This is a genomic window from Methylogaea oryzae, from assembly GCF_019669985.1.
Lineage (GTDB): Bacteria > Pseudomonadota > Gammaproteobacteria > Methylococcales > Methylococcaceae > Methylogaea > Methylogaea oryzae.
The window spans coordinates 1,322,962-1,379,587 of the sequence record NZ_AP019782.1 but is presented as its reverse complement, the minus strand read 5'-3'; the positions used below and the strand labels follow the sequence as shown (position 1 = coordinate 1,379,587).

The 56,626-nt window shown below is 63.1% G+C and carries 53 protein-coding genes and 3 tRNA genes (2 of these 56 running past the window's edge); 18 read left to right on the top strand and 38 right to left on the bottom strand.

All coding sequences use genetic code 11. From position 1 onward, the window contains the following. The 11 genes from flgJ to K5607_RS06425 all read right to left on the bottom strand — a co-directional run. Positions 1-291, bottom strand: partial view of a flagellar assembly peptidoglycan hydrolase FlgJ gene (gene flgJ, locus K5607_RS06475; protein ID WP_221048572.1) — the beginning only. 855 nt of this gene lie to the left of the window's left edge; the window shows 291 of its 1,146 coding nt (coding positions 1-291); the start codon lies at positions 289-291; the stop codon falls past the left edge of the window. A 13-nt stretch (positions 292-304) separates the two neighbouring features. After that, positions 305-1,411 carry a flagellar basal body P-ring protein FlgI gene (locus K5607_RS06470; RefSeq protein WP_221048571.1) on the bottom strand — a complete coding sequence of 369 codons (1,107 nt, stop codon included), beginning with the start codon at positions 1,409-1,411 and terminating at the stop codon, positions 305-307. A 10-nt stretch (positions 1,412-1,421) separates the two neighbouring features. Then, a complete protein-coding gene (locus K5607_RS06465; protein ID WP_054772717.1) occupies positions 1,422-2,141 on the bottom strand; it encodes a flagellar basal body L-ring protein FlgH in 720 nt (239 codons plus the stop codon). Positions 2,142-2,158: 17 nt separating this feature from the next. Continuing rightward, positions 2,159-2,944, bottom strand: coding sequence for a flagellar basal-body rod protein FlgG (gene flgG, locus K5607_RS06460; RefSeq protein ID WP_054772716.1), 786 nt, complete (start codon positions 2,942-2,944; stop codon positions 2,159-2,161). A gap of 34 nt (positions 2,945-2,978) precedes the next feature. Then, positions 2,979-3,722 carry a flagellar basal body rod protein FlgF gene (locus K5607_RS06455; RefSeq protein ID WP_221048570.1) on the bottom strand — a complete coding sequence of 248 codons (744 nt, stop codon included), beginning with the start codon at positions 3,720-3,722 and terminating at the stop codon, positions 2,979-2,981. A gap of 31 nt (positions 3,723-3,753) precedes the next feature. Continuing rightward, positions 3,754-5,073: a flagellar hook protein FlgE gene (flgE, locus tag K5607_RS06450; protein ID WP_221048569.1), complete on the bottom strand. Its 1,320-nt coding sequence runs from the start codon at positions 5,071-5,073 to the stop codon at positions 3,754-3,756. Positions 5,074-5,083: 10 nt separating this feature from the next. Further along, positions 5,084-5,749 (bottom strand): flagellar hook assembly protein FlgD, encoded by a 666-nt coding sequence (locus K5607_RS06445; RefSeq protein ID WP_221048568.1) that lies wholly within the window; start codon positions 5,747-5,749, stop codon positions 5,084-5,086. A gap of 17 nt (positions 5,750-5,766) precedes the next feature. Further along, a complete protein-coding gene (gene flgC / locus K5607_RS06440; protein WP_054772712.1) occupies positions 5,767-6,198 on the bottom strand; it encodes a flagellar basal body rod protein FlgC in 432 nt (143 codons plus the stop codon). A 2-nt stretch (positions 6,199-6,200) separates the two neighbouring features. Then, positions 6,201-6,599 carry a flagellar basal body rod protein FlgB gene (gene flgB / locus K5607_RS06435; RefSeq protein WP_054772711.1) on the bottom strand — a complete coding sequence of 133 codons (399 nt, stop codon included), beginning with the start codon at positions 6,597-6,599 and terminating at the stop codon, positions 6,201-6,203. Positions 6,600-6,765: 166 nt separating this feature from the next. Next, entirely contained in the window at positions 6,766-7,614 is an 849-nt protein-coding gene (locus K5607_RS06430; RefSeq protein ID WP_246598970.1) for a CheR family methyltransferase, read from the bottom strand. Positions 7,615-7,654: 40 nt separating this feature from the next. Continuing rightward, complete coding sequence (locus K5607_RS06425; RefSeq protein ID WP_054772709.1) at positions 7,655-8,605, bottom strand: chemotaxis protein CheV; 951 nt, start codon at positions 8,603-8,605, stop codon at positions 7,655-7,657. 78 nt (positions 8,606-8,683) lie between these two features. On the opposite strand from K5607_RS06425, the gene flgA reads away from it, so the two are divergent. Further along, complete coding sequence (flgA, locus tag K5607_RS06420) at positions 8,684-9,373, top strand: flagellar basal body P-ring formation chaperone FlgA (protein ID WP_054772708.1); 690 nt, start codon at positions 8,684-8,686, stop codon at positions 9,371-9,373. A 5-nt stretch (positions 9,374-9,378) separates the two neighbouring features. Here flgA and K5607_RS06415 read toward each other — a convergent pair whose 3' ends face one another. Both K5607_RS06415 and K5607_RS06410 read right to left on the bottom strand, forming a co-directional pair. After that, positions 9,379-9,753, bottom strand: coding sequence for a hypothetical protein (locus K5607_RS06415; protein WP_156302275.1), 375 nt, complete (start codon positions 9,751-9,753; stop codon positions 9,379-9,381). A 36-nt stretch (positions 9,754-9,789) separates the two neighbouring features. Next, positions 9,790-10,275 carry a glutathione peroxidase gene (locus K5607_RS06410; protein ID WP_221048567.1) on the bottom strand — a complete coding sequence of 162 codons (486 nt, stop codon included), beginning with the start codon at positions 10,273-10,275 and terminating at the stop codon, positions 9,790-9,792. A 183-nt stretch (positions 10,276-10,458) separates the two neighbouring features. On the opposite strand from K5607_RS06410, the gene K5607_RS06405 reads away from it, so the two are divergent. From K5607_RS06405 to K5607_RS06395, 3 genes are all read left to right on the top strand, one after another. Continuing rightward, a complete protein-coding gene (locus tag K5607_RS06405; RefSeq protein ID WP_054772706.1) occupies positions 10,459-11,904 on the top strand; it encodes an alkaline phosphatase family protein in 1,446 nt (481 codons plus the stop codon). A gap of 326 nt (positions 11,905-12,230) precedes the next feature. Next, positions 12,231-12,761 carry a hypothetical protein gene (locus tag K5607_RS06400; protein WP_221048566.1) on the top strand — a complete coding sequence of 177 codons (531 nt, stop codon included), beginning with the start codon at positions 12,231-12,233 and terminating at the stop codon, positions 12,759-12,761. A gap of 368 nt (positions 12,762-13,129) precedes the next feature. Next, a complete protein-coding gene (locus K5607_RS06395) occupies positions 13,130-13,552 on the top strand; it encodes an REP-associated tyrosine transposase (RefSeq protein WP_217994832.1) in 423 nt (140 codons plus the stop codon). Between the two features lie 469 nt (positions 13,553-14,021). Here the strand turns inward: K5607_RS06395 and K5607_RS06390 are convergent, their stop codons facing one another. Next, a complete protein-coding gene (locus K5607_RS06390) occupies positions 14,022-14,681 on the bottom strand; it encodes a class I SAM-dependent methyltransferase (RefSeq protein WP_221048565.1) in 660 nt (219 codons plus the stop codon). A gap of 332 nt (positions 14,682-15,013) precedes the next feature. On the opposite strand from K5607_RS06390, the gene K5607_RS06385 reads away from it, so the two are divergent. Next, on the top strand, positions 15,014-16,234 hold the full coding sequence (locus K5607_RS06385; RefSeq protein ID WP_221048564.1) for an RtcB family protein: 1,221 nt from the start codon (positions 15,014-15,016) through the stop codon (positions 16,232-16,234). A gap of 12 nt (positions 16,235-16,246) precedes the next feature. On the opposite strand, the gene K5607_RS06380 is transcribed toward K5607_RS06385, so the two are convergent. Further along, on the bottom strand, positions 16,247-16,780 hold the full coding sequence (locus K5607_RS06380) for a tetratricopeptide repeat protein (RefSeq protein WP_054774744.1): 534 nt from the start codon (positions 16,778-16,780) through the stop codon (positions 16,247-16,249). 127 nt (positions 16,781-16,907) lie between these two features. Here K5607_RS06380 and mutS point away from each other — a divergent pair, with 127 nt between their 5' ends. Next, positions 16,908-19,481, top strand: coding sequence for a DNA mismatch repair protein MutS (mutS, locus tag K5607_RS06375; protein WP_246598969.1), 2,574 nt, complete (start codon positions 16,908-16,910; stop codon positions 19,479-19,481). Positions 19,482-19,785: 304 nt separating this feature from the next. After that, the gene (gene mepA / locus K5607_RS06370; protein ID WP_221048562.1) at positions 19,786-20,577 is read left to right on the top strand and encodes a penicillin-insensitive murein endopeptidase; all 792 of its coding nucleotides are present in this window, start codon (positions 19,786-19,788) and stop codon (positions 20,575-20,577) included. A 159-nt stretch (positions 20,578-20,736) separates the two neighbouring features. Here mepA and K5607_RS06365 read toward each other — a convergent pair whose 3' ends face one another. Beyond that, a complete protein-coding gene (locus tag K5607_RS06365) occupies positions 20,737-22,020 on the bottom strand; it encodes a DEAD/DEAH box helicase (RefSeq protein WP_221048561.1) in 1,284 nt (427 codons plus the stop codon). A 287-nt stretch (positions 22,021-22,307) separates the two neighbouring features. On the opposite strand from K5607_RS06365, the gene K5607_RS06360 reads away from it, so the two are divergent. Then, entirely contained in the window at positions 22,308-22,700 is a 393-nt protein-coding gene (locus K5607_RS06360) for an ankyrin repeat domain-containing protein (protein ID WP_221048560.1), read from the top strand. Between the two features lie 166 nt (positions 22,701-22,866). On the opposite strand, the gene lysS is transcribed toward K5607_RS06360, so the two are convergent. From lysS to recA, 10 genes are all read right to left on the bottom strand, one after another. Continuing rightward, positions 22,867-24,354 (bottom strand): lysine--tRNA ligase, encoded by a 1,488-nt coding sequence (gene lysS / locus K5607_RS06355; protein ID WP_221048559.1) that lies wholly within the window; start codon positions 24,352-24,354, stop codon positions 22,867-22,869. Positions 24,355-24,357: 3 nt separating this feature from the next. Next, positions 24,358-25,453, bottom strand: a protein-coding gene (gene prfB / locus K5607_RS06350) for a peptide chain release factor 2 (protein WP_156302552.1) whose coding sequence is annotated in 2 segments (ribosomal slippage) — positions 24,358-25,380 and positions 25,382-25,453 — 1,095 coding nt in all. Because the reading frame shifts where the segments join, the coding sequence is not laid out codon by codon here. A gap of 90 nt (positions 25,454-25,543) precedes the next feature. Further along, positions 25,544-25,619: transfer RNA gene (locus K5607_RS06345), tRNA-Asn, on the bottom strand. A gap of 15 nt (positions 25,620-25,634) precedes the next feature. Further along, positions 25,635-25,711: transfer RNA gene (locus K5607_RS06340), tRNA-Arg, on the bottom strand. A 119-nt stretch (positions 25,712-25,830) separates the two neighbouring features. Next, positions 25,831-25,921: transfer RNA gene (locus K5607_RS06335), tRNA-Ser, on the bottom strand. Positions 25,922-25,948: 27 nt separating this feature from the next. Continuing rightward, positions 25,949-26,134: a carbon storage regulator CsrA gene (gene csrA, locus K5607_RS06330; RefSeq protein WP_054773795.1), complete on the bottom strand. Its 186-nt coding sequence runs from the start codon at positions 26,132-26,134 to the stop codon at positions 25,949-25,951. A 135-nt stretch (positions 26,135-26,269) separates the two neighbouring features. Next, a complete protein-coding gene (locus K5607_RS06325) occupies positions 26,270-27,496 on the bottom strand; it encodes an aspartate kinase (RefSeq protein WP_054773794.1) in 1,227 nt (408 codons plus the stop codon). Between the two features lie 36 nt (positions 27,497-27,532). Further along, complete coding sequence (alaS, locus tag K5607_RS06320; protein ID WP_221048558.1) at positions 27,533-30,142, bottom strand: alanine--tRNA ligase; 2,610 nt, start codon at positions 30,140-30,142, stop codon at positions 27,533-27,535. A 9-nt stretch (positions 30,143-30,151) separates the two neighbouring features. Continuing rightward, entirely contained in the window at positions 30,152-30,613 is a 462-nt protein-coding gene (locus tag K5607_RS06315; protein ID WP_425515793.1) for a regulatory protein RecX, read from the bottom strand. Then, positions 30,610-31,650, bottom strand: coding sequence for a recombinase RecA (gene recA / locus K5607_RS06310; RefSeq protein ID WP_054774373.1), 1,041 nt, complete (start codon positions 31,648-31,650; stop codon positions 30,610-30,612). The genes K5607_RS06315 and recA overlap by 4 nt, the downstream gene beginning before the upstream one ends. Before the next feature lie 318 nt (positions 31,651-31,968). On the opposite strand from recA, the gene K5607_RS06305 reads away from it, so the two are divergent. The 7 genes from K5607_RS06305 to K5607_RS06275 are packed head-to-tail and all read left to right on the top strand — an operon-like array spanning position 31,969 to position 39,331. After that, positions 31,969-33,138: a radical SAM family protein gene (locus K5607_RS06305; RefSeq protein WP_221048556.1), complete on the top strand. Its 1,170-nt coding sequence runs from the start codon at positions 31,969-31,971 to the stop codon at positions 33,136-33,138. Further along, on the top strand, positions 33,131-34,096 hold the full coding sequence (locus K5607_RS06300; RefSeq protein WP_221048555.1) for a glycosyltransferase family 9 protein: 966 nt from the start codon (positions 33,131-33,133) through the stop codon (positions 34,094-34,096). Before K5607_RS06305 ends, K5607_RS06300 begins: the two co-directional genes overlap by 8 nt. A gap of 1 nt (position 34,097) precedes the next feature. Continuing rightward, positions 34,098-35,039: a thiamine pyrophosphate-dependent dehydrogenase E1 component subunit alpha gene (locus K5607_RS06295; RefSeq protein ID WP_221048554.1), complete on the top strand. Its 942-nt coding sequence runs from the start codon at positions 34,098-34,100 to the stop codon at positions 35,037-35,039. Continuing rightward, positions 35,032-36,105, top strand: a complete 1,074-nt coding sequence (locus K5607_RS06290) for an alpha-ketoacid dehydrogenase subunit beta (RefSeq protein ID WP_221048553.1) — start codon at positions 35,032-35,034, stop codon at positions 36,103-36,105. The genes K5607_RS06295 and K5607_RS06290 overlap by 8 nt, the downstream gene beginning before the upstream one ends. Positions 36,106-36,116: 11 nt before the next feature. After that, positions 36,117-37,220 carry a radical SAM protein gene (locus K5607_RS06285; RefSeq protein ID WP_221048552.1) on the top strand — a complete coding sequence of 368 codons (1,104 nt, stop codon included), beginning with the start codon at positions 36,117-36,119 and terminating at the stop codon, positions 37,218-37,220. A gap of 27 nt (positions 37,221-37,247) precedes the next feature. Next, entirely contained in the window at positions 37,248-38,537 is a 1,290-nt protein-coding gene (locus K5607_RS06280; RefSeq protein ID WP_221048551.1) for a B12-binding domain-containing radical SAM protein, read from the top strand. A 38-nt stretch (positions 38,538-38,575) separates the two neighbouring features. Then, positions 38,576-39,331: a class I SAM-dependent methyltransferase gene (locus K5607_RS06275; protein ID WP_054773369.1), complete on the top strand. Its 756-nt coding sequence runs from the start codon at positions 38,576-38,578 to the stop codon at positions 39,329-39,331. Positions 39,332-39,338: 7 nt separating this feature from the next. Here the strand turns inward: K5607_RS06275 and K5607_RS06270 are convergent, their stop codons facing one another. The 4 genes from K5607_RS06270 to gyrA all read right to left on the bottom strand — a co-directional run bounded on the left by K5607_RS06270 (position 39,339) and on the right by gyrA (position 45,503). Continuing rightward, a complete protein-coding gene (locus K5607_RS06270) occupies positions 39,339-40,478 on the bottom strand; it encodes a radical SAM/SPASM domain-containing protein (RefSeq protein ID WP_054773368.1) in 1,140 nt (379 codons plus the stop codon). Beyond that, positions 40,475-40,810, bottom strand: coding sequence for a hypothetical protein (locus K5607_RS06265; RefSeq protein ID WP_221048550.1), 336 nt, complete (start codon positions 40,808-40,810; stop codon positions 40,475-40,477). Before K5607_RS06265 ends, K5607_RS06270 begins: the two co-directional genes overlap by 4 nt. A gap of 59 nt (positions 40,811-40,869) precedes the next feature. Continuing rightward, positions 40,870-42,654 carry a glycosyltransferase family protein gene (locus K5607_RS06260; RefSeq protein WP_221048549.1) on the bottom strand — a complete coding sequence of 595 codons (1,785 nt, stop codon included), beginning with the start codon at positions 42,652-42,654 and terminating at the stop codon, positions 40,870-40,872. Between the two features lie 269 nt (positions 42,655-42,923). Next, on the bottom strand, positions 42,924-45,503 hold the full coding sequence (gene gyrA / locus K5607_RS06255) for a DNA gyrase subunit A (RefSeq protein ID WP_221048548.1): 2,580 nt from the start codon (positions 45,501-45,503) through the stop codon (positions 42,924-42,926). Between the two features lie 159 nt (positions 45,504-45,662). Between gyrA and K5607_RS06250 the strand changes: the two genes are divergently transcribed. From K5607_RS06250 to K5607_RS06240, 3 genes are read left to right on the top strand one after another with little or no spacing between them, the layout of a single operon-like run. Beyond that, on the top strand, positions 45,663-46,880 hold the full coding sequence (locus K5607_RS06250) for a response regulator (RefSeq protein WP_221048547.1): 1,218 nt from the start codon (positions 45,663-45,665) through the stop codon (positions 46,878-46,880). A gap of 8 nt (positions 46,881-46,888) precedes the next feature. Next, positions 46,889-47,386: a hypothetical protein gene (locus tag K5607_RS06245; protein ID WP_221048546.1), complete on the top strand. Its 498-nt coding sequence runs from the start codon at positions 46,889-46,891 to the stop codon at positions 47,384-47,386. Next, a complete protein-coding gene (locus K5607_RS06240; protein WP_246598968.1) occupies positions 47,383-48,717 on the top strand; it encodes a GAF domain-containing protein in 1,335 nt (444 codons plus the stop codon). The genes K5607_RS06245 and K5607_RS06240 overlap by 4 nt, the downstream gene beginning before the upstream one ends. Before the next feature lie 15 nt (positions 48,718-48,732). Here the strand turns inward: K5607_RS06240 and K5607_RS06235 are convergent, their stop codons facing one another. The 8 genes from K5607_RS06235 to K5607_RS06200 form a co-directional block, all read right to left on the bottom strand. Beyond that, positions 48,733-49,179: a DMT family transporter gene (locus tag K5607_RS06235; RefSeq protein WP_221048545.1), complete on the bottom strand. Its 447-nt coding sequence runs from the start codon at positions 49,177-49,179 to the stop codon at positions 48,733-48,735. A 23-nt stretch (positions 49,180-49,202) separates the two neighbouring features. Further along, entirely contained in the window at positions 49,203-50,321 is a 1,119-nt protein-coding gene (locus K5607_RS06230; RefSeq protein WP_221048544.1) for an alkene reductase, read from the bottom strand. Positions 50,322-50,410: 89 nt separating this feature from the next. Then, a complete protein-coding gene (locus K5607_RS06225; RefSeq protein WP_173586037.1) occupies positions 50,411-51,145 on the bottom strand; it encodes a class I SAM-dependent methyltransferase in 735 nt (244 codons plus the stop codon). A gap of 151 nt (positions 51,146-51,296) precedes the next feature. After that, positions 51,297-52,424 carry a protein-glutamate methylesterase/protein-glutamine glutaminase gene (locus K5607_RS06220; protein ID WP_221048543.1) on the bottom strand — a complete coding sequence of 376 codons (1,128 nt, stop codon included), beginning with the start codon at positions 52,422-52,424 and terminating at the stop codon, positions 51,297-51,299. Further along, entirely contained in the window at positions 52,421-52,912 is a 492-nt protein-coding gene (locus K5607_RS06215) for a chemotaxis protein CheD (RefSeq protein ID WP_082411475.1), read from the bottom strand. The genes K5607_RS06220 and K5607_RS06215 overlap by 4 nt, the downstream gene beginning before the upstream one ends. Further along, the gene (locus K5607_RS06210) at positions 52,909-53,739 is read right to left on the bottom strand and encodes a CheR family methyltransferase (RefSeq protein ID WP_221048542.1); all 831 of its coding nucleotides are present in this window, start codon (positions 53,737-53,739) and stop codon (positions 52,909-52,911) included. Before K5607_RS06210 ends, K5607_RS06215 begins: the two co-directional genes overlap by 4 nt. Positions 53,740-53,814: 75 nt before the next feature. Beyond that, entirely contained in the window at positions 53,815-54,390 is a 576-nt protein-coding gene (locus K5607_RS06205; RefSeq protein WP_221048541.1) for a chemotaxis protein CheW, read from the bottom strand. Positions 54,391-54,403: 13 nt separating this feature from the next. Then, positions 54,404-56,626, bottom strand: partial view of a methyl-accepting chemotaxis protein gene (locus K5607_RS06200; protein ID WP_221048540.1) — the 3' portion only. Its footprint extends 1,467 nt past the window's final position; 2,223 of the gene's 3,690 nt are visible here — the last part of the coding sequence; its start codon lies off the right edge, out of view; the stop codon is at positions 54,404-54,406.

Below are 56,626 nucleotides of genomic sequence, written 5' to 3'. Positions count from 1 at the left end.
CACCAGCATGTCGGCGAAGCCGAAGTTGGAGTTTTTAGACAGCTGCAGCGCCATTTGCTGGTCGTGCATGTCGCGGAACGCCCGGATGCCGCTATTGTCCACCAGCTTGGACTCGAACGGCTCGCCGGCCTGGCGCATGTTTTTCAGCGTGGATTGCAGGAACAGCGCCTCGAACTGCTGGGCGGTTTGCTTGAGCGCTTCCGGAGACTGGGCGCGGGCTTGGCTTTTCAATTGAGCCAAACCGTTCAGGTCCGTGTAAACGTCGGCGCCTCTGGGACCGGCGGGCATCATGGCATCGCCTCCCTTAGATTACGATGAGTTCCGCGCGCAAGGCGCCGGCGCTGCGCAGCGCCTCCAAAATGGCCACCAAGTCGCTGGGCGCGGCGCCCACCTTGTTGACCGCCTGCACGATTTCATCCAAGGTGACGCCGGGCTTGAAGACGAAAGCGCGATTGGCCTCTTCCTTCACCGACACCTGGGATTGCGGCGTCACCGCCGTATTGCCGCCCGCCAACGGGTTGGGCTGGCTGACTTTGGGATTTTCACTGATGGTGACCGAGAGGTTGCCGTGGGACACCGCCGCCGGCTGCACTCGCACGCTGCTGTTGATCACCACCGTGCCGGTGCGGGAATTAACGATGATCTTGGCGGCGGAATCGGCCGGACTGATGTCCAAATTCTCCACCATGGAAGTGAAGTCCACCTTTTGCGAAGGATCGCGCGGTGAAGCCACCTGGATGGAAATGCCGTCGATGGCGCGGGCGCTGCCTGCGCCGAAAGCGCCGTTGATGGCGGCGACCACCCGCTTGGCGGTGGTGAAATCGGCGTTGTGCAAATTCAGGACGATGTCGTCCGTTTCGTTGAACGGCGTCTGCACCATACGTTCCACCGTGGCGCCGCCGGGAATGCGGCCGACGCCGGGATTGTTGACAGTGATTTTGGAGCCGTCCTGGCCGCCGGCGCTCAAGCCGCCGACCACCAGGTTGCCCTGGGCGATGGCGTAAATCTGCCCGTCGGCGCCTTTCAGCGGCGTCATCACCAGCGAGCCGCCGCGCAAACTGGTCGCGTCGCCCACGGACGACACGGTGACGTCGATGGGCTGACCCGGTTTGGCGAAAGGCGGCAACTCGGCCGTCACCGATACGGCAGCGATGTTTTTCGCGTTGGGGTTAACGCCCGCCGGGATGGTGATGCCCAACTGCATCATCAGGTTGCGTAACGTCTGGCCGGTAAATTTGGTCTTGTCGCCGGTTTTCGGCAAACCCACCACCAAGCCGTATCCCACCAATTGGTTGTTACGCACGCCGGCCAGGGTAGCCACGTCTTTGATGCGCTCGGCCTGGGCCGGTTGAGCCAGCCACAAGCCGGCCAGGGAAATCAGGATCGCCGTTTTCACGCTGCGCCTTTGCATGGTCTAACTCCTAGAAGGGGAAAAAGACGCTGTTGAAGAAACGCGACAGCCAGCCCATGCGGCTGCCGTCGGCCAAAGCGCCTTCGCCGGTATAAACGATGGTGGCATCGGCGATTTGCGTGGATAGGATGCTGTTGGTGGCGTCGATATCCTGGGGCCGCACGAAACCGGCCAAGCGAACGTATTCGTCGCCGGTGTTGATGGTCATGCGTTTTTCGCCTTGTACGCGCAAATTGCCGTTGGACAGCACTTCCACCACCGTCACGCTGATGCTGCCGGTGAGGATATTGCTCTGATTGCTGTCGCCCGAGCCTTTGAAATTCTTTTTGTTGCTGAATTCCGAGTCGAACACTTCGTGGGCCGTGTTGTAATCCCGATTGAAAATCCGATCGGCGATGCCCAGCAGCTTATGGGGATTTTGCCCGAACAACACCGGCGCGCTGGCGGCGAGGGTATCCTCCTTCTTGACCTGCTGGTCGGCCTTCTTCTTGGCGTTGTTGTTCTCCACCAGCTTCACCGTCAAGATGTCGCCGACGCGGCGCGCCACCTGGTTTTCGAATAACCGCATGTCGGTGCCGGCCTGAAAGATGGAACCGGTGCTGTAGACCGGCGCGGCCACCTGGGGCGGGCGGGCCGGTGCGTAAGCGGGATCCCGCGCCAAACCGGGCGTGGCGATCGTGGAGCAACCGGGCAAAAGCAGCAATGCCGCGTAGGGAAACCAGCGTTTCATGGCGCGCCTCCAGAACCTTATAAGTGGTTGTTGACGAAGGCCAGCATTTCGTTGCTGGTGGAGATCGCCTTGGAATTCATTTCGTAGGAACGCTGGGTCTCGATCATGCTCACCAGCTCCTCCACCGCGTTCACATTGGACGTTTCCAGCGCGCCTTCGCTGATGGTGCCGATGGAATCCTGGCCGGGAATGCCCAAGTTGGGCGCGCCGCTGGCGGCGGTTTGCCGAAACAGGTTGTTGCCGATGGGCTCCAGGCCGGTGGGATTGATGAAATAAGCCAGGTTGATCTGGCCCAGGTTATTCACGGCGCCGGTATCGTCCGTCACCGAAAAAGTCCCGTCGCTGCCCACGCTGATGGATACGGCGTTCTGCGGCACGACAAAAGCCGGCTCCAGCGGATTGCCGTCGTTGGTGACCACTTGGCCGTCGGCGGTCAGCTTGAAGGTGCCGTCGCGGGTGTAGGTGATCTGCCCGTCCGGCATCAGTACCTGGAAAAACCCCTTGCCGTTGATGGCAAGATCCAGGCTGTTGCCGGTTTGGACGATATTGCCCTGGGTGTGGATTTTTTCCGTAGCCACCGTGCGCACGCCGGTGCCCATTTGCAGCCCCGACGGCAACGTGGTCGTCTGGGTTTCCTGTGCGCCCACTTGACGAATGTTCTGATACATCAAGTCGGCGAACAAGCCGCGTTCTTTCTTGTAGCCGGTGGTGTTGACGTTGGCAAGGTTTTGCGAGATCAGCGACAAACGCGTCTGCTGCGCGTCGAGGCCGGTTTTGGCAATCCATAGAGCGGGTGCGGTCATGATACTGCTCCGATAATTCTTCTATTAATAACGCCTAGCTCAGTTTCATGATTTGAGACGCCGCATTTTCGGTGTCCTCAAAAGTTTTCATCATCTTGATGTTCATCTCGAACTGGCGCTGCAAATCGATCATTTTCACCATGGACTCCACCGGATTTACGTTGCTGCCTTCCAGGGCGCCGGAGATCAACGTCACGTTGGCGCTGACCGGAGCGGCTCCGCCGCCTTTCATGCGCATCAGGCCGTCCAAGCCTTTTTCCAATTGATCCTGGGACGGCTCCACCAGTTTGATCTGAGTGATCGCCGCGGCAGCATCCGGGTTGTCGCCAACAGGTATTACAGTAATCGTGCCATCGTTGCCGATGCTGATACTCTGGTACGGAGGCAGCGTAATCGGGCCGGCATTGGACAAAACCGGCAAACCGTTGCCGGTTACCAGCATGCCGTCGGGCGTAATTTGCAGGTCTCCGGCACGGGTATAAGCCTCGCTGCCGTCCTTGGCCTGCACGGCGATCCAGCCGCTGGGCTGTTGCACCGCCACGTCCATGTCCCGCCCGGTGGTGTGGATGCCGCCCGGCTTGAGGCTGGTGCCGGGACGTTCGGTCATGGAGTACACCCGGGACGGAAGACCCGCCCCGAATACCGGCATGCTGCGCGCTTGCTCGAAATCCGCGCGGAAGCCGTCGCTGTTGACGTTCGCCAAATTGTTGGCGTTGATTCCCTGCGCCAGGAAAATCTCCTTGGCGCCGCTCATGGCGATGTACAAGCCGCGATCCATGACCTATCCCCCTACTCTCTATATCCAGAATTTACCGGACGTTCAGCACCGACTGCATGATCTGGTTCTGCGTCTGGATGCTCTGCGTGTTGGCCTGGTACATCTGCTGGGCAACGATCAGCTGCACCAACTGGGTCGCCATATCCACGTTGGACGCTTCCAAGGCGCCCGCGTGTATGACGCCGAAATCGCCCACGCCTGCTTCACCGTACACGGCCGAGCCGGACGAGGTGTTTTCCGCCCAGCGGGAGTCGCCCAGCTTGGTCAACCCCTGGTTGTTCTGGAAGCGGGCCAGAGCCACCTCGCCGAGGATCGTGGAAGCGCCGTTGCTGTACTTGGCGGAAACGACGCCGTGTTCGTCGGTGGAAACGCCGATCAAGTTGCCGCTGGCATAACCGTCCTGGGACAAGGTGTTCAAGCTGGACGCCGTGCCGTATTGGGTGGAACCGGCAAAATCGATCGCCAGCGAGTTGGCGTTCGTAGCGCTGCCCAACGTCGCGCCGCCGGTGAAAGCCGGGATGCCGGCCGCGGTAATGGTCAACCCCGTGGTGGTCGCGGTGACGTTGGCGTTGGTGGACGTCACGGTGGTCAGCGCACCGGATGAGTTGAACGTCAACTGTCCCATATTGTTGGCCGGCGTGGCGCCGTCGAAGGCGTAATACACGTTCCAGGTGTTGCCCGGAGCCGCTTGCTTCTTGTAGTAGCTGCTGAGCGTGTGGCTGCCGCCCTGGGAGTCGTAAACGGTCACGGAAGTCTGATAGTCCGCCGTCGTCGTCGGGCTCGCGGCATTCCAGACCGGCGCCGTCGAACCGGCGACGCCGTTGGCGACCAGCGACGAGTTGAGGTTCAGCGCAGTGGTCGCGCTGGAAGTCGCCTTGGGCTGCGACTGGCCCGTGGTAATGCGCAGGGGATTCATCAAGCCCGTGCTGAAGCCCGCCGCCGCGTTGGTCGTATCGTTGGGTTTATAAGCCATCAGCACGTTGCCGGTGTTGTTGACCACATAACCGTTGTCGTCGACGTGGAACTGGCCGTCGCGAGTAAAGCTGCGCGCATTGGGGCTGTTGACGTTCAACCCCAGCACGAAGAAACCCTCGCCGGATACGGCCAAGTCCAAGCTATTTTCGGTAAAGTTCAAGTTGCCCTGAGTGAACTGCTGGGCCACGTTGCCTACCTTGCCGCCCGCACCCGGAGTGGTTTTGGCAACACCCGCCACGGTCGTGGAATACACGTCCTGAAACTCGGAACGGGACTGCTTGAAACCCGCCGTTTGAGCGTTAGCCAGGTTGTTGCTGGTTACCGACAACATGTTTTGCGCTGCGCTAAGGCCGCTAAGTCCAGTAGTAAAGGTCATGACACGTCTCCTAGAAAATTTCGCTTACGTCGTTTAAACCAACCTGACGACCATCTTGCAAATTAAATGCCCCCGAGCCATTGAGATTGACGCTGGCGACCTGGGCTTGCAAATACATCTTCTCCTCTTCCAGCTTGCCGTCGACGGAGGCCTCCGCTTTGAAGGTGTAGCTGCCGGCCGCCGCCTGGGTGCCGTCGTCCTTACGTCCGTCCCAAGTGAAGTTCGCCTTGCCGCTGTCGTGAGCCCCCATATCCATGACGCGAACCACATCGCCGTGGGAATCCGTCACCGTGACTTTCCAATTTTCCGTGGTGCTGGGCAGCTCGACCTGGCCTTTGACCTGGCCGCCGGCGGCCAAATCGGCGTTATCGCCGGCCACCAACACGGAGCGTCCGATCATCGAAGAGGCCTGGAAGACGCGGCCGGCGCTCATGGCGTCCACCATGGTCTGAATGCCGCTCGACATATCCTTCATGCCCTGAATCTGGCCCATCATGGACATTTGCTCCAAGAGCTTGCTGCTGTCCTGGGGGCTCAGGGGATCCTGGTGCTGCAACTGCGTCGTCAGCAGCTTCATGAAATCCGCCTGGTCCAACTGTCCGCTTTTCTTTTTCGCAGCAGTCGCGGCCTCCGTGGCGAGTCCGGCTTGTTTAGCTGTGCTGATATCAAAACTCATAACTGCATGCTCCTAAGTTATTGGCCCATTTGCAAAGTTTGCATAATGAGTTTTTTGGCGGTGTCGAAAACATTGACATTGTCTTGGTAGGACTGGGAAGCGGAAAGCATGTTCGCCATTTCCTCCACGGTATTGACGTTGGGGCGGAAAATATAACCGTCGGCGTTGGCCAAAGGATGATCGGGCCGGTACTCCATGCGCAACGGCGCCTGGCTTTCCACCACACCCAAGACCTCCACGCCGCTGGCGCCTTGCACGCCCCCCTTGCCCGCCTGGTCCATGGCGTCGGCCAATTGGGCGGAAAATACCGGTTGGCGCGAGCGGTAGGTCTGGTTGATGCTGCTGCTCACCGTTTCGGCATTGGCCAAGTTGCTGGCCACCAGATTCAGGCGGGTATTCTGCGCCGCCATGCCGGAACCGGCGATATCGAAAACCTTGAAGGTAGACATGGTTACTGTCCTTTGATGGCGGTCAGCAATCCGCCGATTTTGCCGTTGATAAAGCGCAAACTCGCTTGATAGGCCACGGCATTGTCGGCAAAAGCCACCTGCTCGTCTTCGCCTTCCACCGTGTTGCCGTCCAGGGACGGTTCCGACGGGACGCGGTACAGCGGTTCCGCAACGCCGCGCGCCGCCGCATCGCCCAAATGACGCGCATTGGTCGCTTGCAAGGACACACCCTCCGACGTCCCTAACTTCTGGCGCAACACGGACTCGAAATCAATGTCGCGGGCCTTATAACCGGGGGTGTCGGCGTTGGCCAAATTGGCCGCCAGCAGCGACGTCCGCTGTTCCCGCAAGGACAAGGCCAGCGGATGCACGCCAAAGGCTTTATCGAAATTAATTGCCATCGCACACGGTCTCTTGAATGGTTTGCCATTAAAGATGCACGGTGTGTGCCAATGGCTGAGCGGGCGGCTGGCGCGGAACGAAGGGCATTTTTGCCGGAGCGGCCGGCCCATCGGCGGCAAAAGTTGCCGGCCTAGCGGCAATGAACGGCCGCGAAGCGGCGGGGGATCAGGATTTCAGGCGGTAGTAACGTACCGACGCGGTGCCGACCGGTTCAAGGCAATCCAAGCCGCGAGGCAGCGCCTCGGTGCTGCTGAGCAGGAAATAACCGCCCGGATTGAGGCAGCGAGCCATGCGGGAGATCATGTCGCGCTTCACGTCCTCGGAGAAGTAGATGAGCACGTTGCGGCAAAAAATCACGTCGAACTTGCCCAGGGCGGTATAAGGCTTAAGCAAATTGAATTGCTGGAAACGCACCCGCGACGTCACCGCGTCGCTAAGTTTCCAGCCGCCGTGGACCTGCTGAAAATAGCGGCTCCGATATTCCGGGCTTAGCCCCCGCGACAAGGCCAACTCGCTGTAAACCCCCTGCCGGGCCTCGGTCAACACCGTGGTGGAAATGTCCGTGCCGAGAATTTGCACGATTTTTTTCGGTCCGATGCCGGCCACCGGGTTACGCCAGAAATCCTCCACGCACATGCTGATGGAGTAAGGCTCTTGCCCGCTGGAGCTGGCGGCCGACCAAATGCGCAGGGTGCTGGCGCGGCTTTTCACCAGTTCGGGGAGGATCACGCGGCTGAACTCCACGAACTGATTGGGATCGCGGAACCAAAACGTTTCGTTGGTGGTCATGGCGTCCACCACGCGGGCCTGGATCGCCAAACTGGCGGTGCCGGCACGCAAGGATTTGACCAAATCGCTCACGGAGGCGTAATCCGTATCGCGCAGCACGCCAGCCAAACGGCTTTTGACGAGGTATTCCTTACCCTCGTTCAATACGATGCCGCAGGCGTCGCAGAGAAATTTCTGCAACACCTTGAATTCGTCCGGGGTGATTTCCAGCCTGTTCGGCAACACGGCGGTGGGGTTAAACGTCAGGCCTAGAAGGTAGGGTCCGTCACTCTGCGGTAATCCGCAACAATTGGCGATGCTCTATCAGCCGATGCTGCACCAGGGCGGCCAATTCGTCCGGCATGTATTTGGCCAGGAATTTGTTGGCGCCGACTTTTTCCACCATGGCCTGGTTGAATACGCCGCTGAGGGACGTGTGCAGAATCACATGGAGATCCTTCATGCGGGGATCCTTGCGGATATTGGTGGTGAGGGTGTAGCCGTCCATGCGGGGCATTTCCACGTCGGAAATCACCATGGACAAAAACTCGGGCAGGGATTTCCCTTCCGCGATCCACCGCTCCAGCGTTTCCAGCGCGTCCTGGCCGTCTTTGGCCAGGGTGCATTCGACCTTGAGCGCATCCAGCACCCGCTTGACCTGATTGCGCGCCACGCTGGAATCGTCCACCACCAGCACGTGCTGGCCGGCGTTGGCGGAGGTGTCGTCGATGACGCCGTCGGAAATCTGCTCGCTGGCGCCGATGACTTCCTTCATCACCTTTTCCACGTCGATGATTTCCACCAGCTCGTTGTCGAGCTGGGTCACCGCCGTCAAATAACTCTCTTTGTCGGTCCCCTTGGGCGGCGGCTTCATCTGCCCCCAGTCCATATTGACGATACGGTCCACGGCGGAAACCAGGAATCCCTGCACCGAGCGGTTGTATTCGGTGATGATGACGTAGCCCGCGTCGACGCCGCCCCGCGTCATCGGCCTGGCGCCGATGGCCATGGACAAATCCATCACCGGAATGGTTTTGCCGCGCAAATGGGCGATACCGCAAATCACCGAATTGGATCGGGGAATCTGCGTCAAATTAGGGCACTGGATGACTTCCTGCACCTTGAATACGTTGATGCCGTACCGCTGCCGAGTGCCCAATTTGAACAGCAGCAACTCCAAACGGTTGTGCCCGGCCAATTGGGTACGTCTGTCTACGCCATCCAGAATTCCAGCCATGCCTCGCTCCCGCGAATGTTTTTCAAGTTATTATAACGCGCGACGCCCCCCGCGCCGCGATTTGACGCCCATCACAGAATGCGCCGACTACCCCCCGTTCTCCTGCTCCTCCTTTGGGCCAATTGGGCCTGGAGCGGCGAAAGCCAATCCCACGCAGCCATCCTGGATACGGCGCGCAATTACCTGGAAAACCAGGTCGTGCCCGCCGGCAGCGACTACCGCATCGACCTCAGTCCCATCGAAAGCCGCTTGCAGCTAACTCCCTGCGACGGATCGCTGGAAGCCTTCAACCTGAGCGACAAGCGGGCCTGGGGCCGCATGACCGTCGGCGTCCGTTGCCTGGGCAGCAACCCCTGGACCGTTTACATCCGCGCCAAGGTCAGCATCCTGCAAACGGTGCTGGTATTGCGCGAATCCCTGCCCAAGGACGCCTTCGTGACTTCCGCCCACCTGGACTTCGCGCAACGGGACGTCGGCGAGCTGCGCGGCGGCTATTTCACCGAGCCGGAACAAGCGCTGGGCCGGCGCGCCATCCGCACATTGGCCGCCGGCACCGTATTGACGGGCAATGTGCTGGAAACGCCGAAAATAATCAAGCGCGGCCAAAAGGTTTCCATTCGCCTGCACAACGGCACTCTCGGCGTGCAAATGGACGGCACGGCCCTCACCGACGGCGAGCCCGGCCAGCGCGTCCGCGTAAGAAACGAAAGCTCCTCGCGCATCATCGAAGGCACGGCCGTCGCGCCCGGCGTGGTGGAAGTCGACTAATCCCCTCAGTTCGGCGCCGCCTGGCGCATGGCCTGCATGCCCATCACCTCGCGGATCAGGCCCCGCGCCGCTTGGGTGCGGGTCTTGCGCAAATAGCGGTCGGCGATCTGCTCCGGCACTTTCTCCGCCGTAAAGGCGTCGCGCATGGGCTGCAGCTTCTCCTCGCAGGCTTTCAAAATATTGTCGGTCACCGCGCGGGGGTCCTGCTTGTTGTTCGCCTGACCGCGCAACTGTTCGCCGATGCACAACTGGTAAACCCCAGACGCCTTGTAAACCTTTTCCAAGGTCGACGTCTGCAACACCGTCTCCTGCCAATCGTCCTCCGCCGCCACGGCCGTCGCAGCCGCCGCCCAAACGCACAACGCCACAAGTAATCGCATGGATGCTCCTCAATATCGCTTAAAACAAAGCCAAAACTACGAACACAACTTCCGAATATCGTCCGCCAACGCCGACGGCGGCGTCATGGAACCGTAGCGCCGCACCACCGTCCCGTCGCGGCCCACCAGGAATTTGGTGAAATTCCACTTGATGGCCTCGCTGCCCAACACGCCGGGAGCGGCCTTTTTCAAATACCGAAACAAGGGATGGGCGGCGGCGCCGTTCACCTCGACCTTCTCCGACAGGGTGAAGGTCACGCCGTAATGCTTTTGGCAAAACGCGCCGATCTCCCCATGGCTGCCCGGCTCCTGCTTGCCGAACTGGTTGCAGGGAAAGCCGATCACCGCCAACCCTTGCGACCCGAACTCCTGCTGCAACGCCTCCAGCCCCGCGTACTGCGGCGTGAAGCCGCAGCGGCTGGCCGTGTTCACCAGCAGCAGCACCTTGCCGGCATAGTCGGCCAGCGACACCTCGCGGCCGTCCAGGGTTTTGAAAGCGAACTGATAAATGGGCGCGGCCATAACCGACTCCTAAAACGAATAAGCCATTGTAACCCCGGCGAAGCACAAGCCGACACAGCGGCAAGCCGCAGCGCCGCCGCCTTTCCTGCTACTATCGAAGGCGGTTCGACGGCTGCCGCAACGGAAGACCTCGCTTGGCAGAAACCGCGCCGAACCTCGCCACGGAAATAAGGAGGGTAAGGCATGTCCGCACTGAACAAAATCGAGCACTTCGTCGTGCTCATGCTGGAAAACCGCTCGTTTGACAACCTGCTGGGGCAGCTCTATCCCGCCGGCCCCGGCTTCAACGGCCTCACCGGCCGGGAAAGCAACCCCTACACCCCGCCCGACGGCCCGCCGCAAACCCTGGCCGTTTGGAGCAATGCGCAAGCCGACAGGCGCACCCTGCGCATCCCCACCCCGGACCCGGCCGAGCTATATGTGGACATGGCCCAGCAAATCTTCGGCAGCGCTACGCCCGGCGAGCAAGTGCCGGGCATGCAAGGCTTTGCCGACAACTACGCCAAAAACGGCGGCAAGCCGCGGGACATCATGCACTGCTTCCCGCCCGAGCAAGTGCCGGTGCTGAGCCTGTTGGCGCGCAGCTTCGCCGTGTGCGACCAGTGGCACGCCTCCGCCCCCTGCCAGACCTGGCCCAACCGCTTCTTCCTGCACACCGGCACCGCCAACGGCTACCCCAACAACTCGCCCACCCACTTCCCCTACCGCATGAACACGCTGTTCAACGAACTGGGCCATGCCGGGGTGGAATGGAAAATCTACTTCAACGACTTCCCGCAAAGCCTCACTCTGTCCAAACTGTGGCCGCACGTGGAGCGCTTCCGCTTCTACGAGGAATTCCGCGAAGACGCCAAGCACGGCAAGCTGCCGGCCTATACCTTCATCGAACCGCGCTACTTCCCCGATCTGGAATTCCCCAACGACCAGCACCCGCCCCACGACGTCACCTTCGGCGAACAACTGATCGCCGACGTCTACAACCACCTGCGCGCCTCGCCCTGCTGGGAAAAATCCCTGCTGGTCATCCTCTACGACGAACACGGCGGCTGCTACGACCACGCCCCGCCGCCCCTGGCCGTGCGCCCCGACGACAAACAAACCGGCCCCTTCGCCTTCGACCGCTACGGCATGCGCGTCCCCGCCGTGCTGGTATCGCCCTACATCCAGCCCGGCACCATCCTGCGCAACGCCCCCGACGGCCTCCCCCACCAAGGCCCACCCTACCCCTACGACCACACCTCCGTCATCGCCACCCTGCGCAAGCGTTACGGCATCACCCGCCCCCTCACCCGCCGCGACGAAGTGGCGCCAACCTTGGACGCCGTGCTCAACCTGGACAACCCGACCAACCACGGCCCGGACAGCATCCCGATACCGGTATGTGAAGTGCTGGAAGAAGAATTGGCCGCCGCCAGAGCAGCTCCCCTCACCGACTTCCAAAAAGCCGCCCATGAAGCCATGGCGGTGCTGCCGGCCTTGGGGCGGATGCCTGTGCTGGGGCAGGAGATGCAGGAACTGGAATCGTTGGTCCGGGCGCTATTGGGCAGATTAGTGGGCAGGGTTGCGCCGGGCAAAGCGCAGGAGGCGGCGCAAGCAATTCAGGCGGGATTGCGGCGGTTCCTGCCATAACATACGGACATGACAAACACGGCGCTTTGCATAAACTTTATTACACGGCAGAAATGTCATTTGCTTCACGTTATATGTAAAAAGGACCATCGCACTGAATCGCAATGAGCCACTCCAGGACTATATACGTAAATGAGAAATGGCTGGCCTTCTCTGAGAAGGTTAAGAGAAGAGATGGCTACAAGTGTTTACAATGCGATAGGGGCGCACTATACGTAACGCTGCAAGTTCATCATCAAATCTACGTGACAGGGAAAGCTCCATGGGAGTATGCCCTTAGTGACTGTCGTACCTTGTGCAAAGGATGTCACGCCAAAGAGCATGGATTGATTGAGCCAGATAGGGGGTGGACGCTACTCGCCATAGATGACTTGGGCGGACTCGATGGCATCTGTGAAAGAAAAGGTTGTGGCGCGGAAATTCGGTATGCACATACTACATACCACCCTAAATGGGGTTATATGATCGTTGGAAGTACCTGTATCGAGCATCTGACACAGGAAGATCGCCTTCTGAGTGGCAGCGTCATTCATCTGTACAATAACGTCAGTAACTTTGTTCACTCATCAGCCTGGGAAGGCGGCATTTCCAAGAAAGAAAAAAGATATATTTCTTCAACGTACAAACATCACCAAATTCGCATATACGGTGAGGAGCCATCTCATTCCTTCCAGCTTGCGTTGAAGGAAAAAGGCGTTCGATGGCACAAATTCGGTGAAGTGATTCAAGCTAAGGAAAAAAGCACATTGGCTGTGAAGGAGCTTGCCTATGTTGCTTTGCGAGGCACGTTGTCTGATAGCGAAGAGGAAAAACGCCTTCTGAGAAATTTGTATCGAGAACTGAAGTCGAACAAATAACAATGTATGCCGGCAATCCTTGCCGGCATGACGGCTTCACTTAACGGAATTGGCACAAGGGCGGTTACGGCTGCGACTAACCCGCCCTGCCCGACGACGCGGGTACTTTTTATCGTTCCCACGTTGCAACGTGGGAACGATGTAATTCACACTGTTGGCCAGAACAAACGCCACCGGCCGCGAGACCGGGCAGCCTTTCTCCCGGAAAGGTTGCCCAGCACGTAGGGCGGGTTAGCGTCCTCGCGTAACCCGCCTTTCGCGGGATTCGGCGGGTTACGGCTACCGCCTAACCCGCCCTACTTCGTGGTTTTTTTCAAACTTGGCGGCAATACCATTGCCGACTATTCACGGCGTGACATACTGATTCCATGCCACATTACATCCGTGCCTACGTTCCCGGCGGCTGCTATTTCTTCACCGTCGGGCTATTGGAACGCCGCCGGGGTTTGCTGACGGAAAATATCGACGCTTTGCGCGCCGCGTTCCGCGCGGTGCGGGCGCAACGGCCGTTCCGTATCGACGCCATCGTGGTGCTGCCCGACCATCTCCATTGCCTGTGGACCTTGCCGCCCGGCGATACCGATTACTCCACCCGCTGGCGCCTGATCAAATCCGCCTTTTCGCGGGCCATTGCCCCCGGCGAACGTTTGTCCGATCGACGCTTGCTGAAAAAGGAACGGGGATTGTGGCAACGCCGCTTTTGGGAACACGCCATCCGCGACTTTTATCGTTCCCACGTTGCAACGTGGGAACAATGTAATGAATCACGGGCGCGTTACCATTGCGCCTGACTCGTCCTAATTGAATCCCGTTTGCCGCGCCGAGCACCGCAGCTTGAGCCGGGAATAACCCGAAGGGCCGCCGCAGGATGCGGCGGGTCGGGCGTCAGGCCATGGATGGCCTGTCGGCCGACTCCCGGCTCAAGCGAGGAGCGCAGGGGACCGCGTTAGCGGCGCGGCAATCGGGTGGCCTTTTCTTTGGTTACTTTCTTTTGGCCAAGCAAAAGAAAGTAACCCGCCCGTGGGTGCGGCTAACCCACATTCAAATAAACCGCCGCGTAGCGGCACTTCCAATCTAATCCCCTCACCCTAACCCTCTCCCGGAGGGAGAGGGGAATGGACTAGGCTTTATCGTTCCGACATTGCAACGTGGGAATTCCAGCTTTCACCGCTTCGTCGGCCTGGGTATGTATCCCGCGGATTCGGCGGGTTACGCGAGGACGCTAGCCAGCCCTACCGCGTATGTCGTGAGCCATACGCCTTACAACACTCCATCCACCGCCACATGCCTATCGCTGACCACCCACACCCGTAGATGGTCCAAGCCTGTCGCCGCCAATTGGCCGGCGATTTCGTCCGGGGTGAAGGCGGCGCACAGGGAGTTATGGAAATCCCGCTGCAACACCGGCGGCGCGTCGGCGGCGTAGCGCCGGACCAGGGCTTGCGCCGCGGCATCGTCCGGCGGACGAAACAAGTCCATCACCAACACCAGGCTGCCCGGCCTGCCGTAACGGCGTACGGCCTGCCACAGCACGGCGGGATCGGGCAGGTGGTGCAGCAAGCTGTTGCTCAACAGCGCGTCGTAGCCGTCCGCCAGCCCGTGCGCCAGCGGCAAGCGGCCCTGGAGGAACCGCACCCGCCCGGCCAGTTCCGGCTGCCGCGCCAGGCCGGCCTCGGCGTAATCCAGCATGGCGGCGGCGCCGTCCAGGCCGTGCACCGTACAGGCGGGATAAGCCCGCGCCAAACGCAGGCAGATATCGCCCGGCCCGCAGCCCAAGTCCAGCGCGGTGCCGGCGAACCCGCCGCACAGCTCGCCGAACAACCGCACGAAGCGGCCGTTGGCCTCGGCGAAATCCGCCGCCGCATAGGCTGCCGCCTGCTCGGCGTCGTCCATCAGTTCGGGTTCCAGTTGGCGTTGCATGGCTTGTTTTCACCTGTTTGGTCGGAATGGGAACACTCGAACCGTTCGACGCCATCGCCTATTCCGCCGGATGCATTACGCTCCCTACGGCGCAATACGCGGAGCACCGCTGCGGGCAATCCTACACTCGAATACGGGTTACGAGTTTGAAGCCGGTGGTTTGCTGAAGCAACGGTAGGAGCGAGTCCTTCCCGCGAAACGGCGCCGGGCAGTAACAATGGCGCTGTGCCCTGATCGTCGCGGGCAGAGCCTACCCATCAACGGGCGCGGCCGGCTTAACGGAGGGCCCCATTCGGCCTACACTGTGAATCCCCCTCAGCGCCAGGCCCGCCATGCCCACCCCCAACTACGACACCGTTGACGTCCCCGGCGGCCACCCCATCAAGCTGTGGACGCGCGGCGTGCCGGTGGAAGCGGACGCCATGGAACAGTTGAAACGCACCGCCATGATGCCGTTCATCTTCCGCCACTTGGCGGTGATGCCGGACGTGCACCTGGGCAAGGGCTCCACCATCGGCAGCGTCATCCCGACCCTGCGCGCAGTGATCCCGGCGGCGGTGGGGGTGGATATCGGCTGCGGCATGATCGCCGTGAAAACCAGCCTGGACGCCGCCGACCTGCCGGACAACCTGGCCGGGCTGCGCCTGGCCATCGAGCGGGCCGTGCCCCATGGTCGCGCACCGGGCCGCCGCGACCCGGGCGCCTGGAGCAACCCGCCGGACATCGTCAACCAGGCCTGGGCGCGCTTGCTGCCGGAATTCCGCCGCATCGTCGAGAAATATCCCAAGCTGGCGAAAACCAACAACCACCATCACCTGGGCACCTTGGGCACCGGCAACCACTTCGTCGAAGTGAGCCTGGACGAAGCGGGACACGTCTGGCTGATGCTGCATTCCGGCTCGCGCGGCGTGGGCAACGCCATCGGCACCGCCTTCATCGAATTGGCGAAAGAGGATATGCGCGCCCATCTCGCCAACCTGCCGGACGAGGATCTGGCCTATTTGTCCGAAGGCACGCGGCACTACGACGATTACCTGCAGGCGGTGCACTGGGCGCAGGAATTCGCCCAGACCAACCGCGACATCATGATGGCCAACACCCTCGCCGCCTTGCGCAGCATCGTCGGCAAACCGTTCAAGGCCGACCTGGAAGCGGTCAACTGCCACCACAACTACGTGCAACGGGAGCGCCATTTCGGCCAGGACGTGCTCGTCACCCGCAAGGGCGCGGTGTCGGCGCAAAAGGGCCAGTTGGGCATCATCCCCGGTTCCATGGGCGCGCGATCCTACATCGTGCGCGGCAAGGGCAACCCGGAGTCCTTCTGCTCGTGCAGCCACGGCGCCGGCCGGCTCATGTCGCGCAACGAAGCCAAGCGGCGCTACAGCGTGGCCGATCAAATCCAGGCCACGGCCGGCGTCGAGTGCCGCAAGGACGCCCATGTGATCGACGAAATCCCCATGGCCTACAAAGACATCGACGCGGTCATGAAGGCCCAGTCGGACCTGGTGGAGGTGGTGCACACCCTCAAGCAGGTGGTGTGCGTCAAAGGCTGAAGCCGGTCGGCCCTACTTCCCCTCCAGGTTCTGCCTTTTTTCCTCGTACTCCATGTTGTACAGCAGCATCTTCGCCCACACGTGGCCCTGGTCGGCGGCTTTCCGCAGCAACTCCTTGCCCTGGGCGTAGTCCTTGGGCACGCCTTCCTTCGCGTAGCGGCCGTTGAGATACATATTGCCCAAGGCCACCTGGGCATCGGAATAGCCTTGCTCGGCCGATTTCCGCATCCATAGCACCGCCTTGGCCTTGTCCGCCGCCACCGTCTCGCCCTGGGCATAGGACAGCCCGACAAAATATTCGGCCTTGGCATCGCCCTGCTCCGCCTTTTTCAGCGAGTCGGAAAAAATGCGGCCCTGTTCCGATTGCGGCATGGGCCACTCGGTCGGCAAGGCCAGGAACAGCGCCGCGAAGGTCGACAGCAGCACGGCGGAACCGGCTTTCAGGCAATACTCCACCGTCTTGCCCGTCCGCAACCAGCGCCGCACGGCGTAACGGTGGGCGAAATAGGCCGCCGCGCCGGCGATGAAAAAGCTGATGTATGACATAGGGCCGCTTCGCGTTTTTAACACTGCCACGGCAAGTTTAGCCCCGCCGCGTCGCCCCGCCAGCGGGCGCCGGCCGCTTTCCGCTAAAATGGCGGCCATTCCAGCACTCCGCATGTCCCGACCAGCCATGAGCAGCGACCTGTCCAACCACACTCCCATGATGCAGCAATACCTGGCGCTGAAGGCGCAGCACCCGGACCGGTTGCTGTTCTACCGCATGGGCGATTTCTACGAGCTGTTCTACGACGACGCCAAAAAAGCGGCGCAGTTGCTCGACATCACCCTCACCCACCGGGGCGAATCGGCCGGCGCGCGCATTTCCATGGCGGGCATCCCCTACCACGCGGCGGAAAACTACCTGGCGCGGTTGATAAAACTGGGCGAGTCCGTCGCCATCGCCGAGCAGTTCGGCGATCCGGCCAAAACCAAGGGCCCCATGGAACGCAAAGTGGTGCGCATCGTCACGCCGGGTACGGTGACCGACGAAGCCCTGCTGGAAGAGCGCCGCGACAACTACCTGGTAGCGCTGCACTGGCACGGCGATGCCTACGGCCTGGCATGCCTGGATTTGGCCGGCGGGCGCTTCCACGTGCAGGAAATCAAGACCGTGGAACGGCTGCTGGGCGAACTGGAACGCCTGTCGCCGGCCGAAATCCTCGTCAGCGAAGACCAGCCGCTGCCGGCGGCCCTGGCCTCCCGCAAGGGCTTGACCAAGCGCCCGCCCTGGCATTTCGAGCCGGAAAGCGCGCGGCAGTTGCTGTTGCGCCAGTTCCAGGTGAAGGACTTGGCCGGCTTCGGCTGCGAGGAGCTGGCCGCCGCCGTCGCCGCCGCCGGCTGCTTGATCCAATACGTGCGCGACACCCAGCAAAGCGCCCTGGGGCACTTGCAGGGCATCCGCGTGGAAACGGGCGAGGACACCATCCTGCTGGACGCCGCCAGCCGGCGCAACCTGGAGCTGGACTTCCACCCGTCCGGCCGCCACGACCTGACCCTGTTCGGCGTGCTGGACCGTACCGCCACCGCCATGGGCAGCCGCTTGCTGCGCCGCTGGCTGCATCGCCCCTTGCGCGACCGGCTGGTGCTGAACGCCCGCTTCGACGCGGTGGAATCCCTGCTGCAAAGCCGGTCGCACGACAACCTGCGCGACGTGCTGCGCGGCATCGGCGACCTGGAGCGCATCGCCGCGCGCATCGCCCTGCGCTCGGCGCGCCCCAGGGATTTGGCGGTGCTGCGGGATTCGTTGGGATTGGTGCCGGGATTGCAGTCAAACCTGCGTGAAAGCGACGCGCCCTTGCTGGCCGGCCTCTCCCAACGCCTGGACCTGCCGCCGGAAGTCGGCGACTTGCTGCGCCGCGCCGTCATCGACAATCCGCCCATGCTGATCCGCGACGGCGGCGTCATCGCCCCCGGCTACAACGCCGAACTGGACGAGCTGCGCAACCTCAGCCAGAACGCCGACCAATACTTAGTCGACCTGGAGCAGCGCGAGCGCGCCCGCAGCGGCATCGCCAACCTGAAAATCACCTACAACCGGGTGCAAGGCTACGCCATCGAAATCAGCCGCGCCCAGGCGGACAAGGTGCCGGTGGACTACGTGCGGCGGCAGACCTTGAAGAACGCCGAGCGCTACATCACGCCGGAACTGAAGGCTTTCGAGGACAAGGTGCTGAGCGCCAGGGAACGCTCCCTGGCCTGCGAAAAAGCCTTGTACGAAGAGCTGTTGAACCTGCTCGCCGGCCACTTGCCGGCCCTGCAGGACGCCGCCGCCGCCGTGGCGGAACTGGACGCCCTGGCCAACCTGGCCGAGCGGGCCGACGAACTCGACTGGACCCGCCCGACCTTGGCCGACCACGCCGGCATCGCCGTGACGGCGGGCCGCCACCCGGTGGTGGAACAGGTGTCCAGCACACCCTTCGTGCCCAACGACTTGGAACTGTCGCCGGACAACCGCCTGCTGGTCATCACCGGCCCCAATATGGGCGGTAAATCCACCTATATGCGCCAGGCGGCGCTCATCGTGCTGCTGGCGCACGTGGGCAGCTTCGTGCCGGCGCGGGCCGCCGAGATTGGTCCTATCGACCGCATTTTCACCCGCATCGGCGCTTCCGACGACCTGGCGTCCGGCCGCTCCACCTTCATGGTGGAAATGACCGAAACCGCCAACATCCTGCACAACGCCACGGAAAACAGCCTGGTCATCATGGACGAGATCGGCCGCGGCACCAGCACCTTCGACGGCTTGTCCCTGGCCTGGGCCTGCGCCGAACACCTGGCGCGGCATACCCAGGGCTATACCCTGTTCGCCACCCATTATTTCGAGCTGACCACGCTGGCCGACGACTATCCCTCGGTGCGCAACGTGCATCTGGACGCCGTGGAGCACAACGACGGCATCGTCTTCCTCCATGCGGTGAAAGACGGCCCGGCCAGCCAGAGCTACGGCCTGCAGGTGGCAGCCCTGGCCGGCGTGCCGCGCGCGGTCATCGCCCGCGCCCGCGAAAAGCTGCTGTCGCTGGAAAGCCAGGCCGCCGCCAGCCACCAGGCCAAGCCGGCCAAATCCGGCCCCAAACAAGTGGATTTGTTCGCCGCCGCCCCCCATCCCGCCTTGCTGCTGCTGCAACAAGCCAAACCGGATGAACTCAGCCCCCGCCAAGCGTTGGATCTGCTGTTCGACCTGGCCGAAATGGCGAAGCAAGCCTAAACGTCACCGAAGCCTTCCGGCCCCTCTCCCCGAGGGGCTAGAGTCAATGTCGTTAAGCTAAGCGCCTAAACCCTCGCTGCGCTCTGCCCCAGGGGCCGCCGCGCAGCGGAAATGCTAAGGCTTCCCGAGAAGACTGGGATGAGGGGGTAAAAAGTCGCGATCTTTTTCTTCCCCTCACCCTAACCCTCTCCCGGAGGGAGAGGGGACTGAATCCGTGGCCTTAACTTAACGACATTGGGGCTGGGGTGCTGATAGCCCCCAAAGCCCTGGCCGTTTTCCCCGACTATAGAGCGCATCAAGCCCAATGAACCGCCGCACGAAACTCGCCTGCCTCGCCTGGCTGATACTGCTGCCCGCCGGCACCGCCGCGCTGGAGCCCAGCGCCGGCCCGCCCCGCAGCATCGGCTCCCCGGCCAACGGCTGCCTCGCCGGCGCGTTGGCCCTGCCCTTCGACGGACCGGGCTACAGCGTGGTGCGAACGCCCCGCGAACGCTATTACGGCCACGGGCAATTGCTGGACTACGTGAAAAACCTAGGCATCCGCGCGGCAGAAACCGGCTTGGGCACGCTGCTGGTGGGAGACATGTCCCAAGCGCGCGGCGGCCCCATGCCCTACGGCCACAGCAGCCACCAGCACGGCCTGGACGTGGACGTTTGGTTTCAGGTTGCGCCCCGTCCGCCGTTCTCGCCGCTGGACGCGTTGCGCGACCCCGGCGTCCAACCCTCGCTGCTCAACCCCAGCCGCAAAGACTTGTCTCCCGCGCTGTGGAACGGCAGCCAAACCGCCCTGCTGCGCCTGGCGGCCAACGCCGAATCCGCGGACCGCATTTTCGTCAACCCGGTCATCAAGCGCGAATTGTGTCGCAGCGCGCCCGGGGCCTGGCTGCGCAAGCTTCGCCCCTGGCACGGCCACGACGACCACTTCCACGTCCGCCTGGCCTGCCCCGCCGATAGCCCGTCCTGCCAACCGCAAGCCCCGCTGCCGGCCGGCGACGGTTGCGGCGCGGAATTGGATTGGTGGTTCCAGCCGCGCAAACCGGAACGCAAGCCCGCCGCCCCGCCTCAGCCTTGGCCGGCCGAGTGCGAAGCCTTGTAGGCGGGCCGGGCGGAACCGCAGCCGAGCAAGCGCCGCCCGCGCCCGCTAGCTGAAAACGATACGGCCGCGGGGCTTGCGCCGCGCGGCCGTATCGTTAGTCCTGGCACCGTCGGGATGGGAAGCGACCGGCCGCGCCGCGCCTCCCGTCCCCGCTTCACCTTACTGCGGACGCCCCGCCCGGGGCGCGCTGCTGCGCCGGTCGTTGGGCGAACGGCTGCGGGAGTGGCGGCCGGCGTTGGCCGGACGGGAGTGGCCGCCGCCATCGCCGCGGCGCGGCGGCTGGTGGCCGGGCTGGGCGCGCAACACGAAGCCGGGCTCGAAGCCCTGTTCGGTGGCGCGGGGGACTTCCCGTTTCAGCAAGCGCTCGATGGCCCCCAACAGCTTGGCTTCGTCCTGGGATACCAGGGACAGTGCCTCACCCGTCGCGCCGGCGCGGCCGGTGCGGCCGATGCGGTGCACGTAGTCTTCCGGCACATTGGGCAACTCGAAATTCACCACGTGGGGCAGCTGGTCGATGTCCAGGCCGCGCGCCGCGATGTCGGTAGCCACCAGCACCGCCACTTTGCCGGACTTGAAGTCGGCCAGGGCGCGGGTGCGGGCGCCTTGGCTCTTGTCGCCGTGCAGGGAAGCCGAATCGATGCCGTCGCGCTGCAACTGGGCGGCCAGCCGGTCCGCGCCGTGCTTGGTGCGCACGAAAACCAATACTTGTTTCCAGTTGCCGGTGCCGACCAAATGGGACAGCAGCTCACGCTTGCGTTCCTTCTCGACGGCATAGACGCGCTGCGCCACGCTCTCGGCGGCGGAATTCTGCCGCGCCACTTCCACCATGGCGGGATTGTGCAGCAACTGGGCCGACAACGCCTTGATCTCTTCGGAGAAGGTGGCGGAGAACAGCAGGTTCTGCCGAGCTTTCGGCAGCACCGCGATCACCTGGCGAATGTCGCGGATGAAGCCCATGTCCAACATGCGGTCGGCTTCGTCCAGCACGAACATTTCCACCTGGGACAGGTCCAGGGTACGCTGGCGCACGTGGTCCAACAAACGGCCGGGCGTCGCCACCACGATGTCCACGCCGTTACGCAGGGCGCGCATCTGCGGCACCATGCTGACGCCGCCGAAAATCACGGTGGAACGCAACGGCAAATGCTTGCCGTAGGCGCGCACGCTGTCCTGCACCTGGGCGGCCAATTCGCGGGTCGGGGTGAGTATCAAAGCGCGCACGACGCGCTGGCGGCCGTTGAGCGGCGTTTCCATCAAACGCTGCAACAGCGGCAAAGTGAAACTGGCGGTTTTACCGGTGCCGGTTTGTGCGCCGGCGAGAATGTCGCGCCCTTCCAGAACGACGGGGATGGCTTGCTGTTGAATCGGGGTGGGCTTGGTATAGCCCTCTTCGGACACGGCACGGAGTAGTTCGGCCGACAGGCCGAGCTGGGTAAAAGGCATAATTTTCCTTACGAAAATAAAAGCAACGCCTGCCGACGCGAGCCGGACCGATCAAGGCGAATGGGAGGGGTACGCAGTGGGAATGCCACGGAGGGGAAACTGACCGCGAGAGCTGGAACGCACCGACCGGATGGGTGTTTGGTGTTCAGCTGGGGACATTGTAACCGCTAGGGGCTGGGGGCGCCATGGTTATTTCAGGGGATGCTGATTTAGCGGCTCGGCCGGGGTTAGGCGAGGACGCCAACTCGCCCGACAGGCGACGATTTAAAATCGAGAGGCTTGCATCGATGAATTCCGAATGGGAAAAAGCGGCCAAACAGGGCGATGCCCAGACGATCCTCGATCTGCTTCGGCAAGGCGCCGATGTGGACGCCCGCGACCATTACGGCCAGACGGCCCTCATGCTGGCCGCTCACGCCGGCCATGGCTCGGTGGTCGAAGCGCTGATCGCCCATGGCGCAGACCTCGACCGCACGGCGAAATTCGGCCTGAGCGCCTTGATGCTGGCCGTCGTCGCCGGGCATGAAGACATCGCGGCGCTGCTGACGAAGGCCGGGGCGGATGTTTCTTTTCGGGGTAGCGGGGCGCCGGGATTCGCCGGCAAGACCGCCGACGATCTTGCCGCCGAGCGCTACATGACGGCGCCGGCGGCCAGAACCGTGCCGGGACCGACCCGATAAAATCCAAGGCCGAACGCTGCGCGGAATACGCGCCATTTAAGAAAGCGGATGCAGACAACGGCATCCGCCGTTGAAGGATTAGGCGGAAAGCGGCCCGCCCAGGCAGGGGACCGACGCCCCCTGCCCTGCGAGGCGCTGGCGATCCAGCGCCTCGCCGCACGTCGGCTCAGTGCACCGGGCGCATGTGCGGGAACAGGATGACGTCGCGGATGGAGGGAGAGTCGGTGAGGAACATCACCAGACGGTCGATGCCGATCCCCTCTCCCGCCGTGGGCGGCAGGCCGTATTCCAGGGCGCGGATGTAGTCCGCGTCGTAGTGCATGGCCTCTTCGTCGCCGGCGTCGTGGTCTTCCACCTGCTTGCGGAAACGCTCGGCCTGGTCTTCCGGGTCGTTGAGCTCGGAAAAGCCGTTGGCCAGTTCGCGGCCGCAGACGAAGAACTCGAAGCGGTCGGTGATGAAGGGGTTTTCGTCGTTGCGCCGCGCCAGGGGCGACACTTCCGCCGGGTAAGCGGTGATGAAAGTCGGCTCGTCCAGGCGGTGTTCCACCGTCTTCTCGAAGATTTCCGTCTGGATCTTGCCCAAGCCGTCGCCGGGGGAAACCAGGATCTCCAGACGCGAAGCCACGTGGGCCGCCCGCTCGCGGGTTTCCAAATGCTCAGCCTTGATATCCGGGTTGTAGTGCAGGATGGATTCCAGCATGGTCATGCGACGGAACGGCTGGGACAAGTCATAGGTCTTGCCCTGGTGTTCCACCTGCTGGGTGCCCAGCACGGTTTGCGCAAGCCCGCGCAACATTTCCTCAGTCAGGTCCATCAGGTCGCGGTAGTCGGCGTAGGCCTGGTAGAACTCCAGCATGGTGAACTCGGGGTTGTGCCGAGTGGACAGGCCTTCGTTACGGAAAGAGCGGTTGATTTCGAACACCCGCTCGAAACCGCCCACCACCAAGCGCTTGAGGTACAACTCCGGCGCGATGCGCAGGAATAGCTGCATATCCAGGGCGTTGTGGTGGGTAACGAACGGCTTGGCACGAGCGCCGCCGGGGATCGCCTGCATCATGGGCGTTTCCACTTCCAGGAAATCGCGGGCGCCGAGGAAGTCGCGGATGTAGCGAACCACTTGGGAGCGCACGTGGAAAATGCGGCGGGCGTCCTCGTTCATGATGAGGTCGACGTAACGCTGGCGATAGCGCTGCTCGGTGTCGGTCAGGCCGTGGTACTTTTCCGGCAAGGGCTGTAGGGATTTGGCCAACAGCCGTATTTCGCTGACCCGCACGGAAAGCTCGCCGGTTTTGGTGCGGAACACTACGCCGACGGCGCCGATGATGTCGCCCATGTCCCAGCCTTTGAAAGCCTGGTAAACGTCCTCGCCGACGTTGTCCCGCTGCAAGAACAGCTGCATCTGGCCGGACATGTCCTGCAAGTGCACGAAACTGGCTTTGCCCATGACGCGCTTGGTCATCAAACGGCCGGCCAGTTTGACCGTGGCCGCCTTGGCTTCCAACGCGTCGCCGTCCAGCTCGCCGTATTGCTCGTGCAGCCTGGCGGCAAGGGAATCGCGGCGGAAGTCGTTGGGGAAAGCGATACCGGCTTCGCGCAGCTCGCCCAATTTTTCCCGGCGCAGGGCGATGAGTTTGTTTTCGTCCAAATCGGTCATGATTTATAGCCCTTGTTTCAAACTGGCTTCGATGAACTGATCCAAGGCCCCGTCCAGCACCGCCTGGGTGTTGCGGGTTTCCACGCCGGTGCGCAGGTCCTTGATGCGGGAGTCGTCCAACACGTAGGAACGGATCTGGCTGCCCCAGCCGATGTCGGACTTGGAGTCTTCCAGCTTCTGTTTTTCGGCATTGCGCTTTTGCAGCTCCAGCTCGTACAGCTTGGCTTTCAGCTGCTTCATGGCAAAGTCGCGGTTGGCGTGCTGGGAGCGCTGCGACTGGCAGGCCACCACGGTATTCGTAGGAATATGGGTGATACGCACGGCGGACTCGGTCCGGTTGACGTGCTGGCCGCCGGCGCCGGAAGCGCGGTACACGTCGGTGCGCAAGTCGGCGGGATTGATGTCGATGGCGATGTCGTCGTCCACTTCCGGCGAGACGAACACGGCACTGAACGAGGTGTGGCGACGGTTGCCGGAATCGAACGGCGACTTGCGCACCAGGCGGTGCACGCCGGTTTCCGTGCGCAGCCAGCCGTAGGCGTATTCGCCCTCGAAGCGGATGGTGGCGCTCTTGATGCCGGCCACGTCGCCGGCGGACGCTTCTTCCAGCTCGGTCTTGAAGCCGTGCTGCTCGCCCCAGCGCAAATACATGCGCAGCAGCATTTCCGCCCAGTCTTGCGCCTCGGTGCCGCCGGAGCCGGCCTGGATGTCCATAAAGGCGTTGTTCGCGTCCATTTCGCCGGAGAACATGCGGCGGAATTCCAACCCCGACAATTGCGACTCGAAACGCTGCAAGTCGGCTTCAACGCCGGCCACCGTGCCTTCGTCGTTTTCCGCTTCGGCCATTTCCAGCAAGTCGGCGGCGTCGGTAAGGCCTTGCTCCAAGCCGTCCAACAAGTCGATCACGCCTTCCAGCTGGGCACGTTCGCGGCCCAGGGTTTGCGCCTGCTCCGGGTTGTCCCAGACTTTCGGATTTTCCAGCTCCAGCCGGACTTCGGCTAGGCGTTCGCGCTTGCCATCGTAGTCAAAGATACCCCCGAAGAGCCTCACCGCGGCTCCGGAGATCTTTGATGGCGGTATATAAAGGATTCAGTTCCATACCAGCATTCACCTCGGTTCAATCTGGACGGCGCCTAAAACGCCGACAAAAAAAAGGGCTCGACGATTATCGTCAAGCCCTTGATTTTTTTGGCTCCCCCGGACGGGCTCGAACCGCCGACCCAGTGATTAACAGTCACTTGCTCTACCGACTGAGCTACAGGGGAACATACTTAAAATAATGGCGGGCCTGGAGAGATTCGAACTCCCGACCACCTAGTTCGTAGCCAGGTACTCTATCCAACTGAGCTACAGGCCCGCGAAGACAGAAATTATGCAATTTTTACGCCGCCGGGTCAACCCTTTTTTTCACCATTTTGGACTCCTGTCCGGACCGGCAACGCCTGACTGGGATGAACCAGACCAGGGTTTACATAATGGCGGAGAGAGAGGGATTCGAACCCTCGATGAGCTTTTGACCCATACTCCCTTAGCAGGGGAGCGCCTTCGGCCTCTCGGCCATCTCTCCGAACTTGAATCGCTATTATAACGGCTTTTACTGTTCCGTAGTAGCCGCTTGTTCCTTTTTAATTCTCTCGTAGATCTCTTCGCGGTGCACGGCCACATCTTTGGGCGCGTTGACACCGATTCTTACCTGATTACCTTTCACACCGAGCACCGTGACCGTCACTTCATCGCCGACCATCAGCGTTTCACCCACTCTCCGCGTCAGTATAAGCATAGCTTTTAGTCCTTTTGTCCTGAATGCGACTGCCGCAATCGCCAAACCGCAACAGCCAACCAACTGATGAAAACTACTAACCAAGTCCCATTTTAGCAGTTAATTCCCTAGACAGGTAGTCGACAATGGGAGAGCTCAGGCCGCCGGCTCCTTGTCCAGCCCAAACGCCTCGTGCAGGCTGCGCACCGCCAATTCCAGGTATTTCTCGTCCATCACGACGGAAATCTTGATTTCCGAAGTGGAGATCATGCGGATATTGATGCCTTCCTTCGCCAGGGTTTCGAACATGGTGCTGGCGATGCCGGCGTGGGAGCGCATCCCTACCCCGACCACGGAGACTTTGACGATTTTGTCGTCCCCCGTCACGGCCTTGGCGCCCAATTCGCCGCAAAGCTTTTGCAGAATTTCCATGGCTTTTGCGAACTCGTTGCGATGCACCGTGAAGGTAAAATCGGTGGTGGCGTCGCCGGCCACGTTCTGCACGATCATGTCCACTTCGATGTTGGCGGCGGCGATGGGGCCGAGGATCTTATGGGCGATGCCCGGCTTGTCCGGCACGCCTTCCAAAGTCAATTTGGCTTCGTCGCGGTTGAAGGCGATGCCAGAAATCACTGCTTTTTCCATCTCCGATTCCTCGTAGGTAATCAGCGTGCCTTCCCCTTCCTGGAAGCTGGAAAGCACGCGCAGGGGTACGTTGTACTTGCCGGCGAACTCCACCGAACGGATTTGCAGCACTTTAGAGCCCAGGCTGGCCATTTCCAGCATTTCCTCGAACGTGATGCGCTCCAAACGGCGGGCGCGCGGCTCGACGCGGGGATCGGTGGTGTAGACCCCATCCACGTCGGTGAAAATCAAGCATTCGTCGGCCTTGAGGGCCGCGGCCAGGGCCACCGCCGTGGTGTCGGAGCCGCCCCGCCCCAGGGTGGTGAGATCGCCGGCTTCCGTGACGCCCTGGAAACCGGCGACGATGACCACGCGGCCGGCGGCCAGATCGGCACGGATCGCCTCGTTGTCGATGCGCTCCACGCGGGCCTTGGTGTGGGCCTCGTCGGTGATGATTTTCACCTGGGCGCCGGTGTAGGAACGGGCCGGGCAGCCTTTGGCCTCCAAAGCCATGGCCAACAAGGCTATCGTGACCTGCTCGCCGGTGGACAACAGCACGTCCACCTCTCGCGGATTGGGCCGCTCCTGCACCTCGTGGGCCAGGGCCAGCAGGCGGTTGGTTTCACCGCTCATGGCGGAAACCACCACCACGATGTCGTCGCCTTTTTGCCGGGCCTTGATGACCCGCTCGGCCACGTGTTTGATGCGTTCGGTGCTACCGACCGAGGTACCGCCGTATTTATGAACGTATAGCGCCATGGGATTCTTGCGACGATAAGGTTTGTGAAAACGGAATTATTGCAGGCGCTGGCCGACCCAAGCGGCCACGCCGGCCAGAGCCTTGTCCAGTTCCGGCGAGTCGGTGCCGCCGGCCTGGGCCATGTCGGGCCGGCCGCCGCCCTTGCCGCCGGCGCTGGCCGCCACCAGGTTGACCAAGTCCACCGCGCTCAAGCGCGAAGTCTGGTCCTGGGTGACGCCGGCCACCAGGCTGACCTTGCCGTCCTTGGCCAGCGCCAGCACGATGGCGGCGCTGCCCAACTTATTTTTGAGCTGGTCGGCCAAATCGCGCAGCGCCTTGGGGTCGCCGTCCTGCAGGCGGGCCGCCAGCACTTTGATGCCGGCCACTTCCACCGCTTGGCCGGCCAAATCGCCGCCGGCGCTGCTGGCGAGCTTGCCTTTGAGGCGCTCGATCTCCTTTTCCAGAGACTTGCCGCGCTCCAGCAACTGCTGAATTTTGTCGTCCAGCCCGTCGCGGCCCACCTTGACCTTGGCGCACAGGCTTTGCAATAGATGGTCGGTTTGCTCCAGCCACGACACGGCGTTCTCGCCGGTGACCGCTTCCACGCGGCGGATGCCGGCGGCCACGCCGGTTTCCGTGACGATTTTGAACAGGCCGATATCGCCGGCGCGGCCGACGTGGGTGCCGCCGCACAGTTCGGTGGAAAAATCGCCGATTTTCACCACCCGCACCTGGTCGCCGTATTTCTCGCCGAACAGCGCCATGGCGCCGGCCGCCATGGCCTCGTCCTTGCCCATCACGGCGACGCCGGCCTCCTGGTTGCGGCGGATTTGTTCGTTGACCAAACGTTCCACCTCGGCGATCTCGCCGGCGGTCATGGGCGCGTCGTGGACGAAGTCGAAGCGCAGGCGCTGGGCATCCACCAGGGAGCCCTTTTGCGTAACGTGGCCGCCGAGAATCTTGCGCAGGGCGGCGTGCAGCAAGTGGGTGGCGGAGTGGTTGAGGGCCACGGCTTGGCGTACCGCGCCGTCCACCACCGCTTGGCAAGCGGAACCCGTTTTCAGGCTACCGTTGAGCACCTTGCCGTGGTGCAGGAACACGTCGTTGCCCTGCTTCTTGGTATCCGCCACGTCGAACACCGCGTCGCCGGCGATGACCTTGCCCACGTCGCCGGCTTGGCCGCCGGACTCGCCGTAGAACGGTGTGCGTTCCAGCACCACCAGGCCGGCCTCGCCGGCGTTCAATTCCGCCACCGGCTGGCCATCGCGGAACAGCGCCGCTATGCGGGTCTCTTCCTGCAAATGCTGGTAGCCGGTGAATTCGGTGCGGCAATCCACCTGCACGTCCTTGGCGTAGTCGGCGCCGAACTGGTTGGCGGCGCGCGCGCGCTCGCGCTGTTGATCCATGCAGCGCTCGAAGCCTTCCGTGTCCACGGTCAGGCCGTTTTCGCGGGCAAAATCGGCCGTCAGGTCCACCGGGAAGCCGTAGGTGTCGTACAGCAGGAACGCCGTTTCGCCGGGTATCTGCTTGCCCTGCATGCCTTCCACGCAGGCTTGCAGAATGCCCATGCCCTGCTCCAGGGTTTCGGCGAAACGCTCCTCTTCCCTTTGCAGCACCTTTTCCACCTGGGCGCGGGCCTGCATCAGCTCGGGATAGGCGCCTCCCATTTCGTTGCACAACGGCGCCACCAGCTTGTGGAAAAACACCTCGCGAATGCCCAGCTTGTAGCCGTGGCGGATGGCGCGGCGCATGATGCGGCGCAGCACGTAGCCGCGCCCTTCGTTGGAGGGCACCACGCCGTCCGCCACCAGGAAGGCGCAGGAGCGGATGTGGTCGGCGATGACGCGCAACGACGCGTGGTTGGTGTCGCTGAGCTCGGCCAATTCCGCCGCCGCCTTCAGCAGGCTCTGGAACAGGTCGATTTCGTAGTTGCTGTGCACGCCCTGCATCACCGCCGCCAGGCGTTCCAGGCCCATGCCGGTATCCACCGACGGCTTGGGCAGCGGCGTCAGCGTGCCGTCCTGGGCGCGGTCGTACTGCATGAACACCAGGTTCCAGATCTCGATGTAGCGGTCGCCGTCCTCGTCCGGCGATCCGGGCGGGCCGCCGGGAATGTGGGCGCCGTGATCGTAGAAGATTTCCGTGCAGGGGCCGCAGGGGCCGACGTCGCCCATGGACCAGAAGTTGTCCTTGGCGCCGATGCGGGAGAAACGGTTCGGATCGACCTTGACGCTTTCCAGCCAGATCGCTTCGGCCTCCTTGTCCTGGTCGAACACGGTCACCCACAGGCGTTCGGGCGGCAGCTTGAGCACCACCGTGAGGAACTCCCAAGCGAAGTGAATGGCGTCGCGCTTGAAGTAATCGCCGAAGCTGAAGTTGCCCAGCATTTCGAAGAAGGTGTGATGGCGCGCGGTGTAGCCGACATTTTCCAGGTCGTTGTGCTTGCCGCCGGCGCGCACGCAGCGCTGGGCGGTGGCCGCGCGGCTATAACTGCGCTGCTCGCGGCCGAGGAACACGTCCTTGAACTGCACCATGCCGGCGTTGGTGAACAGCAACGTCGGATCGTTGCCCGGCACGAGCTGGCTGGACGCCACCAGTTCGTGGCCGCGCTCGCGGAAATACTCCAAAAATAGGTTGCGCAATTCCGCGCTGCTCATGGTCGCCATATCGCTGTGCTAGCCTTCGTTCTTGTGCTTCTTCAATCGGTCGAGAAAATCCCGGATTTGCTCCACGGCAAACCCACGGCCCTGCAAAAAGCGTCCGCGCCGCGCGTATTCCTCGCGGCTGTCGGGAGTGGTGTCGCCGTATTTCTTTTTATAGGCTGCCGCCAGGGCGGCTCGCCAATCGATGTCCGCTTCCGTCAGGGCGGCGGCATCGTCTATGCCGGCCTGGCGCAAGCGCTGGCGAACGCTGAGCGGGCCGTAGCCCCGCAGCGCCCTCCCCCGCGTCATGCTCTCCGCATAACGGCTGTCGCTCTGCCAGCCGTCCCGGCGCAAGGCTTCCAAAGCGGCCTCGGCCGCTTCCTGCCCGCAACCCCGGCCGGCCAGCTTGGCCCGCAACTCGGCGGCGCTGTATTCGCGCCGCGCCAGCAGGCGCAAGCAATACTGCCGCGCCTCCTTGGCCTCGTCGTCGGTCAGTCTTCGATCTCCGCGGCCTCGGCCTTGGGGCCGGGCGCCGCGATCACGCCGGCGAAGACTTTTTCGCGAATCTTGGCCTCGACCTCCCGCGTCATTTCGGGATGCTCCTTGAGGTATTTGCGCACGTTGTCCTTGCCTTGGCCGATGCGGTCGCTGCCGTAGCTGTACCAAGCGCCGGATTTCTGTATCAGTTCGTGCTGCACGCCCAACTCGATCAGCTCGCCCTCGCGGGACACGCCTTCGCCGTAGAAAATCTCGAACTCGGCCTGTTTGAAAGGCGGGGCGACCTTGTTCTTGACGACCTTGACGCGGGTTTCGTTGCCCACTACCTCGTCGCCGTCCTTGATGGCGCCGGTGCGGCGGATGTCCAAGCGCACGGAAGCATAGAACTTCAGCGCGTTGCCGCCGGTGGTGGTTTCCGGGCTGCCGAACATGACGCCGATCTTCATGCGGATCTGGTTGATGAAGATCACCAGGGTGTTGGAACGCTTGATGTTGGCGGTGAGCTTGCGCAGCGCCTGGGACATAAGGCGAGCCTGCAGGCCCACGTGGGAATCGCCCATCTCGCCTTCGATTTCCGCCTTGGGCGTCAGTGCGGCCACCGAGTCGATCACCACCACGTCGATGGAGCCGGAGCGCACCAGCATGTCGGCGATTTCCAGCGCCTGCTCGCCGGTGTCGGGCTGGGACACCAACAGGTCGTCCAGGTTGACGCCGATTTTTTCCGCGTACGACGGATCCAAGGCGTGCTCGGCATCGACGAAAGCCGCCGTACCGCCCAACTTCTGCGCCTGGGCGATCACTTCCAGAGTCAGGGTGGTTTTGCCCGAGGATTCCGGGCCGTAGATTTCCACGATGCGGCCGCGCGGCAAACCGCCCACGCCGAGGGCGATATCCAAGGCGAGGGAGCCGGTGGGAATCACTTCCAAATCGCGCACCGCCGCCACGTCGCCCATGCGCATGACCGAGCCCTTGCCGAACTGCTTTTCGATCTGCAGCAGCGCCGCGCCCAGCGCCTTACGTTTGTTTTCGTCCATCAATGCCACTTCGGTGGTGTGTTGAAATTTCGATCATTATTCCATACCGCCGCCGCGGGGCATAGCCGCAGCCGCGCCCAGCGAACCCCAAGCCGGCGGCAGCCAAGCTCCGATAGTCTACCGACGGGAGAAAACGCTCTAATGATTCCTACCGGCAAGCCGATAGCAGCAAAGTCACAGCGATTTTCGACGGCAACGTAGCGGATAATGACTATTTCCTCCAGGTGCCCCACCACCGACACCATGGCGGCCCAACCCAGCACGGCACCGCTGCGTGCCCCTACACCCTCGGTCACCGGCCAACCCACAGCGAGCCCAGTGGCGTTATCCCCCATCCCCCTGCCGGACAGCCTGAACTACATCGGGCTGTTCCTCACGCTCGAATGCAACCTGAATTGCAGCTATTGCATCAACGATCCGCAGCAGCTCGGCCGGCGCAACGCCCTGTTCCCGATGGACGGCAAATCCGCCCGCAAAGGACTGACGCCCGAGCAATGGGTCGCCGCCCTGCGAAGGCTCCCTTTCCGCCCCGGCCTGCCCATCACCCTGCAAGGAGGGGAGCCCATGCTGTACTGGGGCGGCCAAGGGCTGGGCCTGATACTGTCCCAAGTGCCCCATTACTTCGACCTGCTCACCAACTTCGCCCTCAAGCCGGAGGTATTCGCCCGCTACCTCAACGGCCAACAGGCCAAACTGCAACGGGATGCGCCCTACCCGTCCATCCGCGTCAGCTATCATGCCGACGAAATGAACCGAGCCTGGAACGGACGCGGCTTCGAAGCGCTGGTGGCGCGCTGCGAAGCGCTGCGGGATTACGGCTTTCGCATCTCCCCGCGCAAGGCCGACAGCGATGTCGGCATCTACATGGTCGAGCACCCGCAGAACCGCGTCACGGCGGAAATGAAAGCGGCCTACGAAGGCCGCGTGCCGTTCGAAACCAAGGAATTTCTCGGCGTCCACGACGGCAAGCTCTACGGGCGTTACCTGTATCCGTTCTCCACCGATCTCATCGCCCGCGGCATTTATCCCACGACCTTGCAATGCGAATGCCGCACCACGGAACTGCTGATCGACCCGATGGGCTTCGTCTGGGGCTGCCACTATTACCTGTACGAAGGCTGGAGCCACGGCGGCCCGCTGCGGGAATTCGCCGCGCTGGAACAGGAAGGCTTTCGCTACGCCCGGCACGGCGCACGGATTTTCGCCGGCCGCGCCATGGCGCCGGTGGGGCACCTACTCGATCCCGACTTCGCCATGGCCGAGCTGGAGGTTTTCCGCCCTTGCAAGCAATACGGCCGTTGCATAGGCTGCGATACCAAGATAAAAAACGACCGCTTCCAGAGCTACTACGACCGGGGCATTCCCCACACCTCGGTCCAAATCAGGAACATCCACATGCCCGCCGACCTGCTTGGCCAAATCGATAACCTGGAACAAACACGGCGGTTCTTCAGCGCAACGGCAAAGGAAGGCAACGCCCATGAATAACGCCCTGCCAGCGGCCGCCGCCCGCAAGCGCGTCCTCATCATCAAACCGGGTTACGGCGAAACGCTGGACCCGGACAACAGCGGCATGGTCAGCCTGGGCGACATCCTGCGCACCACGGTGATCCTGCACCTGTTTCCGCCGCAGGACTACCACGTCACCTGGGTGGTGGACCAGAAAGGCGTCGCCCTGCTCAAGGGCAATCCCTTCATCGACCGGCTGCTGGTCATCAACCCCTTCACGCCCCATCTGCTGCTGTCGGAGTGGTTCGACATCGTCGTCAATTTCGAGAGGGAACCCGGCATCTGCGCCGTATCCGACCGCATTCCGGCCTGGCGGCGCTACGGTTTCCGGCTGGACGCGCAGACCCACACGGCGGTGTGCTACGACCACGCCGACGAAGCCCTAAGCTTCACCACCGATGCCGAGGCCAAGCGCCGCAAGGCCAAATCCTGGTCGGAAATTCTTTACGAAATGCTGGGCCACCGCTACGCCGGGCAATCCTATGTGCTGGGCTACCAGCCGCGCTCGGCCATCAGCCACGATGTCGGCCTGAATCATCTGATCGGCCACAAGTTTCCCCTCAAGCGCTGGCCGGAGCCCTATTGGCAGGCATTGCACGACGAGCTGGCCACCAGCTATTCCGTCGACTGGCAACAGGGCGCCAACGACATCGAGGATTACATCGAGTGGATCGCCGGTTGCCGCCTGCTGGTCACCAACGACTCCCTGGGCCTGCACATCGCCCTCGGCCTGGGCAAACCGGTGATCGCCCTGTTCGGCCCCACCGTCGCCGGCGAAATCGACGGCCCCAACCTGACCCGCATCACGCCGCCGCTGCCCTGGGACTGCATTCCCTGCGTCGAATCCTCGTGCAGCCAAGCCACACCCTGCATGCAACACATTCCGGTGCAGATGGTCGGCGCTGCCGTCCGCGCCCAATTGTCCCGCCAGGCCTGACATGAACCCATTCGATCTTTACCGCCAAATGCTGCGCATACGCCGCATCGAAGAAGCCATCGCCGACCGCTACCCGGCCCAGGAAATGCGCTGCCCGGTGCACCTGTCCATCGGCCAGGAAGCCGTCGCCGTGGGCGTGTGCGCCGCGCTGGAACAACGCGACGGCGTCTTCAGCGGCCACCGCGCCCACGCCCATTACCTGGCCAAGGGCGGCGACCTCACCGCCATGCTGGCGGAAATCTACGGCCTCGACGCCGGCTGCTGCCACGGCGTGGGCGGCTCCATGCACATGATCGACCTGCGAGCCGGCTTTCTCGGCGCCGTGCCCATCGTCGGCGCCACCCTCCCCCTGGCGGTGGGGGCGGCCTGGGCGGCGCGGCTGCGCGGCGAGGACAAGGTGGTCGCGGTGTTTTTCGGCGACGGCACCTTCGAAGAAGGCGTGGTGCACGAATCCGTCAACTTCGCCGTGCTGCACAGCCTGCCGGTGCTGTTCGTTTGCGAAAACAACCTGTACGCCTGCTACACCCGCCTCCCCGACCGCCAGCCGCCACGGCCCATCCACGGCGTCGCCGCCGCCCACGGCTGCATCACCCTCACCGCCGACGGCAACGACGTGGAGGCGGTCCACCAGGCGGCCCGCACCGCCGTCGGCCAATTGCGCAGCGGCAGCAAGCCCTATTTCCTGGAGTGCGCCACCTACCGCTGGCGCGAGCACTGCGGCCCCGAACTGGACGACCACCTGGGTTATCGCCCGGCCGGGGAACGGCAGGATTGGGAAGCCCACTGCCCGCTCCGGCGCCTGGCTCCACGCCTTAGCGCCGGCGGCACGGACCTGGACCGATTGGAAAGCGAGGTCGCCGCCGAAATCGAATCCGCCTTCGCGGCGGCGCTGGCCAGCCCGCCGCCGCGCCCTGCCGACTTGCCGGGGTATCTGTATGCCTGAAGCCGGCCGCCAACTCACCCAAATCGAAGCCATCCGCGAAGCGCTGGAACAGGCCATGGCCGAGGACGAACGCGTCATCCTGGTCGGCGAAGGCGTGCCCGACCCCAAAGGCGTGTTCGGCACCACCGCCGGCCTGCAGGAACGCTTCGGCAAGCAGCGGGTGTTCGACAGCCCCATCGCCGAAAACGGCATGACCGGCATCTGCATCGGCGCCGCCATGTCCGGCCTGCGCCCGGTCATGGTGCACCAGCGCATCGACTTCGCCCTGCTGGCCATGGACCAGATCGTCAACAATGCCGCCAAGTGGCGTTACATGTTCGCCGGCCAAGTCAATATCCCGCTGGTCATCCGCGTCATCGTCGGCCGCGGCTGGGGCCAGGGGCCGCAGCACGCCCAAAGCCTGCAAGCGCTGTTCGCCCACATTCCCGGCCTCAAGGTGGTCATGCCCAGCAGCGGCTACGACAGCAAAGGCATGTTGCTGGCGGCCATCCGCGACGACAACCCGGTCATTTTCATCGAGCACCGCTGGCTGCAAACCCTCCGCGACATCGTGCCGGAAGAGCCTTATGTGGTTCCCCTCGACCAGGCGCTGATCTGCCACCCCGGCCGGCACGCCACGCTGCTGGCCTTCTCCTACATGACCGTCGAGGCGCGCCTGGCCGCCGAAGCCCTGGCGGATTACGGCATCGAGCTGGAAGTCATCGACGCCCGCTGCGTGCGGCCGCTGGACCTCGCCACCGTCGTGGCGTCGGTGCGCCGCACCGGCAGCCTGATCGTCGCCGACACCGCCTGGAAAACCGGCGGCATCGCCGGCGAGGTGATTGCCGCTGTGGCCGAAACGGCGTTTTCCGCCCTCCGGCGTCCGCCCCTGCGCATCGCCCTGCCGGATTATCCCGTGCCGACTTCGCCCCACCTGGCCGAGGGCCATTATCCCGACGCCCTGTCTATCGCCCGCGCCGTCGCCGCGCACTTGGACGCCGCCATTCCCGACGCGGAACTGGCCGGCCGGCTGGCGCGAACCACCCCGCACGATGTGCCGCAGCGCGACTTTCGCGGCCCCTTCTAAGAGCGCCCCCCATGTCCGACCGCTACGCCATCGACAGCCACAAGCTCATGTACCATCCCCAGCGCATCGCGCAACTGCTGGATGCCGGCGACGACTGGAACAAGGCCAAGGCCGTCTACCCCCTGTACGTGGAAATGTCGCCGGTGGGCGCCTGCAACCATCGCTGCACTTTCTGCGCGATGGACTATATCGGCTACCAGCCGACCCGCCTGCCGCTGGAAACCGCCGAACGCGCCCTGGCCGACATGGGACGGCTGGGCATACGCAGCGTCATGTTCGCCGGCGAAGGCGAACCCATGCTGCACAAGGACATCCACCGCATGGTGGCCGCCGCCGCCGAGGCCGGCATCGACACGGCCATGACCACCAACGCCTCGGTGTTGACGCCAGCCTTCGTCGAGCAAGCCCTGCCGCATATGTCGTGGATCAAGGCCTCGGTCAACGCCGGCACGGCGGACAGCTACGCCCGCATCCACCGCACCAAGGCCGACGATTTCCAGCGTGTGCTGGACAACCTGAAAACCCTGGCCGACGCCCGCCGCCGGCACGGCTACGCCTGCACCCTCGGCGCACAGATCCTGCTGCTGCCGGAAAACGCCCACGAGGTGGAACCCCTGGCGCGCCTGTGCCGCGACGACATCGGGCTCGACTATCTGGTGGTCAAGCCCCACTCCCAGCACCGTTTCAGCCTCACCAAGGCTTACGAAGGCATCGACTACCAGGCCACCCTGCGCCTGGGCGACAGCCTGCGGGCGCTGAACACAAACAGCTTCCAGGTGATATTCCGCGACAACACCATGAAGAAGCACGACGCAGGCGAGGCCAACCGCTACCGCAGCTGCAACGCCACGCCGTTCCTCTGGGCCTACGTCATGGCGACCGGCGCCGTGTACGGTTGCAGCGCCTACCTGCTCAATCCGCGCTTCGACTACGGCAACCTCAACCACGCCTCGTTCCAGGACATCTGGGAAGGCGAGCGGCGCCGCGACAACTTCCGCTACGTGCGCCACGAACTGGACATCCACGAGTGCCGCCTGAACTGCCGCATGGACGAGGCCAACCGCTACCTGGACCGGCTGATTCGGCGCGACGTGCCCCACATCAATTTCATCTGACCGACCGCACGCAGAAAAACCCAAGCCATGCTGAAACCGAAAAAAATCCTCTTGGCGGTCATGCCCTATGAAGGCGAAGTGCAGGATCGCGTCACGGCCAAGTTTTATAAAAACAGCGCCGTCAAATACATGCCCCTCGGCGTGCTCAGCATCGCCGCCTGCATACCCGAACACTACGAAGTAAAAATACTGGATGCCGCCAGCCTGGGATTGAGCCTGGACGAAACCCTGCACGCCATCGAAAACTATGCGCCGGACATACTGGGGCTGTCCGTGGTTACCTACCGCGCCTGGACCATGGTGGAGATATTGAAACGGGCGTCGGCCCCCATCAAAGTGGTGGGCGGCCCCCACGCCACCCGCAACCACGCCGCCATTTTGCGGCAAGGCGCCCATGCGGTATTCGTCGACGACGCGGAAATCATTTTCCCCCAGTGGCTGGAAGACGGCTGCCCCGCCGGCGTATTCTTCGGCGGCCAGGTAAACATGGACGCCCTGCCCCTGCCGGCCCGCCACCTGCTGAATATCGAAGATTACCGTATCGAGCAAAACAGCGATTTGCTGTTCAATGTCGGCTCCTTGCGCTTGCCCATGTTCTCGTCCCGCGGCTGCCCTTATGCCTGCATCTATTGCGACGTGCAGCAAAAACAATTCAATTTCAAATCCGTGGGCAAGTGCATCGAGGAATTCAACGCCCTCATCGATTTGGGCGCCACCTCCATCCACATCCTGGACGATGCGTTCAATATCAACCGAGCCAGGGTATCCGACCTGAGCCAGGCCGTCGTGCAAAACGGCATACAAATCGACTGGAGCGCACGCGGCACGGTGGAAGTGCGCGAGGCGGTCATCGCCGACCTGGCCGCCGCCGGCTGCAAGCGCCTGCACGTGGGCATCGAAAGCTTGGACGACACCGTATTGGAATACTTCAAAAAAGCCTGCCGGTTGAAGCACATCGAGCAATTCTGCGAACTGTGCAACCGCTACGGCATCGACGTGCTGGGCTATTTCATTATCGGCGCGCCGGGAGAAACCGACGAATACCGGAAAACCCTACCCGAGCGCATCAAAAACCTCGGCATCCGCCTGCCCTATTTCAACCTGTTATCGCCCTTGGCCGAAACCCCTTACTACGACGAACTGCTGCGCAGCGGCCGGTTCGAGCGGGATTATTGGGGGGAATTCTGCGAAAACCCGGTGCGGGATTTCATTATTCCGGAAGTGCGCAGCGTGGAGGAGGAAGACCATTTAAAATCGGTCATCGACCATTACGTGGAACACTTCAAGCGCAGGGAAATGCCGACTTTCGTCAGCTAGCCGCTCAACCACAAGAACCATTTGCCGGAGCACTATCAATGGCCGTTCATTGCGTTGTTTGCAGCAACGAAAGTTTCCCCATATTCATCGCCGACGGCGCCACCATCCATAAATGCCGGCATTGCGCGCTGGAATTCGCCGATCCCATGCCCAGCGCGGCGGAATTGGACAAACTGTACAGCGACTACGAATACTATACGGAATACGACCGGCAGATGATTCGCGACACGGTGAAAAAGAACTGCCGCAAGAATATCGATTATTTGCAGCGCTACGGCTTGAGCCAAGACCATAAGCTGCTGGATTTCGGCTGCGGCGAAAACCTGTTCGTGCAGGAAGGCATGCCGTGCCGGTGGGCGGGCTACAACTATCCCCACGACGCCCTGGATTACGACGCCAAGGACAAATACGATTTCGTCACCCTGTGGGGCGTGCTGGAGCACCTACCCGACCCCATGGGCGTCGTCGGCAACCTGGCGCGCCTCGTCGCCGGCGGCGGCAAGCTGGTGATGACCACGGTGGGCACGGAAACGGGCATCCCGTACCGCTACCGCTATCCGGTGCACCTGACCTGGTGGAGCGAAAAATCCGTCCGCGAACTGCTGGAGAAAACCGGCTTCAAGGTGCTGGAGATTTCCAAATACACGATGATCCAGAACCCGAAGTTTTACCTGGACCGGGTGCTGGACCGGGGCATGGTGCCGGCCCACATCAAGGAAAAAATCGCCATCCACATCGACGAGGACATCCTCGTCCCCACCAACGAAATCCTCATCGTCGGCGAAAAGGCCTAAGGCCGCCTCACAGAAAATTGACGTGCAGCGGCGGTTCGCCCGCGGCCGGGCGGATGCGCTCGATGCCTTTGACGTGGTTGTCCAGCGCCACGCTGACGTAATGCTGGATCGGCAGCGTGCCCATCATGGTCTGGGCGTCGAAGGCCGGCGAAGCGAGGTAATTCATCGCCCGCCAGTAACGCTCGGACTTCCAGATGTCCATAAAGCGCTCCTCGGTGAAATTGCCGATGTGCAGCTTGGAGTAGCGCGCGTTGAAAAACATGCCGGACGGCGCCACCAGCCCGCTGCCGCTGATTTGCAGCAGAAACGGCGGACCGTAGAAGCGCTGGTAGGAAGGCTTGTCGCCGTCCTGGATCTTGCTCCACTTGACGACGACCTTGGTCTGCTCCGTGCTCAGCCGCTCGGCCTGACGCAACACGTCGTACAAGGCCTCGTATTTGCCGTAGTCGATGCCGAGGGAGTGCTGCTCGTCGTCCGAGCAGTGCTTGATGACCGCATAGTCCACCCCCAAATCGACGCCGAGCTGGGCGAACGGCAGAATTTCCTCGCCGAACTCCGGCATCAACACCATCTGGATGCCCAGCGTCACCTTGAGCTTGTTGCGGCGTTTCAAATCGACGGCGTAGCGGATGTGCTCGATGGCGCGCTCGAACACGGCGGTGTGTTCCGGCCCCTTGTACATGATGCGGGCGTAACTCTCCGGCCGGCCGGCGCCGACGGTAAAGCGCACCCAGGTCAGGTGCGGCAGCACCTGCTCGATTTTTTCCGGCCCCCACTCCCAGGCATTGGTGGCGTTGCCCACGTCGACGCCCAGCTCCGCCGCGTGCCGGATGAAAGGCACATAGGTTTTCGACAAAGTGCTTTCGCCGTCGGACACCAGCGACACGCTGCGCACCCCCATGGCGGCAAAATCATCCAGCAGATTGAGCGCGTGGCTAGTGGTGACCGGGCTGCGCACCTGCGACTCCTGCATCATGGCGTAGCAGAACGAGCACATGGCGCCGCATGCCCGGGTCAGCGCCATGTCCACGCTCACCGGCGCGATGCGCTCCCCCGCCTCCCAGGCCGCAACCCGGTCGTAATGGTGCGACAGCTTGTGGGAATCCAGGATCAATCCGCCTTCGCGGGTGGCGACGGCGGCGGTCATGGCTTGCCCCCCATGCCGCGCAAATTGCGCAAGGAACTGCGGTCGCCCAAAGGTTCCAGCCAAACGGCGAGGCTGGGCTCGACGGTTTCCTTCAAAAAGGCCTCCAGATCCAGCAGCAGCGTGCCGCGCTCGCCGGCGGACAAAGGCTGCAACAGGCCGACGATCACTTCACCGTTTTCCTCCGCCGTCGCGACGGCAACCGCGCGGTTAAAGGCGCCGGGGCCCGAATGCAGCGCTTGCTCCACCCTGGCCATCCGCTCGGCGTCCGTCAGCCGGCGCCAGGCGGCGCCCGGCGCCGGAGTTTGCGTACGGGAGTCCTTAAGATTAATCATGCCTTGCCCATCCTGCCTAACACCATGAAGCGACACGAAATACCGCCCCGCGCGATACCTTATAACCCGACCACCGGCCCCATATCGGCGAGAAACCTCTCCACGGCACGGTCATAGGTAAATCCGGCGGCGATAGCATGGGGACTGTGCGGCGCGCGGCGGTCGTTGTCGATAATGTCCTGCAACTCCGCCTGGGTTTTGAAATAGAGGCAAGCCTCTTCCCAATAGGGCGGCTCGGCCAGCTCGCGGCAATCGAAAACTATCGGCGTGCAACCACAGGCGGCAGCTTCGGCCAAGCGCTGCGAATTGATGTCGAAGGCATGGCAGGCGAAGGCATATTGCGCCGAACGGTAAATGTCCGCCACCGCCACGCCGTGGGGCGCCTCGCCCTTGAAAAACCTGGCGACAACCGGGTCGGACTCCCAGTGGCGGCCGTAAATCTCCACGGGAATCGTCGCGCATTCGCACAGCCAGCGCACCGTCAGGCTTCTGATGGCGTAAGGCAGCAAACGCCAGGCTAAATGCTGCGGGTCGACGCCGGATTGCTCGGCCACGGCGCGCAATACCTCGGGACCGAAAGCTTTCCCCGCCACCAGCAAATCCGTCAGCAGCGCCACGGCGGTACACTGTGCCGCACTGGAAAAGTCCACGAAAGACGGGTAATTGGCGCCGACGAAAACCACTTTGCGGCTGCGCGCCGGATTATGGCCGGGATTGAAGACTTCCTCGTCGATACAAAAATTGAGCCTACGCACTGCGCTCGCGCCACAGGAATGCAGTTCTTCGTCCAAATGCGTGGAAATCGAATAATGAAACTCCCTTTCCCTGACGGACAGGGAATCGGTCTTCATATTCTTGCGCACCAGCAGGTCTTGCCACCAAACGATATGCGCCACATGGTCGTTAAGAAAACGGGGCTCGTAGCGGTTTATTTCGAAAAACACATGGGGATTGAATTCCACATATTTGGACAATAGGTCGGCAAAACACAACCGCTCCCTCTCGTCCTGCTCCATGACAAACATCACCCGGCAGCCACGGCGCTCGAACGCTTTGGCGACTCCACGGGCACAATACTGCATCACCGTGGTATAGCGTGAAGTCACTACAAATACACGCAAAACCGGCTCGCTAAAGTCCGGCCGCTGCGCTCTGGCCAGCCCCCCCAGATAAGTGCACACATTGGTGCTGTTGGCTTCCACCGCCCGCAACAGTTGTTGGAACTCCTCGTTGGCTGCCGCTTGCTCCGCCTCGCCGGCGCCTTCCCGGCACTTTACGACGGCCGGCATTTTCAGGGGGGACATGGTAAAGAAATCGACAAATCGGTCGTACGGCACCCAAATAAGATTGCTCAGCTCCGCGGCGATGGCATCTCCGCCGTAAAAACACAGCTGCGGACTGTCGATGGTCGGATGGCCGTTATAGATGCGATTGTGTTGCTTGGCGGTATTAAGCGCCTCCAACGGATCCAGGAAATAGGTATCCAGATGAATGGCGTTACTCGGACGGGAGAAATACTGTTGCCGATGCTCGACGATTTCGTCCAGCACGTCCTGCGGCATGTTTTCGAACTGCAAGACGCCGTCGCGCCGGAAGGCGATCACACCGGGAACCGGCAGGCGATTGCTGCAAAAGGTGGTGACGATGTCGTCGGAAGGAACGCCGATCAAATACGGCGACGCGGCGTCGCCTAAAGCCCCGTCGTAATAACAATAACGCGGACGGCGAATCCCGGCTTCGTCGACGATTTCCCCGCCTTCCATGGCGACGCCGTAAGCATCGCCGTAATCCAGAAAATACGCATCGGAGAATTCCGCCGTACATCCTCCCGCGACACTTGCCACCACGCGCCTCCAAATCGATGGGTATGGGAATACCGGTTTGGTTTGCCGGCGACGCGCCAACTATACCAGACCTGGGTGGATAGTCTTTTTCGCGAAGATATTGAGCCCCGGTCGATAAGGCGCCCGCGCGGCAATACCGCTGGAGGCCTATCGAAGGGAGATACCGGTGCCGTTTCCGTATGGAACCGGCACCGGCGTTTGGAGGTTTTATCGAGGTGCGGCATTCGGCCGCAAGGAGCGACCGGCGGCAGCGCTACGGGACGACCGGCTTATTCCGCCGCTTCGCCCTCGCCCGTTTCCGCGCCGTCGTCGTCCTCTTCGCCGGCCAGCTGTTCGATGCGATCCAGACCCACGACCTTCTCGTTTTCGCTGGGACGGATCACCCGCACGCCTTGGGTATTGCGGCCCAGCACGGAGATTTCGCTGATGCGGGTGCGCACCAGGGTGCCGGCGTCGGTGATGAGCATGATTTCGTCGCTGTCGGTAACCAGCGTCGCGCCCACCACGGCGCCGTTGCGCTCGCTGGTCTGCATGGCGATGACGCCGCTGCCGCCGCGATGGTGGCGGGGGAAATCGGCCAGTTCGGTGCGCTTGCCGTAGCCGTTTTCGGTGACGGTCAGCACCGTGCCTTCGCTGGCGATGATGAGGGAGATGACGCGCTGGCCGTCCGGCAGGTTCATGCCGCGCACGCCGCCGGCCTCGCGGCCCATGATGCGCACCTCGCTTTCGTCGAAGCACACTACCTTGCCGCCGCTGCTGAACAGCATCACCGACTGAGAACCGTCGGTGAGGGCCACGCCCACCAGGCGGTCGTCGTCGCGCAGGCCGATAGCGATTTTGCCGCCGACGCGGATGCGCTCGAATTCGCGCAACTCCACTTTTTTCACCGTGCCGGCCGTGGTCGCCATCAGCACATAGCGCTCCACGCCGAAGTCCTTGATGGGCAGGATGGCGTTGATGCGCTCGCCCTCGGTGAGGGGCAGCAGGTTGACGAACGGCTTGCCGCGCGAGGCGCGGCTCGCCACCGGCAGCTCGTAGACCTTGATGGAATAGACCCGGCCCAGGCTGGAGAAGCACAGGATGGTGTCGTGGGTGTTGGCGACGATGAGCTTGTCGACGAAATCCTCTTCCTTGACGCCGGTGGCGCTCTTGCCGCGTCCACCGCGGCGCTGGGCCTGGTAGGACTCCAACGGCTGGGTCTTGACGTAGCCCTGGTGGGACATGGTCACCACCACGTCCTCCTGGTCGATGAGGTCTTCCAGGGACAGGTCCAGCTTGTCGTGGATGATTTCCGTGCGGCGGGCGTCGCCGAACTGTTCCTTGATCGCCTGCAACTCGCCGCGGATCACTTCCATCAGCCGGCTTTCGTTGGAGAGGATTTCCAGCAGTTCGTCGATCTGCCCCAGCAAGACCTTGTAGTCGTCGACGATCTTGTCCTGCTCCAGGCCGGTGAGGCGGTGCAAGCGCAAGTCCAGGATGGCTTGCGCTTGCACCGGCGACAGGCGGTAGCCGCCTTCCGCCAGGCCGTACATGGGGTCGAGGTTGTCCGGCCGGGAGCGATCCGCATCGGCACGATCCAGCAATGCGCTGACCACGCCGGACTGCCACACACGGCCCAACAGGCGCTCCTTGGCTTCCGCCGGGGTCGGCGAGGTTTTGATCAGTTCGATGATTTCATCGATGTTGGCCAGGGCCACCGCCAGGCCTTCCAAGATGTGCGCCCTTTCGCGCGCCTTGCGCAGCTCGAACAGGGAACGGCGGGTCACCACCACTTTGCGGTGGTCGACGAAGGAGCTGATGATTTCCTTCAGGTTCAGCAAGCGCGGGCGGCCGTCCTGCAGGGCCACCATATTGATGCCGAACACGGTCTGCATCTGGGTGTGCTGATAGAGGTTGTTGAGCACCACCTCGGCGGTCTCGCCGCGCTTCACCTCCACCACCATGCGCATGCCGTCTTTATCGGACTCGTCGCGCAGACCGGAAATGCCCTCCAGCTTGGCTTCCTTCACCAGCTCGGCGATTTTCTCCAGCAGCCGCGCCTTGTTCACCTGGTAGGGCAGCTCGGTCACCACGATACTCTGGCGGCCGCTGTCGTCGTGGGTTTCCACGTGGCAGCGGGCTCGCAGCAGGATACGACCGCGGCCGGTGAGATAGGCTTCGCGGATGCCGTTGGCGCCGTTGATGAAACCGGCGGTGGGGAAATCCGGGCCGGGAATGTGCTCCATCAATTGCTCGATGGAGGTTTCCGGTTCGTCGATCAGCGCCAGGCAAGCATTGATCACTTCGGTCAGGTTGTGGGGCGGGATGTTGGTCGCCATGCCCACGGCGATACCGGCGGAGCCATTCACCAACAGGTTGGGCACCTTGGTCGGCAGTACCGACGGCTCTTTTTCCGACTCGTCGTAGTTGGGGGTGAAATCGACCGTTTCCTTGTCCAGGTCGGCCAACAGCTCGTGGGCGATGCGCGACATGCGCACTTCGGTGTAACGCATGGCGGCCGGCGGGTCGCCGTCCACCGAGCCGAAGTTGCCCTGGCCGTCGATGAGCATGTAGCGCAGGGAGAACGGCTGGGCCATGCGCACGATGGTGTCGTACACCGCCGAATCGCCGTGGGGATGGTACTTACCGATCACGTCGCCGACTACGCGGGCCGACTTCTTGTAGGCCTTGTTCCAGTCGTTGCCCAGCTCGTTCATGGCGTACAGCACGCGGCGGTGCACGGGCTTCAACCCGTCGCGCACGTCCGGCAGGGCGCGCCCCACGATCACGCTCATGGCGTAATCGAGGTAGGACTGCCGCATCTCGTCTTCGAGATTGACGGGAATGACTTCTTTGGCGAATTCAGACATGACCGGATAATTCCTTGCTGAGCGGCCCCGCGAGCATGCTCCCGCCGCGGGGAAAATATCGCGCCATTGTACCAGATCGCGGGACCTTCCGGGCTGTGAGGGACAGCGCGCGCCGGGTCTGGCATCATTAGCCGCCCAAGGATCGACTCAATAGCCGCCATGCACACGCTACTTTTCGTAGACGACGAACCGGATATCGTTGACAGCCTGCAGCGCTCGTTTCGCAAAGGCTATCGGGTTTTCGGCGCCAACTCGGGCGCCGACGCCATGGAAATCATCGACCGCGAAAGCCTGGATTTGATTATCTGCGACCAGCGCATGCCCGGCATCACCGGCGATCAAGTGCTCAAACACGCGCTGGACAAACAACCCCAGGCCATCCGCATCCTGCTCACCGGCTACGCCGACATGGAGTCGCTGGTGCGCTGCGTCAACGAGGCGCAGATCTACAAATACCTGTCCAAGCCCTGGGAGCCGGAAATGCTGCGGCTGACCGTGGTGCGGGCGCTGGAAAGCCTGGATTTGTCCCGGCAGAAGCAATTGGTCACCGACGCCCTCAGCCAATACGTCAGCCATGCCGTGGTGGAGCAGATCATGGCCGACCCGTCCCGGCTGCGCCTGGGCGGCGAGCGCAAAACCCTGACCATGCTGTTTTCCGACCTGGAGGGCTTCTCGACGCTGGCGGAACGGCTGGAACCGGAGGCCCTCACCGCCCTGCTCAACGATTACCTGTCCGAGATGACCGACATCATCCTCGACGAGGGCGGCACCCTGGACAAATACGAAGGCGATGCCATCATCGCCTTCTGGAACGCGCCCCTGGACCAGCCCGACCACGCCGTGCGCGCCTGCCGCGCCGCCCTGCGCTGCCAAGCCCGCCTGGCGGAAAAGGCCGGCGATTACCAGGCCAAGGCCGGCTCGGCGCTGAAAGCGCGCATCGGCCTGCACACCGGCGAGGTGGTGGTGGGCAATATGGGCAGCCGGTGGCGCTTCGACTACTCCATGCTGGGGGATGCGGCCAACTTGGCCGCCCGCCTGGAAAGCGCGAACAAGGCTTTCGGCACGTCCGTCCTCATGTCCGACGCCACCTGGAGCGCGACCGGCGATGCCTTCCCCGGCCGCGAGGTGGGTATGGCCACCGTGCCCGGACGCACGACGCCGGTCAAAATCCACGAACTGCTGGCGCGGGACGACGCAACCGGCTCGGCCGCTTACCAAGCCGCCCTGGCGCTGTGTCGGCAAGACCGCTGGGCCGAGGCCGAAGCGGCATTCGCCGCATCGCCCCACGATCCGCTCTGCCGCGCCTACGCCGGCCGTTGCCGGCAAGCGGCGGCCGACGGCGGCTGGGACGGCGTATGGCGGCTGGAGCGGAAATAAGCCCCGCCATGACCGAAGCCGCCGCCGTGCTCCTTAGCGCCGCCCACGTCGCGTTCATGCAGCGCGGCATATCCATCAGCCTAGGCTCCTGCGGCGCCGACCACGTTCCCAACCTGAGCCGCGGTATCGGCTGCCGCATCGACGGCGACCGGCGCAGGCTGACGGTGTTCGTCTCCGCCGCCCAGTCCGCCGCGCTGCTGGCCGACATTCGCGCCAACGGCCTGATTGCCGCCGTGTTCAGCGAGCCCAGCACCCACCGCACCCTCCAGGTCAAGGGCCGCGACGGCGCGATCGCCGCCCTCGACGACGGCGACCTGCGGCGTATCGCCTTCTACCGGGAGGCCTTTCTGCTGGAAATCTCCGCGCTGGGCTTCAACCCCACCATCGCGCGCAGCCTGCTGCACTGCCCGGACGACGACATCACCGCCGTGGCCTTCACCGTGGCCGAGGCCTATACCCAAACCCCCGGCCCCGATGCCGGCGCACCGTTGCGGGCCGACTGGTGAAACTGGACGCCATCCGCGACTGTCTCGAGGGGGTAATTCCCGGGCTAATGGCCACGTGCGCCCCCGACGGCATGCCCAACGTCGCCTGCCTTTCCCAAGTAGAGTACGTGGACGGGGAACACTTGGCCCTGTCCTACCAGTTTTTCAACACGACGCGGGGCAACATCCTCGCCAACCCCCAGGCCCGCCTCATCGTCACCCACCCGCGAACCGGCGCCCGCTACCGGCTGCTGCTGCGTTACCTGCGCACGGAAACCGAGGGAGCCCTGTTCGAACGCATGAAGGCCAAGCTGGCGGGCATCGCCTCCCACACCGGCATGAGCGACGTGTTCCGCCTGCTGGGGTCGGACGTCTACCGCGTACTGGAAATCGAGCCGGTTCCCGGCGCGGCCCACGAACCGGCGCCGCCGCGCAGCCCGTTGGCGGCCTTGCGCGCGGCCACCGCCGCGCTGTCCGACTGCGGCGACCTGGAAAGCCTGATAAACGCCGCGCTGGACTGCCTGGTAACGCGCTTCGACATCCCGCACGCCATGCTGCTGATGCTGGACGGTTCCGGCACGCGCTTATACACCCTCGCCAGCCGCGGTTATCAAGACTCCGGGATCGGTTCGGAAATCGCCTTGGGAGAAGGCGTCATCGGCGTGGCGGCGCGGGAAAACGCCCCGATCCGTCTCGGCCACATGACGGCGGAATACGCCTACGGCCGCGCGGTGCGCGCCGCCGCCCACAACGGCCGCTGGGAAGGACTGGAAACGGCCATCCCCCTGCCCGGCCTGCCCGAATCGCGCAGCCAACTGGCCGTGCCGATCGCCGCGCGCCGGCAATTGCTGGGGGTGCTTTACGTGGAAAGTCCGGAGGATTTGCGCTTCGGCTACGACGACGAAGACGCCCTGGTCGCCTTGGCCGCGCAACTGGGCCTGGCCATCGGCCTGTTGCAGGAGCCGGCCGAGCCGGGCGAATTGCCGGCCGCCGCAAGCGGCGCCGCCGACGCCGTAGCCGGCGCGCCGCTCACCGTCCGCCGCTACCCGGAAAACGACAGCATTTTCCTCGACGGCGATTACCTGATCCGCGGCGTGGCCGGAGCGATTTTGTGGGCGCTGCTGCGGGATTACCAGGAAAGCCGGCGCAGCGTATTCAGCAACCGCGAGCTGCGAGTGGACCCGCGCATCCGTCTGCCGGGCCGCAGCGACAACCTGGAAGCGCGCCTGATCCTGCTAAGCCGCCGCCTGGTCGAACGCAGCGCGGGCATCGCCATCGAAAAAGCCGGACGCGGCCTGTTGCGCCTGGTCGTGAAACGGCCGCTGCATTTGCAGGAAACGCCCGCGCCATAAGCCCGGCACCGCGCCTCAATGCCTAACCAGCAACACGGCCCCGCCCAACAACAGCGCCGCGCCGACCAGGCGCTGCCAATTAACCGGGCGTACGGCGAACCCCAGCCAACCGTAATGATCCAGCACCAACGACGCGCGCAGCTGGCCCGCCACCACCCAGGCGATCAGGGTGGCGGCGCCCAGGCGCGGCGCCAGCAACACCGCCAGGGTCACATAAGCCGCGCCCAGCAAGCCGCCGAGCCAAGCGTGCCAAGGCGCGGCCTGCCACTGGGCCAACGCCGGCCAGCCGCCGCGGTAAACCACGCACACCCCGGCCAGCGCCGCCGTGCCCACGGCGAACGATACGGCCGCCGCCGGCAAAGAACCGCCTAGGTGGCGGGCCAAGCCGGCATTGATGCCGGCTTGCATGGCGATGGCCAAACCGCCGGCGAAAGCCAACAGCGGCAACAACAACGCGTTCATCGCAGCCTATCGCATCGCGCCATTCAGCCATCCAGCAACGGGTAATCCGTATAGCCGGCTTCGCCGCCGCCGTAAAAGGTATCGGGATCGGGCGTGTTGAGCGGCGCGCCGCGGAGGAAGCGCTTCACCAGGTCGGGGTTGGCGATATAGGGCCGGCCGAACGCCACCAAGTCGGCACGTCCCTGCGCCAACGCCGCTTCCGCCTTGGCCTGGTCGTAGCCGCCGCAGACGATTAAAGGGCCGCGGAACCGCTCCCGAATCGACGCCATCACCGCCACCGCGCGGGGATCGGCCGTTTCCGGCCCGGCGTGGCCGCCGTAAGTCGGATCCACCACGTGCAAATAAGCCAGGCTGCAACCGTCCAGCTGGCCGGCGATGTAACCGAAAGTCTCCAAGGGATCGGCGTCGGCCATGTCGTTGAACGTGCCCAAGGGCGACAGGCGCACGCCCACCCGGCCGGCGCCCGACACCTCGCTGACCGCCTCGATCACTTCCAGCAACAGGCGGGCGCGATTGGCCACCGAACCGCCGTAACGGTCGCTGCGCTGGTTGCTGTTGGAGTTGATGAATTGGTCCAGCAAATAGCCGTTGGCGCCATGCACTTCAACACCGTCGAATCCGGCCTCCAGGGCGTTGCGCGTTGCCTGGGCGTATTGCGCGACGATCCCGGCGATTTCTCCGGTTTCCAAGGCGCGCGGAACAACGAAAGGCGCCCAGCCGCCCTGGCCCTGCCCGTCGACGATGAAAGCCTGTCCCGTGGGCGCGATGGCCGACGGCGCCACCGGCAAGGCGCCGCCCGGCTGGAAACAAGGATGGGACACCCGCCCCACGTGCCACAGCTGGAGGAAAATACGCCCGCCTTCCCCGTGCACGGCGTCGGTCACCCGGCGCCAACCGGCCACCTGTTCGGCGGTATGAATGCCGGGAGTCCAGGCGTAGCCTTGGCCTTGCTGGCAGATTTGGGTCGCCTCGGAAACGATCAGGCCGGCGTCGGCCCGCTGGCGGTAATAGCGGGCGTTCAACTCGGTGGGCACATTGCCCGGCTGTCCGGCGCGGGAACGGGTGAGCGGCGCCATCACCACGCGGTTGCGCAGGGTATAGGGGCCGATTTGGATCGAGCTGAACAATGGGCTATGGGACATACCGTGACTCCTTGTTTGCTTTCACTGCCGAAACCTGAATCGAATAAGCCGCAGGCCGCTGAATCGCCGCGGCCGTCAAGCGGTAACTTTTAACACGGCCTTACGGCGGTCACCAAAGCATTCACGCCGACGCGGTATTCCACCGCGACGTCGGCGAACCCCAGGGATCGCATGGCGTCCAGGGCGGGCGCCAAGCGCATGATGTGATCCGGCGACTCGTCGCTGTGCAGGTGCACGATCCACTGTTCCAACAGATCGTACCGCCCCAGGCGGCCGAATTCGCGGAAGTAATCCTGAATTTCCCCCTGCACCGAGCGGCAATGCTCGCGCACGTCGTCCAGGGCGTAGCGGTCGCCGTTGACGAACAAGCCGCCCGGCTTGAGCACTCGCAGCACCTCCCGCAGCACGTCGAGGCGATAGCTGTCGAAGAAGTTATGCAAGGTGTAAGCGCTGGCGACCACGTCGAAGCTGGATTCCGGCTGGGCTCGCAAAGCGCCGAGAGCGTCCTGCTCGGCCAAGCTCAACCGTCCCTGCTCCAACCAATGCGCCAGATTGCTGCGCGCCTGGTTGAGCATGGTGGGCTCGCTGTCCACGGAAAGCAGCCGCAAATCCTCCCTGCCGCTCAACAACGCGACGCTGGTGATGCCGGTGCCGCATCCCAGCTCCAGCCCGGCCAAAGGCGCGGGTTGCGCCGGCCAAGCCGCCACTCGCGCGCCCACCCGGCGGCTCATATCCGGCGCTGCGGGGCAAATGACCTTGAGCAGTTCGTAGTGCTCGCCGATCAAACCGGCGAAAAGTTGTTCCACTTGTTCGTGCCCTGACATGGCGTTCAAGCTCCCGTGATGGTCTGGATGACGGCCTTGGCGCAACCCGTCGGCCCCACTCTATGGATTCAGCCGGCCAGCGGACGCCGAATCCCGCGATGCCGGCGCGGCTCGGCAAGAATTACGCCCCTCGGCCGCAAGCCCCGCCCGTTCAGGGCTTCTGCCCCACAATGGGCTTTTCCTGATGGAAGGCCATGATGGCCTGGGGAATGGCGCCCAAAGGCATGACGTGGTCCACCGCGCCGGCCTTCACCGCCTCCTTGGGCATGCCGTAAACCACGCAACTGGCTTCATCCTGCGCCACCGTCGGCGCCCCGGCCTGATGCATTTCCAGCAGTCCCTTGACCCCGTCGTCCCCCATGCCGGTCATGATGACGCCCAGGGCGTTGCGGCCGGCGAATTTAGCCACCGAACGGAACAACACGTCCACCGACGGCCGGTGGCGGCTGACCGGCGGGCCGGCGACGATCTGCACGTGGTAATAGGCGCCGCTGCGCTGCAACAGCATGTGGTAGCCGCCGGGGGCGATGAGCGCCAGGCCGGGGATCACCCGGTCGTTGTTTTCCGCTTCCTTGACGCGGATCTGGCACAAGGTGTCCAGCCGGTCGGCGAACGCCTTGGTGAACTTCTCCGGCATGTGCTGCACGATCACCAAACCGGGCGCCGTGGCGGGCAAGACGGTCAACACCGCCTCCAGCGCCTGGGTGCCGCCAGTGGACGTGCCGATGGCGACGATGCGCTCCGTGGTGCGGAAAGGCTGGCCGCCGGTGCTGGCCGGCAAAATCACGTCGGCGTTGTGCCTGGGACGCAGCGCCTGGGAAGCGGACGGAGCCTGTTTGGCAACGACCGGCGCGCGGGCCAGGTTGCGGGAATTCACCCTGGCGGCGGCGCGGATGGCGCCGAGGTATTCCGCCGCCGACTCCTGCAAAAAGCCCTTCACGCCGATCTTCGGCTTGGTGATGATGTCCACCGCGCCGGACGAGAGCGCTTGCATGGTGGCGTCCGCGCCGGACTCGGCCAGGGAAGAGCAGATCACCACCGGCGTGGGACGTTCCGCCATGATTTTTTTCAGGAAAGTCAGGCCGTCCATGCGCGGCATTTCGATGTCCAGCACGATCACATCGGGCCAAACCTGCTTCATCCGCTCCATGGCGAACAGCGGATCGCGCGCGGCGCCGATCAACTCCATGCCGGGATCGCCTTCGATCAAGCTGGCCGCCACCTGCCGCACCACGGCGGAATCGTCCACCACCAGAACTTTGATGCTTTTATCGCTCATAAAGGCCTCTCGCCGGGCTTGCAGGCGCGCAGCCAAGTATCGCCGGTGTTCAAATCCAGCACCACGGCGCGGTGGCAATAGCCGCCCACGTGCTCCCGCTTGATGACGAATCCCGCCTTGCGCAGCAGAAACCGCGCGGCCTCCACGTTGCGCCGGCCTACGTCGCCGCCGGCCCGCGCGCCTTGTCGGGGAAACATATTGCCGCCGCCGAACAATTTGGCGACGCAGTCCTCCGGCCTGGCGCCGTATTGACGCAAGGCGGCGCGGAAGCTTGCGATGGCTCCTTGCACATACAAAGCGTCCGTCTGCCGGCGATGGGCGGGCGGCTCGGGCAGCAGGCAATGGCTCATGCCGCCCAGGCGCAGCGCTTCATGCCATAGGGTGATGGCGACGCAGGAACCCAACAGGGTGCGCACATAGCCGTCGCCCCGGCCGAAAAACCATTCGCCGGCCGCCACGTGCCGCTGTTGTTTCGTTTGAGGACTCATACCCGCCGGTAAATGGATGGGGACACCGATTGCAACTCGCCCGCCACATGCATCAGCGTTTCCGAGTGGCCGACGATGAAGTAACCGTTCTTCTTCAAAAAGCGCTGCATATTTCCCACGATCCGCTGCTTCACGTCCTGCGGAAAATAAATCAGCGTGTTGCGTAAAAAAATCACGTCGAATTGCCCTAAGGACGGTAAATCGGTATTCAAGTTGACGCGCAGGAACTGCAAGTGGGCGCGCAACTCCGGCCCGATCACGAAAGTGCCGGCCTGCGCCCCCGTACCTTTCAGGCAGTATCGATGCAAATAAGCCTTGGGAATGGATGCGCCGCGCTGCAGGGAATAGTGGCCGGCGCGGGCTTGGCGCAACACGTCGCTATTCACGTCGGAGGCGACGACCTCCCAACGCTCGTGGGCCATGGCGTCGGCCATGGACATGGCGATGCTGTAAGGCTCTTCCCCGCTGGAGCTGGCGGCGCACCAGATCCGCACGGGATTATGCCGGAACGCGGGACTTTGGCACAGCTCCCGCAGAAAATCGAAATGCTTCGGCTCGCGAAAAAACGAGGTTTCGTTGGTGGTGAGCCGGTCGATCACCTCTTGCAACTCGCCCGGCAGTTTGCCGCTGACGATGGCGCGGTAATACATCGCATAGCTGGGAAGCCCCAACTGCCGCAGGCGCTGGTTCAAGCGCCCGGTAAGCAGGGGTTTTTTATTGGCCGCCAGATGGATGCCGGTCTGTTCGAACAGCAATCGTTGAAACTGCTGGAACTCCAGGTCGTCGATGGCGATGGTGCCGGACCTGTCCGGCATGGCGGGATTCATGGAGATCGTCCAACGGATGTGGGGAGTCGCCGGCCAGGCCGGCGGCCCCGCGCCACGGCACGGGGCCGCGGACTATCAGGCGGCGCTGGTTTCTGCCTGGGCCGCCGCGGCAACGGTGTCCGTGCCCCGGCTGGCCAATTGGGCGATTTCCTCCACCGACAACACCCGGGCCACATCCAGCAGGATGACGAAACGGCCGTCCACCTTGCCCATGGCCTGGATAAAGTCGGTGCGGATTTTCACCCCGAAAGAAGGGGCGTCTTCGATGTTCTCGGAGGAAATGTCCAACACCTCGTTCACCGCGTCGACGATGATGCCCAGGTAATGCCCTTCCTCGTCGGTGTCCTCCAAGGTCACATTCTCGATGATGACGATGCAGGTACGCTTGCCGACGGCGGTGGGCTCGCGGCCGAAGCGCACGGACAAATCCACCACCGGCACCACCGCCCCGCGCAGGTTGATCACCCCGCGCACGGCGGCCGGCATCATCGGCACCGGCGTCACCACGCCGTACTCGATGATTTCCCGGATATGCTGGATCGGCATACCGAACAAGTCCCCGCTCAGGGTGAACGTCAGGTATTGGGCCACTTGCCCGCCTCCCGTCGCACCCTCGCCGGCCGGCAGGCCGGCCTTGCTTGCTTGTGTCATGACGGCTTCCCCGTTAGAACTTGACGAACTCGGACAAGTCCGGCGTCTCCTCTCCCGCATCGGCCACCGGGTTCTTCATCACCCGTTTTTTACCGGCGGCGGGTTTGCGCACCGCCGCGTGGACTTGGCCCGCCATGCCCGAACCGGTGCCGGTGTTGAAGAAGCCCATTACCTGTTGCAGCTTCTGCGCCTGATGGCTCATTTCCTCCGAAGTGGCCGCCAACTGCTCGGAAGCCGAAGCATTCTGTTGGGTGGCTTGGCTGATTTGCGTCATGGACGAATTGATCTGGCCGGCGCCGGTGGCCTGCTCCTCGGATGCGGCGGTGATTTCCTGCACCAAATCGGCGGTTTTCTTGATAGACGGCACGATTTCGTCCAGCAATTTGCCGGCCCGCTCCGCCATCTGCACGCTGCCGCCGGCCAATTCGCCGATCTCCTGCGCCGCCACCTGGCTGCGCTCCGCCAACTTGCGCACTTCCGCCGCCACCACCGCGAAACCTTTGCCGTGCTCGCCGGCGCGTGCCGCTTCGATGGCGGCGTTGAGCGCCAGCAGGTTGGTCTGGTAGGCGATGTCGTCGATGATGCTGATCTTGTTGGCGATCTGCTTCATGGCGTCCACCGTGCGCCCCACCGCCTCGCCGCCGTCGGCGGCGTCCTTGGCCGCTTTGCCGGCGATGCCGTCGGTCACCTTGGCGTTCTCCGTGTTCTGGCTGATGGAGGCCGACATCTGCTCCACCGAAGCGGTGGTTTCCTCCACGCTGGCCGCCTGCTCCGTCGCCCCTTGGGACAAGGACTGGGCGGTGGCGCTGACTTCCTCCGACGCGCTGGACAAAGCGTCCGCCGCCGTGCGCACTTCGTCGATGATGCCCTGCAAACGCTGCACGGTATGGTTGATGGTGCCCTTCAGCTCGCCGAACGCGCCTTGGTAGTCGCGGTCGATGCTGGTGGTCAGATCACCCGACTCCACTTGCGACATGGCTTGCTTGATGTCGTTCACCGGCGTGTTGACCGCCTCCATGATCTGGTTCATGCCCTGGATCACGCTCTTGAACTGACCGCGATGGGCGTTTTCGTCGGCCCGCACGTCCAGCTTGCCTTCCACCACGGCGTGGGATAAACGTTCCGCATCCGCCATCAGCGCCTGCAACGGCCCGATCACCGCATCCAGAGTGTCGTTGACGCCCTGCACGATCTTGCGGTAATCGCCCTGGTGCTTGCTGGCGTCGGCGCGGGTTTCCAGCTTCAACTCCACCGCCGCCTTGGACAGCATGGCGGCGTCGGCCACCAGCGCGTTGACGTTGTCGATGGCCAAGTTGAGGTTGTTCTTGATGGTGTTGAAATCGCCGTTGTAGGTGTCGGTGATCTTCGGCGGAATCGCGCCCTTAGCGATGCGATCCACGTAATCCGCCGCCACGTTCAACGGCCCGATCACCGCGTCCAGCGTCTGGTTCACGCCCTCCACGATCTTGCGGTAATCGCCTTCGTGCTTAGTGGCATCGGCGCGCGTCGCCAGCTTGCCTTCCACCGCCGCTTTGGACAGCATCAAGGCGTCCGCCACCAAGGCATTGACGTTGTCGATGGCCAGGTTGAGGTTGTTCTTGATGGTGTTGAAGTCGCCGTTGTAGGTGTCGGTGATCTTCGGCGGGATCGCGCCCTTGGAAATCTTGTCCACGTAATCCGCCGCCACGTTCAGCGGCCCGATCACCGCGTCCAGCGTCTGGTTCACGCCCTCCACGATCTTGCGGTAATCGCCTTCGTGCTTAGTGGCATCGGCGCGCGTCGCCAGCTTGCCTTCCACCGCCGCTTTGGACAGCATCAAGGCGTCGGCCACCAGCGCATTGACGTTGTCGATGGCCAGGTTGAGGTTGTTCTTGATGGTGTTGAAATCGCCGTTGTAGGTGTCGGTGATCTTCGGCGGGATCGCGCCCTTGGAAATCTTGTCCACGTAATCCGCCGCCACGTTCAGCGGCCCGATCACCGCGTCCAGCGTCTGGTTCACGCCCTCCACGATCTTGCGGTAGTCGCCTTCGTGCTTAGTGGCATCGGCGCGCGTCGCCAGCTTGCCTTCCACCGCCGCTTTGGACAGCATCAAGGCGTCCGCCACCAAGGCATTGACGTTGTCGATAGCCAAGTTGAGGTTGTTCTTGATGGTGTTGAAATCGCCGTTGTAGGTGTCGGTGATCTTCGGCGGAATCGCGCCCTTGGCGATGCGATCCACGTAATCCGCCGCCACGTT

Excerpts from the sequence above, each read along its gene's own strand:
- K5607_RS06470 (WP_221048571.1), bottom strand. The coding sequence starts at position 1,411 with ATGCAAAGGCGCAGCGTGAAAACGGCGATCCTGATTTCCCTGGCCGGC.
- K5607_RS06395 (WP_217994832.1), top strand. The coding sequence starts at position 13,130 with ATGCCACATTACATCCGTGCCTACGTTCCCGGCGGCTGCTATTTCTTC.
- flgG (WP_054772716.1), bottom strand. The coding sequence starts at position 2,944 with ATGACCGCACCCGCTCTATGGATTGCCAAAACCGGCCTCGACGCGCAG.
- K5607_RS06290 (WP_221048553.1), top strand. The coding sequence starts at position 35,032 with ATGCCTGAAGCCGGCCGCCAACTCACCCAAATCGAAGCCATCCGCGAA.
- K5607_RS06300 (WP_221048555.1), top strand. The coding sequence starts at position 33,131 with ATGAATAACGCCCTGCCAGCGGCCGCCGCCCGCAAGCGCGTCCTCATC.
- K5607_RS06270 (WP_054773368.1), bottom strand. The coding sequence starts at position 40,478 with ATGACCGCCGCCGTCGCCACCCGCGAAGGCGGATTGATCCTGGATTCC.
- recA (WP_054774373.1), bottom strand. The coding sequence starts at position 31,650 with ATGGACGAAAACAAACGTAAGGCGCTGGGCGCGGCGCTGCTGCAGATC.
- K5607_RS06455 (WP_221048570.1), bottom strand. The coding sequence starts at position 3,722 with ATGGATCGCGGCTTGTACATCGCCATGAGCGGCGCCAAGGAGATTTTC.
- K5607_RS06230 (WP_221048544.1), bottom strand. The coding sequence starts at position 50,321 with ATGTCCCATAGCCCATTGTTCAGCTCGATCCAAATCGGCCCCTATACC.
- K5607_RS06275 (WP_054773369.1), top strand. The coding sequence starts at position 38,576 with ATGGCCGTTCATTGCGTTGTTTGCAGCAACGAAAGTTTCCCCATATTC.
- flgC (WP_054772712.1), bottom strand. The coding sequence starts at position 6,198 with ATGTCTACCTTCAAGGTTTTCGATATCGCCGGTTCCGGCATGGCGGCG.
- K5607_RS06285 (WP_221048552.1), top strand. The coding sequence starts at position 36,117 with ATGTCCGACCGCTACGCCATCGACAGCCACAAGCTCATGTACCATCCC.
- K5607_RS06390 (WP_221048565.1), bottom strand. The coding sequence starts at position 14,681 with ATGCAACGCCAACTGGAACCCGAACTGATGGACGACGCCGAGCAGGCG.
- lysS (WP_221048559.1), bottom strand. The coding sequence starts at position 24,354 with ATGACCGATTTGGACGAAAACAAACTCATCGCCCTGCGCCGGGAAAAA.
- K5607_RS06245 (WP_221048546.1), top strand. The coding sequence starts at position 46,889 with ATGACCGAAGCCGCCGCCGTGCTCCTTAGCGCCGCCCACGTCGCGTTC.
- K5607_RS06360 (WP_221048560.1), top strand. The coding sequence starts at position 22,308 with ATGAATTCCGAATGGGAAAAAGCGGCCAAACAGGGCGATGCCCAGACG.
- K5607_RS06365 (WP_221048561.1), bottom strand. The coding sequence starts at position 22,020 with ATGCCTTTTACCCAGCTCGGCCTGTCGGCCGAACTACTCCGTGCCGTG.
- K5607_RS06410 (WP_221048567.1), bottom strand. The coding sequence starts at position 10,275 with ATGGCCGCGCCCATTTATCAGTTCGCTTTCAAAACCCTGGACGGCCGC.
- K5607_RS06210 (WP_221048542.1), bottom strand. The coding sequence starts at position 53,739 with ATGAATCCCGCCATGCCGGACAGGTCCGGCACCATCGCCATCGACGAC.
- flgB (WP_054772711.1), bottom strand. The coding sequence starts at position 6,599 with ATGGCAATTAATTTCGATAAAGCCTTTGGCGTGCATCCGCTGGCCTTG.
- K5607_RS06465 (WP_054772717.1), bottom strand. The coding sequence starts at position 2,141 with ATGAAACGCTGGTTTCCCTACGCGGCATTGCTGCTTTTGCCCGGTTGC.
- K5607_RS06205 (WP_221048541.1), bottom strand. The coding sequence starts at position 54,390 with ATGACACAAGCAAGCAAGGCCGGCCTGCCGGCCGGCGAGGGTGCGACG.
- K5607_RS06425 (WP_054772709.1), bottom strand. The coding sequence starts at position 8,605 with ATGGCTGGAATTCTGGATGGCGTAGACAGACGTACCCAATTGGCCGGG.
- mutS (WP_246598969.1), top strand. The coding sequence starts at position 16,908 with ATGAGCAGCGACCTGTCCAACCACACTCCCATGATGCAGCAATACCTG.
- K5607_RS06445 (WP_221048568.1), bottom strand. The coding sequence starts at position 5,749 with ATGAGTTTTGATATCAGCACAGCTAAACAAGCCGGACTCGCCACGGAG.
- csrA (WP_054773795.1), bottom strand. The coding sequence starts at position 26,134 with ATGCTTATACTGACGCGGAGAGTGGGTGAAACGCTGATGGTCGGCGAT.
- K5607_RS06385 (WP_221048564.1), top strand. The coding sequence starts at position 15,014 with ATGCCCACCCCCAACTACGACACCGTTGACGTCCCCGGCGGCCACCCC.
- K5607_RS06250 (WP_221048547.1), top strand. The coding sequence starts at position 45,663 with ATGCACACGCTACTTTTCGTAGACGACGAACCGGATATCGTTGACAGC.
- K5607_RS06265 (WP_221048550.1), bottom strand. The coding sequence starts at position 40,810 with ATGATTAATCTTAAGGACTCCCGTACGCAAACTCCGGCGCCGGGCGCC.
- alaS (WP_221048558.1), bottom strand. The coding sequence starts at position 30,142 with ATGGCGACCATGAGCAGCGCGGAATTGCGCAACCTATTTTTGGAGTAT.
- K5607_RS06280 (WP_221048551.1), top strand. The coding sequence starts at position 37,248 with ATGCTGAAACCGAAAAAAATCCTCTTGGCGGTCATGCCCTATGAAGGC.
- K5607_RS06380 (WP_054774744.1), bottom strand. The coding sequence starts at position 16,780 with ATGTCATACATCAGCTTTTTCATCGCCGGCGCGGCGGCCTATTTCGCC.
- flgA (WP_054772708.1), top strand. The coding sequence starts at position 8,684 with ATGCGCCGACTACCCCCCGTTCTCCTGCTCCTCCTTTGGGCCAATTGG.
- K5607_RS06235 (WP_221048545.1), bottom strand. The coding sequence starts at position 49,179 with ATGAACGCGTTGTTGTTGCCGCTGTTGGCTTTCGCCGGCGGTTTGGCC.
- K5607_RS06215 (WP_082411475.1), bottom strand. The coding sequence starts at position 52,912 with ATGAGTCCTCAAACGAAACAACAGCGGCACGTGGCGGCCGGCGAATGG.
- K5607_RS06220 (WP_221048543.1), bottom strand. The coding sequence starts at position 52,424 with ATGAGCGATAAAAGCATCAAAGTTCTGGTGGTGGACGATTCCGCCGTG.
- gyrA (WP_221048548.1), bottom strand. The coding sequence starts at position 45,503 with ATGTCTGAATTCGCCAAAGAAGTCATTCCCGTCAATCTCGAAGACGAG.
- mepA (WP_221048562.1), top strand. The coding sequence starts at position 19,786 with ATGAACCGCCGCACGAAACTCGCCTGCCTCGCCTGGCTGATACTGCTG.
- K5607_RS06415 (WP_156302275.1), bottom strand. The coding sequence starts at position 9,753 with ATGCGATTACTTGTGGCGTTGTGCGTTTGGGCGGCGGCTGCGACGGCC.
- K5607_RS06225 (WP_173586037.1), bottom strand. The coding sequence starts at position 51,145 with ATGTCAGGGCACGAACAAGTGGAACAACTTTTCGCCGGTTTGATCGGC.
- K5607_RS06405 (WP_054772706.1), top strand. The coding sequence starts at position 10,459 with ATGTCCGCACTGAACAAAATCGAGCACTTCGTCGTGCTCATGCTGGAA.
- K5607_RS06325 (WP_054773794.1), bottom strand. The coding sequence starts at position 27,496 with ATGGCGCTATACGTTCATAAATACGGCGGTACCTCGGTCGGTAGCACC.
- K5607_RS06295 (WP_221048554.1), top strand. The coding sequence starts at position 34,098 with ATGAACCCATTCGATCTTTACCGCCAAATGCTGCGCATACGCCGCATC.
- flgE (WP_221048569.1), bottom strand. The coding sequence starts at position 5,073 with ATGACCTTTACTACTGGACTTAGCGGCCTTAGCGCAGCGCAAAACATG.